At 56.5% G+C, this 57,468-nt stretch carries 55 protein-coding genes and 1 pseudogene (1 of these 56 only partly in view); 19 read left to right on the top strand and 37 right to left on the bottom strand.

What is annotated here, in order from left to right; translation table 11 throughout:
- Together BFP70_RS04180 and BFP70_RS20610 are read left to right on the top strand one after the other, a co-directional pair.
- Nucleotides 1-232 (top strand): integrase core domain-containing protein (locus tag BFP70_RS04180; RefSeq protein WP_141693094.1); only part of this gene is annotated, 232 nt, incomplete at its 5' end.
- Nucleotides 233-275: 43 nt separating this feature from the next.
- Nucleotides 276-399, top strand: a pseudogene (locus BFP70_RS20610) (IS3 family transposase); the annotation flags it as partial.
- Between the two features lie 41 nt (nucleotides 400-440).
- On the opposite strand, the gene BFP70_RS04185 reads toward BFP70_RS20610, so the two are convergent.
- The 6 genes from BFP70_RS04185 to BFP70_RS04215 all read right to left on the bottom strand — a co-directional run bounded on the left by BFP70_RS04185 (nucleotide 441) and on the right by BFP70_RS04215 (nucleotide 7,262).
- The gene (locus tag BFP70_RS04185) at nucleotides 441-1,463 is read right to left on the bottom strand and encodes a LacI family DNA-binding transcriptional regulator (protein ID WP_066010123.1); all 1,023 of its coding nucleotides are present in this window, start codon (nucleotides 1,461-1,463) and stop codon (nucleotides 441-443) included.
- A 215-nt stretch (nucleotides 1,464-1,678) separates the two neighbouring features.
- Nucleotides 1,679-2,971: a cytochrome c gene (locus tag BFP70_RS04190; RefSeq protein ID WP_066010124.1), complete on the bottom strand. Its 1,293-nt coding sequence runs from the start codon at nucleotides 2,969-2,971 to the stop codon at nucleotides 1,679-1,681.
- Between the two features lie 3 nt (nucleotides 2,972-2,974).
- A complete protein-coding gene (locus BFP70_RS04195; protein WP_066010125.1) occupies nucleotides 2,975-4,747 on the bottom strand; it encodes a GMC family oxidoreductase in 1,773 nt (590 codons plus the stop codon).
- 20 nt (nucleotides 4,748-4,767) lie between these two features.
- Nucleotides 4,768-5,499: a gluconate 2-dehydrogenase subunit 3 family protein gene (locus tag BFP70_RS04200; RefSeq protein WP_066010126.1), complete on the bottom strand. Its 732-nt coding sequence runs from the start codon at nucleotides 5,497-5,499 to the stop codon at nucleotides 4,768-4,770.
- A gap of 363 nt (nucleotides 5,500-5,862) precedes the next feature.
- Entirely contained in the window at nucleotides 5,863-6,243 is a 381-nt protein-coding gene (locus BFP70_RS04210; protein WP_066010128.1) for a VOC family protein, read from the bottom strand.
- Between the two features lie 92 nt (nucleotides 6,244-6,335).
- The gene (locus BFP70_RS04215) at nucleotides 6,336-7,262 is read right to left on the bottom strand and encodes a DMT family transporter (RefSeq protein ID WP_066010129.1); all 927 of its coding nucleotides are present in this window, start codon (nucleotides 7,260-7,262) and stop codon (nucleotides 6,336-6,338) included.
- 97 nt (nucleotides 7,263-7,359) lie between these two features.
- On the opposite strand from BFP70_RS04215, the gene BFP70_RS04220 reads away from it, so the two are divergent.
- Nucleotides 7,360-8,130 (top strand): helix-turn-helix transcriptional regulator, encoded by a 771-nt coding sequence (locus tag BFP70_RS04220; RefSeq protein WP_066010130.1) that lies wholly within the window; start codon nucleotides 7,360-7,362, stop codon nucleotides 8,128-8,130.
- Between the two features lie 339 nt (nucleotides 8,131-8,469).
- On the opposite strand, the gene BFP70_RS04225 is transcribed toward BFP70_RS04220, so the two are convergent.
- Nucleotides 8,470-9,333, bottom strand: coding sequence for a LysR substrate-binding domain-containing protein (locus BFP70_RS04225; protein ID WP_066010131.1), 864 nt, complete (start codon nucleotides 9,331-9,333; stop codon nucleotides 8,470-8,472).
- A gap of 121 nt (nucleotides 9,334-9,454) precedes the next feature.
- Between BFP70_RS04225 and BFP70_RS04230 the strand changes: the two genes are divergently transcribed.
- Nucleotides 9,455-10,519: a nitronate monooxygenase family protein gene (locus BFP70_RS04230; protein ID WP_066010132.1), complete on the top strand. Its 1,065-nt coding sequence runs from the start codon at nucleotides 9,455-9,457 to the stop codon at nucleotides 10,517-10,519.
- Nucleotides 10,520-10,645: 126 nt separating this feature from the next.
- Here BFP70_RS04230 and BFP70_RS21200 read toward each other — a convergent pair whose 3' ends face one another.
- From BFP70_RS21200 to BFP70_RS04245, 3 genes are read right to left on the bottom strand one after another with little or no spacing between them, the layout of a single operon-like run.
- Nucleotides 10,646-10,939, bottom strand: coding sequence for a PhzF family phenazine biosynthesis protein (locus BFP70_RS21200; RefSeq protein ID WP_066010133.1), 294 nt, complete (start codon nucleotides 10,937-10,939; stop codon nucleotides 10,646-10,648).
- Nucleotides 10,936-11,193, bottom strand: a complete 258-nt coding sequence (locus BFP70_RS21205; RefSeq protein WP_066010134.1) for a PhzF family phenazine biosynthesis protein — start codon at nucleotides 11,191-11,193, stop codon at nucleotides 10,936-10,938. Before BFP70_RS21205 ends, BFP70_RS21200 begins: the two co-directional genes overlap by 4 nt.
- Nucleotides 11,194-11,208: 15 nt before the next feature.
- On the bottom strand, nucleotides 11,209-11,439 hold the full coding sequence (locus tag BFP70_RS04245; RefSeq protein WP_066010135.1) for a hypothetical protein: 231 nt from the start codon (nucleotides 11,437-11,439) through the stop codon (nucleotides 11,209-11,211).
- Nucleotides 11,440-11,672: 233 nt separating this feature from the next.
- On the opposite strand from BFP70_RS04245, the gene BFP70_RS04250 reads away from it, so the two are divergent.
- Complete coding sequence (locus BFP70_RS04250) at nucleotides 11,673-12,290, top strand: nicotinate-nucleotide adenylyltransferase (protein WP_066010136.1); 618 nt, start codon at nucleotides 11,673-11,675, stop codon at nucleotides 12,288-12,290.
- A 69-nt stretch (nucleotides 12,291-12,359) separates the two neighbouring features.
- Here the strand turns inward: BFP70_RS04250 and BFP70_RS04255 are convergent, their stop codons facing one another.
- The 8 genes from BFP70_RS04255 to BFP70_RS04290 all read right to left on the bottom strand — a co-directional run bounded on the left by BFP70_RS04255 (nucleotide 12,360) and on the right by BFP70_RS04290 (nucleotide 18,709).
- A complete protein-coding gene (locus BFP70_RS04255) occupies nucleotides 12,360-12,845 on the bottom strand; it encodes a DUF6869 domain-containing protein (protein WP_066010137.1) in 486 nt (161 codons plus the stop codon).
- Nucleotides 12,842-14,437: a peptide chain release factor 3 gene (locus BFP70_RS04260; RefSeq protein WP_066010138.1), complete on the bottom strand. Its 1,596-nt coding sequence runs from the start codon at nucleotides 14,435-14,437 to the stop codon at nucleotides 12,842-12,844. Before BFP70_RS04260 ends, BFP70_RS04255 begins: the two co-directional genes overlap by 4 nt.
- 268 nt (nucleotides 14,438-14,705) lie before the next feature.
- A complete protein-coding gene (gene queE, locus BFP70_RS04265; RefSeq protein ID WP_066010139.1) occupies nucleotides 14,706-15,407 on the bottom strand; it encodes a 7-carboxy-7-deazaguanine synthase QueE in 702 nt (233 codons plus the stop codon).
- Nucleotides 15,404-15,766, bottom strand: a complete 363-nt coding sequence (locus BFP70_RS04270; RefSeq protein ID WP_066010140.1) for a 6-pyruvoyl tetrahydropterin synthase family protein — start codon at nucleotides 15,764-15,766, stop codon at nucleotides 15,404-15,406. The genes queE and BFP70_RS04270 overlap by 4 nt, the downstream gene beginning before the upstream one ends.
- Nucleotides 15,766-16,467, bottom strand: coding sequence for a 7-cyano-7-deazaguanine synthase QueC (gene queC, locus BFP70_RS04275; protein WP_066010141.1), 702 nt, complete (start codon nucleotides 16,465-16,467; stop codon nucleotides 15,766-15,768). Before queC ends, BFP70_RS04270 begins: the two co-directional genes overlap by 1 nt.
- Nucleotides 16,468-16,588: 121 nt before the next feature.
- Nucleotides 16,589-17,350: a potassium channel family protein gene (locus BFP70_RS04280; protein ID WP_066010142.1), complete on the bottom strand. Its 762-nt coding sequence runs from the start codon at nucleotides 17,348-17,350 to the stop codon at nucleotides 16,589-16,591.
- A gap of 110 nt (nucleotides 17,351-17,460) precedes the next feature.
- Entirely contained in the window at nucleotides 17,461-18,114 is a 654-nt protein-coding gene (locus tag BFP70_RS04285) for a hypothetical protein (protein ID WP_141693095.1), read from the bottom strand.
- Between the two features lie 103 nt (nucleotides 18,115-18,217).
- On the bottom strand, nucleotides 18,218-18,709 hold the full coding sequence (locus BFP70_RS04290) for a hypothetical protein (protein ID WP_066010144.1): 492 nt from the start codon (nucleotides 18,707-18,709) through the stop codon (nucleotides 18,218-18,220).
- 499 nt (nucleotides 18,710-19,208) lie between these two features.
- Here BFP70_RS04290 and ettA point away from each other — a divergent pair, with 499 nt between their 5' ends.
- Nucleotides 19,209-20,864 carry an energy-dependent translational throttle protein EttA gene (gene ettA, locus BFP70_RS04295; protein ID WP_066010145.1) on the top strand — a complete coding sequence of 552 codons (1,656 nt, stop codon included), beginning with the start codon at nucleotides 19,209-19,211 and terminating at the stop codon, nucleotides 20,862-20,864.
- Between the two features lie 97 nt (nucleotides 20,865-20,961).
- On the opposite strand, the gene tssH is transcribed toward ettA, so the two are convergent.
- The 10 genes from tssH to BFP70_RS04345 all read right to left on the bottom strand — a co-directional run bounded on the left by tssH (nucleotide 20,962) and on the right by BFP70_RS04345 (nucleotide 33,605).
- Entirely contained in the window at nucleotides 20,962-23,619 is a 2,658-nt protein-coding gene (tssH, locus tag BFP70_RS04300; RefSeq protein ID WP_066010146.1) for a type VI secretion system ATPase TssH, read from the bottom strand.
- Between the two features lie 41 nt (nucleotides 23,620-23,660).
- Nucleotides 23,661-24,737: a type VI secretion system baseplate subunit TssG gene (gene tssG / locus BFP70_RS04305; RefSeq protein WP_083217348.1), complete on the bottom strand. Its 1,077-nt coding sequence runs from the start codon at nucleotides 24,735-24,737 to the stop codon at nucleotides 23,661-23,663.
- Entirely contained in the window at nucleotides 24,734-26,659 is a 1,926-nt protein-coding gene (gene tssF / locus BFP70_RS04310) for a type VI secretion system baseplate subunit TssF (protein ID WP_066010147.1), read from the bottom strand. Before tssF ends, tssG begins: the two co-directional genes overlap by 4 nt.
- A complete protein-coding gene (gene tssE, locus BFP70_RS04315; RefSeq protein WP_141693096.1) occupies nucleotides 26,656-27,243 on the bottom strand; it encodes a type VI secretion system baseplate subunit TssE in 588 nt (195 codons plus the stop codon). The genes tssF and tssE overlap by 4 nt, the downstream gene beginning before the upstream one ends.
- A gap of 150 nt (nucleotides 27,244-27,393) precedes the next feature.
- On the bottom strand, nucleotides 27,394-27,891 hold the full coding sequence (locus tag BFP70_RS04320) for a type VI secretion system tube protein Hcp (RefSeq protein ID WP_066010148.1): 498 nt from the start codon (nucleotides 27,889-27,891) through the stop codon (nucleotides 27,394-27,396).
- Nucleotides 27,892-27,951: 60 nt separating this feature from the next.
- Entirely contained in the window at nucleotides 27,952-29,445 is a 1,494-nt protein-coding gene (gene tssC / locus BFP70_RS04325) for a type VI secretion system contractile sheath large subunit (protein ID WP_066010149.1), read from the bottom strand.
- 46 nt (nucleotides 29,446-29,491) lie between these two features.
- Complete coding sequence (gene tssB / locus BFP70_RS04330; RefSeq protein WP_066010150.1) at nucleotides 29,492-30,025, bottom strand: type VI secretion system contractile sheath small subunit; 534 nt, start codon at nucleotides 30,023-30,025, stop codon at nucleotides 29,492-29,494.
- Nucleotides 30,026-30,147: 122 nt separating this feature from the next.
- A complete protein-coding gene (locus BFP70_RS04335; protein WP_066010151.1) occupies nucleotides 30,148-31,494 on the bottom strand; it encodes an ImpA family type VI secretion system protein in 1,347 nt (448 codons plus the stop codon).
- Nucleotides 31,495-31,610: 116 nt separating this feature from the next.
- A complete protein-coding gene (gene tagH / locus BFP70_RS04340) occupies nucleotides 31,611-32,930 on the bottom strand; it encodes a type VI secretion system-associated FHA domain protein TagH (protein ID WP_066010152.1) in 1,320 nt (439 codons plus the stop codon).
- A 75-nt stretch (nucleotides 32,931-33,005) separates the two neighbouring features.
- Nucleotides 33,006-33,605, bottom strand: a complete 600-nt coding sequence (locus BFP70_RS04345) for a hypothetical protein (protein ID WP_066010153.1) — start codon at nucleotides 33,603-33,605, stop codon at nucleotides 33,006-33,008.
- Between the two features lie 280 nt (nucleotides 33,606-33,885).
- On the opposite strand from BFP70_RS04345, the gene BFP70_RS04350 reads away from it, so the two are divergent.
- The 5 genes from BFP70_RS04350 to BFP70_RS04370 all read left to right on the top strand — a co-directional run bounded on the left by BFP70_RS04350 (nucleotide 33,886) and on the right by BFP70_RS04370 (nucleotide 38,669).
- A complete protein-coding gene (locus tag BFP70_RS04350) occupies nucleotides 33,886-34,425 on the top strand; it encodes an invasion associated locus B family protein (protein WP_066010154.1) in 540 nt (179 codons plus the stop codon).
- 277 nt (nucleotides 34,426-34,702) lie between these two features.
- Nucleotides 34,703-36,028 (top strand): NAD(P)/FAD-dependent oxidoreductase, encoded by a 1,326-nt coding sequence (locus tag BFP70_RS04355; RefSeq protein ID WP_066010155.1) that lies wholly within the window; start codon nucleotides 34,703-34,705, stop codon nucleotides 36,026-36,028.
- Nucleotides 36,025-36,801, top strand: coding sequence for a DUF1365 domain-containing protein (locus BFP70_RS04360; RefSeq protein ID WP_083217350.1), 777 nt, complete (start codon nucleotides 36,025-36,027; stop codon nucleotides 36,799-36,801). The genes BFP70_RS04355 and BFP70_RS04360 overlap by 4 nt, the downstream gene beginning before the upstream one ends.
- Nucleotides 36,794-37,951 carry a cyclopropane-fatty-acyl-phospholipid synthase family protein gene (locus BFP70_RS04365; RefSeq protein WP_066010156.1) on the top strand — a complete coding sequence of 386 codons (1,158 nt, stop codon included), beginning with the start codon at nucleotides 36,794-36,796 and terminating at the stop codon, nucleotides 37,949-37,951. Before BFP70_RS04360 ends, BFP70_RS04365 begins: the two co-directional genes overlap by 8 nt.
- On the top strand, nucleotides 37,944-38,669 hold the full coding sequence (locus tag BFP70_RS04370; protein WP_066010157.1) for an SDR family oxidoreductase: 726 nt from the start codon (nucleotides 37,944-37,946) through the stop codon (nucleotides 38,667-38,669). The genes BFP70_RS04365 and BFP70_RS04370 overlap by 8 nt, the downstream gene beginning before the upstream one ends.
- Here the strand turns inward: BFP70_RS04370 and BFP70_RS04375 are convergent.
- The 4 genes from BFP70_RS04375 to BFP70_RS04390 all read right to left on the bottom strand — a co-directional run bounded on the left by BFP70_RS04375 (nucleotide 38,666) and on the right by BFP70_RS04390 (nucleotide 42,831).
- Nucleotides 38,666-39,073, bottom strand: a complete 408-nt coding sequence (locus tag BFP70_RS04375) for a DUF2177 family protein (protein ID WP_066010158.1) — start codon at nucleotides 39,071-39,073, stop codon at nucleotides 38,666-38,668. The two genes, BFP70_RS04370 and BFP70_RS04375, sit on opposite strands and share 4 nt — an antisense overlap.
- Before the next feature lie 134 nt (nucleotides 39,074-39,207).
- On the bottom strand, nucleotides 39,208-40,716 hold the full coding sequence (gene der / locus BFP70_RS04380) for a ribosome biogenesis GTPase Der (RefSeq protein ID WP_066010159.1): 1,509 nt from the start codon (nucleotides 40,714-40,716) through the stop codon (nucleotides 39,208-39,210).
- A gap of 114 nt (nucleotides 40,717-40,830) precedes the next feature.
- Complete coding sequence (locus BFP70_RS04385) at nucleotides 40,831-42,141, bottom strand: PQQ-binding-like beta-propeller repeat protein (RefSeq protein WP_369820182.1); 1,311 nt, start codon at nucleotides 42,139-42,141, stop codon at nucleotides 40,831-40,833.
- Nucleotides 42,142-42,183: 42 nt separating this feature from the next.
- Nucleotides 42,184-42,831, bottom strand: a complete 648-nt coding sequence (locus BFP70_RS04390; protein WP_066010161.1) for a tetratricopeptide repeat protein — start codon at nucleotides 42,829-42,831, stop codon at nucleotides 42,184-42,186.
- A gap of 277 nt (nucleotides 42,832-43,108) precedes the next feature.
- Between BFP70_RS04390 and BFP70_RS04395 the strand changes: the two genes are divergently transcribed.
- On the top strand, nucleotides 43,109-44,008 hold the full coding sequence (locus BFP70_RS04395) for a calcium-binding protein (protein WP_066010162.1): 900 nt from the start codon (nucleotides 43,109-43,111) through the stop codon (nucleotides 44,006-44,008).
- Nucleotides 44,009-44,067: 59 nt separating this feature from the next.
- Here the strand turns inward: BFP70_RS04395 and BFP70_RS04400 are convergent, their stop codons facing one another.
- Entirely contained in the window at nucleotides 44,068-45,924 is a 1,857-nt protein-coding gene (locus BFP70_RS04400) for an ABC transporter ATP-binding protein/permease (RefSeq protein WP_066010163.1), read from the bottom strand.
- A gap of 295 nt (nucleotides 45,925-46,219) precedes the next feature.
- A complete protein-coding gene (locus BFP70_RS04405; protein ID WP_176715491.1) occupies nucleotides 46,220-47,527 on the bottom strand; it encodes a LysM peptidoglycan-binding domain-containing protein in 1,308 nt (435 codons plus the stop codon).
- Nucleotides 47,528-47,676: 149 nt separating this feature from the next.
- Here BFP70_RS04405 and BFP70_RS04410 point away from each other — a divergent pair, with 149 nt between their 5' ends.
- Nucleotides 47,677-48,228 carry a TIGR00730 family Rossman fold protein gene (locus tag BFP70_RS04410; protein ID WP_066010165.1) on the top strand — a complete coding sequence of 184 codons (552 nt, stop codon included), beginning with the start codon at nucleotides 47,677-47,679 and terminating at the stop codon, nucleotides 48,226-48,228.
- Nucleotides 48,229-48,344: 116 nt separating this feature from the next.
- Here the strand turns inward: BFP70_RS04410 and rarD are convergent, their stop codons facing one another.
- Nucleotides 48,345-49,238, bottom strand: a complete 894-nt coding sequence (gene rarD / locus BFP70_RS04415; RefSeq protein WP_066010166.1) for an EamA family transporter RarD — start codon at nucleotides 49,236-49,238, stop codon at nucleotides 48,345-48,347.
- A gap of 158 nt (nucleotides 49,239-49,396) precedes the next feature.
- Entirely contained in the window at nucleotides 49,397-51,133 is a 1,737-nt protein-coding gene (locus BFP70_RS04420) for a divergent polysaccharide deacetylase family protein (RefSeq protein WP_066010167.1), read from the bottom strand.
- Between the two features lie 180 nt (nucleotides 51,134-51,313).
- Between BFP70_RS04420 and BFP70_RS04425 the strand changes: the two genes are divergently transcribed.
- The 6 genes from BFP70_RS04425 to lexA all read left to right on the top strand — a co-directional run bounded on the left by BFP70_RS04425 (nucleotide 51,314) and on the right by lexA (nucleotide 56,219).
- A complete protein-coding gene (locus BFP70_RS04425; RefSeq protein WP_066010168.1) occupies nucleotides 51,314-51,916 on the top strand; it encodes an aminodeoxychorismate/anthranilate synthase component II in 603 nt (200 codons plus the stop codon).
- Nucleotides 51,913-52,935 (top strand): anthranilate phosphoribosyltransferase, encoded by a 1,023-nt coding sequence (trpD, locus tag BFP70_RS04430; RefSeq protein ID WP_066010169.1) that lies wholly within the window; start codon nucleotides 51,913-51,915, stop codon nucleotides 52,933-52,935. Before BFP70_RS04425 ends, trpD begins: the two co-directional genes overlap by 4 nt.
- Nucleotides 52,932-53,726 (top strand): indole-3-glycerol phosphate synthase TrpC, encoded by a 795-nt coding sequence (gene trpC, locus BFP70_RS04435; protein ID WP_066010170.1) that lies wholly within the window; start codon nucleotides 52,932-52,934, stop codon nucleotides 53,724-53,726. The genes trpD and trpC overlap by 4 nt, the downstream gene beginning before the upstream one ends.
- The gene (gene moaC, locus BFP70_RS04440) at nucleotides 53,723-54,196 is read left to right on the top strand and encodes a cyclic pyranopterin monophosphate synthase MoaC (protein WP_066010171.1); all 474 of its coding nucleotides are present in this window, start codon (nucleotides 53,723-53,725) and stop codon (nucleotides 54,194-54,196) included. Before trpC ends, moaC begins: the two co-directional genes overlap by 4 nt.
- Nucleotides 54,197-54,203: 7 nt before the next feature.
- A complete protein-coding gene (gene glp, locus BFP70_RS04445; RefSeq protein WP_369820183.1) occupies nucleotides 54,204-55,403 on the top strand; it encodes a gephyrin-like molybdotransferase Glp in 1,200 nt (399 codons plus the stop codon).
- Between the two features lie 114 nt (nucleotides 55,404-55,517).
- A complete protein-coding gene (gene lexA / locus BFP70_RS04450) occupies nucleotides 55,518-56,219 on the top strand; it encodes a transcriptional repressor LexA (protein ID WP_066010172.1) in 702 nt (233 codons plus the stop codon).
- Nucleotides 56,220-56,227: 8 nt separating this feature from the next.
- On the opposite strand, the gene BFP70_RS04455 is transcribed toward lexA, so the two are convergent.
- Nucleotides 56,228-57,468 carry the 3' portion of a ComEC/Rec2 family competence protein gene (locus tag BFP70_RS04455; protein WP_066010173.1) on the bottom strand. Its footprint extends 847 nt past the window's final position, so only the last 1,241 of its 2,088 coding nucleotides appear in the window; its start codon lies beyond the right edge, outside the window; its stop codon occupies nucleotides 56,228-56,230.

Here is a 57,468-nt window from a genome sequence, read left to right on the forward strand (position 1 = left end):
GGGAGACTCCTATGACAACGCCCTCGCGGAGACGATAAACGGTCTCTACAAAACCGAACTGGTCCATCGCCAGGGTCCATGGCGCAACATGCAGTATCTGGAAATGGCGACGCTCGGCTGGGTCGATTGGTTTAATCACCGGCGCTTGCTCGGCCCTATCGGAAACATACCGCCAGCAGAGGCTGAACAGAACTTCTATACACAGCGCGACGTGCTCGATATGGTCGCGTGAAATGAAGCTATAGGTCTCCGGTAAACCCGCGGCGATTCAGTGTCAAACGCGCCGAGACATCGAGGGCGAAGTGTTCGAATACGTCAACGCTCTCTCACAACCCACGCCGGCGGCATTCATCGTTGAATGGGAAATCACCCGTGGCATTCGAAAAGCTCGCCGCCTAAAATGAGTAACACTCCGGAACGGAAAAGGTGCAAGTCTAGTGTTACACAGTCTCGCTGATCCGAATTTCGACGGGCACAATATGGTCTTTGCGCCCGATGCGGCGCCCTGACAGAATGAAATCTTCCATCGCAGTCACAGTTTGCTCTACGACCGCTGTCAGCGGATGGCTGATTACGGCATCCACTGTGCCAGCTGCCAGGGCGATATCGATATATGGGCTTGCCTCGGTCCCGATGATTTTGGGCGGCATTGGCACCTTTTGTGTCGCGCGGACCACGCCTTCCAATCCGCCGCCCGCCACAACTATCCCTGCGATGAGATCTTGGTCAAGCACGCTGCGCACAATGTCTTCGGCGCGCGCGTCCTCTTCTTGTGTGTAGACGACCGGACCGACATCCAGCGAACAAGATGTGGTTGCGACATAGGACTGAAACCCGGACACATAGGCTTGGTGCGCATTGTAAGACCGCGATCCCGACAGCAACAAAACGCGCCCGCCCGCAGGAAGCAATGCAGATATGATCCACCCGGTGCCCCGCCCCATTTTAATCGGGTCTGCCCCGATGAATGCAAGACATTCAGGAGCACACACATCAGTCAGCATTGCGACAACGCCACAGCCCTTTGCGGAGATATCTTTCAGGGCGTCGTGCACGGCAGGCGTATCGAATACAACCGCCGCGATCACGTCACACTGCGCGGCAAGCTGATACAGCCGGTCAATCATCATCCGCTCATCGAGACGATCAAGGTGAACCACCATCGGCGTGCCTCGCACCCGTGCGGCATTACGCACCCGCTCTGACAGGCGATCTGCAAATTCGCGATACAGCGTGCGTGGGGCAGGGTTCAACAAAAAGCCAAAGGTGCAGGCCGGTGCTTGCTCTGACAGGCGGTCACGGATGACCGGTGTGCCGTAAAAGCCGATGCGCTGTGCCGTTTCCAGCACATGCCGCAGCGTTGATGGCTTTACGGTCGTGCGGCGGTTCAAAATCCGATCAACGGTCGACAGTGACACCCCGGCCATATCCGCGACATCTTGCATCGTGGGTCGTTTGGACATCCGAACCAGCCTTTTTCGCTTTGCTTGCGCCACCGGGGCCTGCGTCACTGGGGCCTGCGCTACTTGGGCGGCCTGTCTCACCGGGGTTTACGCCACCGGGGGCCGTCATTTCAGGCGCCTTTATTACAGGGGCGCGCAAAGATTACCCGCGCCCCTGTGGTCTTGCAATCAGATCAGTCGCTTTAAGTTACTGGCCTGACATCACGCCGTCATGCTCACTCTCCAGCGGTGATCTTATTACGCGCATCCAAAGAGCTGCGCATCTGCGTCACCAAAGCCGGATCCACAGGCCGGGCCGCATTGCCCCAACTGTTCCGGATGTAATCCAGAACATCGGCAATTTGGGCATCATCCATTTTCCACGCGAAGGACGGCATGCCACCGCCCGTAGGAGCGGCCTGAGTATGGGCTGCGCGCGCGCCCAATAACATCACACGCGCCAAATTGGTCGCATCATCGGACAACACGGCATGATTGTCTGCAAAGGCCGGAACCAGCAGCCCCATACCCTCGCCTGAAACACCGTGACAGGCGGCGCAATTGACCTCATAGGCCAGGGCACCACGCGTGGCCGTCAGATCCATCGGGGCAGGGGTTGTGACACCGGAACCAGGCACTGACTTCATGTATTGAGCCATGGCCGTCAGATCATCAGGGCGCAAATATTGCAAGGAATGCTCTACCGCGTCGGCCATCGGGCCTGATGCCATCGCATGCCCGTCCGTGCCTGTGCCAAGATAGGCGGCAATGTCATCAACACTGACCTGTCCCAGACCCTGATGCGGATTAGAGGTGATTTCTGGCGCATACCACCCGTCCACACGCGCCCCTTGAAGATAGTTGTCCGAGATTTCGGCCCCCAGCGCATTGCGCGGCGTATGACAGGAGGAACAATGCCCGCCCGCATCCACCAGATACCGCCCGCGATCGGCCCCGCCGGCATCGCCCTTAAAACCGCTGTTATCGAAGAACAGCATGTTCCATCCCAGCATGGCAATGCGTTGGTTATAGGGGAACCCCATGCCTGCGTTCTCGTCGATCGCATTAGACACCGGGTCCAGCGTCGACATATAGGCCCACAGATCATGCATGTCCTGATCGGTCAGTTTGGCATAGGCCGTGTAGGGCATTGCCGGGTATAGCATCCCTTTGGAGCCTTGACCCTGACGCACCGCATCAAAGAAATCGCGCTCTGTCATCGCACCAATGCCCGTGTCCCGGTCAGGCGTGATGTTCGAAGACACCAGCGTCCCGAATGGCGTGCCAATTTCATAGCCGCCTGCAAAATCGCCCTGTCCTTGGGTGTGGCAGGCCGCGCAATCTGCACTGCGCATGACATATTCGCCCCGGGCAATCGCATCTGTATCGTCAGAGACAAAATCCGCCAAGGCGATCTGATCATCAGCGCCCGCATTGCGCGACGTATCCACGGTCGTCCAGACCCAGCCGCCGACAGCAACAGCTGCCACGACCACCACACCGCCAGCAATCCATTTCCAATTTGCCATACGTTATGCCTCCACCAGCGGGCCGGGGTTCGGCACATATTTTTCAACGATTGCCTGCGCGGCACGAATGGCCAGCGCCCCCACCGTCCCCGTGGGGTTGTAGCCCGAATTCATCGGAAACACGGAGGCAGAGCAGACGAAAAGATTATGGCAATCCCAGCTTTGCAGCCAAGGGTTCACCACGGATGTGCGCGAGTCGGCCCCCATTGGCGTGCCGCCAATCACATGGTCAGAGGCGATAACGGCCGTGGTAAAGGGCTTATCGGCAAAATTGAACGGCGTGATATGCTGCGCACCCATTTCCTGCGCAATCTCAACCGCGCGATCCATGGTGAATTTCGCCATGTTCCGATCCGATTGCGAATAATCATAGGTCACACGCAAAAGCGGCTGCCCAAATTTATCCGTATAAGTCGGGTCCAGATCCAGATACCCCTGTTTGATGGGCATCGACGATCCCTGGTTAAAGATCGTGGTATAGGTCTGGTAGTGATCCTTATAGGCCTGCTTAAACCCTGCACCCCAGCGCGGTGTGCCCTCCGGCAATTTCCCTGCCTTGGAAATTGGCAAACCGTCACGCGCCAGTGTCAGCATCCCAGCGCCGTGCAAGAAATCCAGGTCCGAGTGATCAAAATTATCGGCGTTATAATCGTCGATCTGGCTGCCCAGACCGCCCGCACCAATAAACGGGTTCATCTGTTCGCCTTCAATCCACATATCCACGCCAGACACCGTCTGGAAGGTGAAGTTGCGGCCAACACTGCCTTCTTGCGTGCGCGGGTCATAGGGCTGACCGATCTCGGACAAAAGCAGCAACCGCGTGCTGTCCACCTGAAACGCCGTGACGCAGACAATATCTGCCTCTTGCACATGTTCTTGGCCTTGCGCATCGACATAGGTCACACCGGTGACGGTTTCCCCATCTTCGGCCTTATTGACGCGGATGACACAGCTTTCTGTCAGCAGACGGAAGTTCTTGCGCCGCATAAGCACCGGGAAAATACAGGCTTGCGGTGAGGATTTGGAATAATTCCCACAGCCAAAGCCCAGGCAGAACCCGCAATACGAACAGGCACCCATGCTGACGCCCAGCGGGTTGACATAGGGCTGGCTTAGGTTCGCCACCGGGATGGTGAACGGGTGATAGCCCATGCGGGTCGTAGCGTCGTTAAACACTTCCATTGACCGTAGTGTCTTGAGGGCAGGGGTGGGATACTCGCGGCTGCGCGGCCCTTCAAACGGGTTGCCGCCTGCGTTGATCTTGCCCTGAATATTTCCCGCCTTACCAGAGATACCCGCAATCCGTTCAAATCGATCATAAAACGGTTCCAGCTCGTCATAGGTAATGCCCCAGTCTTGCAGCTGCAGCTCTCCGTCATCGGCACGCTCGATGCCATAGCGCTCAATCGTGCGCGAGCGGATTTCAAAATCATAAGGATCAAAACGCCAGGCCATCCCGGCCCAATGGAAACCGGCGCCGCCGACGCCTCCACCCAGCTCAAAGATACCGAAATCACGCTGTGGCACGGCCACCTGATCGGTGGTGTTACGGAATGTCAGCGTATTGTCCTTGGGTGGAGAGAACAACTCTTTGCGGATCGCCCACCGCAATTCGTCAGGGTCCACAGCTGGGGGTGTATGGGTCGAGGTGTCCATCCACGGGCCGCGATCAATCGCGACGACGTTTAAACCTGCGCGGGTGAGTTCTTCGGCCATGAGCGATCCTGCCCAGCCGAGGCCGACGATGACCACGTCTGCTTTTTGATTGGTTGCCATTTGAGCTGCCTGTCTTGAATTCAGTCGCGGGGGATAAGGCTGACTGGTTCAAGGTCTAATGCCTCGCCCAGCCGGTCGGTATAAAGCCGGAAGTCATATCGTGCGCCGGGAAAGCCGATCAGCTTCCATCCCGCCATGTCACGATTGCCGCCGTAGATTGGATCCGAAAAATAACCTTCGCGGACGTTTTGCAACATCAGCTCAAAAAAGGCTTTGGTATTGACCGCATCGTCCAATTGAACAGAGCCATCTTCCATACCGCGCAAAATCTCGTCCTGTCGATTGGGTTGCAGGTCTGCAAAGCTAGCGCCGTCACGAGCCTGCGCATAAGCCTCCAGCGCGCGCAACCCAGTCGCATAGCGTTCACGCGGCGTTGCGATAAACTGCGGGGTTTGCATCAGATCATCTTCATTGGCGCGTTTGGGGCCTTCGCGGTATAGCGACGCGCCTGCGCCAAACCGATCGGCAAGCTGCGCATCAAGGAAATCCACGCATCCTGCTTCGGTCGCTGATGGACCAAGCTCATCCCCCGGGATCAGCCGATCGAACACTGCCGAAATGGTGCGTTCGGCGGTGTCATCGGTCAGCACCTGCCGGGCGCCGCCTGCAATAGCCGGGCGCGGCAGCATATCTTTAGCCACAGTCATATCCGTGGGATAGCCGGTCATTTCGGTGGCGCTTGCCCTGGTGGTGGCTGCGGCACCGACCGCAGCCAGTGCACTGAGGGATTTCAGAGCCTCTCGTCTGTTCATTCGGTTTCCCTTACGCTGGCTTCAGCGGGCGAATGAAAAACATGCGTCGTCCAGATGCCGCGCAGATCGTTTGCGGGCATAAACAGACACCTGAAATCACGGGCCGGCCGAAGTCTGATTTGTCACGGTGGCAACACGTCAATATCAATGTGTCAGCCATGTTTCTGTGGCTTATGCCCCTGATCTGGTGTGGACAATACATCACCAGCGGTTTTGACAAGCGATGCGTCAAAACCCTTCAAAATGACATATTCCCGCAATTCATATGCCTATGACACAACCGGTCACACAACCCGTGGCCATTTGCCGCGCGCTGCCCGATCTGCTGATGCAAACCATCCCCGGTCGCGCGGCACGCTTGCGTCAGGAAACCCGTTCAGACAGCTCCACAAGGTTCAGATCCGGGTCACGCAGATAAATTGATCGCAAGCGCCCGGTCGCGCCGCTGCGCAAGACCGGACCGTCAACGATCTGCGCCCCGTTTTTGCGCAATGTTGCCAGCGCATCCTCCAGCGGCACCTCTAACAAGAAACACAGGTCCAGCGCGCCTGGAACCGGCAAATGTGCCTTAGGTTCATACTCTTGACCTTTCACATGGATGTTGATCTTTTGATCTCCAAAGCGCAGTGCCTTGCGCCCCTCTCCAAATCGTTCCAGACGCATGCCAAGAAGATCAACATAGAATGCGATACAGGCGGCCTCATCGACCGTGGTCAAAACAAGATGATCAAGACTGCGGATCATTGGAGCGTCCTTTTCAAGCAGCTCATAATACATACCAGCGCCGGGCCTGCATCAAACCACACCTAGATTTGGCTGGGCACGGGGCGCGCCGCCTATGCCGGGCGTCGCGCAAGGGCGCGGCGGGCGAACAGATCTTGGGCCTGCACGACCAACATTCCAAGCAAAACCAGTGCCCCGCCCAGCAAAAACCCTGACGTTAGGCGTTCGCCCAGCAGCAGCGCCCCCGCCAAGACGCCAAACACCGGCGTCATGAAACTAAGTACACCAAGGCGCGAGGATGGGTAGATCTGTAGCAACCGGAACCAAACTAAAAAACTGAGCGTGCATACCAGCAGCGTCTGCGCGCTAAGGTTGGCAATATCGACCGGCCCAGGTGTCATCGCAACGCGCCCGGTCACAATACTAAAGCCCAGTGCCAAAAGCCCGGCCACGAACAGCTGACAGGTCAGAGTTTGCGCAGGCGGCGCATTGGCCAGACGCGTGGTGCGGATCACCACGGTCGTCAGCCCCCAACCCAGCCCAGCGCCAAGGCCAAGCAGATCCCCCACCACCATGGACGGTGCCATTGGATCTGCTCCGCGCAGCTCTGGCACCAGAAAGATCACCGCCACGCCCGAAAATGTGATGGCCACACCCAGCCATTGTAGCAGCGACAGCCGCTCCTCGGGCTGAATGATATGCAACCCTATGGCGGCAAATATCGGCGCAGTATAAAGGAACACCGCCATATGCGAGGCCGTGGTCCATCGCAGCCCTTCGGCAACTAGAACATATTCCGCGCCAAACAGCGTGCCTGCCAGCAGTCCCGGCCCGATGAACACGCCACGCAGCCAGCGTTCGTGAAAAATCAGACGGCTCAGCGTGACGACCAATGCTGCCGCAATGATTGAGCGCAGGCCGATTTGCATCATCGGATCAATCGCCGGGGCAGCCAATTTTATCGCGCTTTGTTGCAGCCCCCAGGTGGTGCACAGCACAATCATCAGCCCGAAGGCGGTCAGGTCAATCGGTCGTTTCATATCACAGCCATATGTCAGGGTCTGACTGTCACTTAGCTGTGGCGTGATATATGCATATAGCGACGATCTGCCAAATCATTCCAGAATCACGCCAATCATGACACCGCTCTATCTGCGTCAACCCCCACACCATGTGACCCTGCCTGCGCCTGTCTGGTTCCGGGTAGAAGACATGCCTGATAATGCCACCTATCCCGCGCTGCGCCACCCTTGGGGGGAGTTTGTCTATTGCTATCGTGGCGTGACCGAATTGCGCAGCGGGGGGCAGGTTTTTCTTGCCCCGCCACATATGGCGTTTTGGATCCCGGCGGACGTTGATCAGATTGGCTATAACCGCCGCGCGACCACGCATATATCGATTTACATCGACCCATCATTATGCGGTGGCATGCCGCAAGGCGCGACCTCGCTCAGCGTAACGCCTTTGCTGCGTGCGATGCTTGACCGGTTGGCAGGCGCACAGTTCGATGCAACGCCCCGGCAAGCCCGGCTGCTGCGGGTCATGGTGGATGAAATGGCGGGCTGCACACTTGCCCAAAGCTTTTTGCCCGACAGTGATCATCCCGCGCTGCGACGCCTTCTTTCATCACTGCATGACACGCCGTGGAATCGGCAAGGCGCAGGTATTTTGGCGCGCCGTTTCGGCCTAAGCGAGCGAACGCTGGCGCGGCTGTGTCAGCGCGATCTGGGCATGTCTTTGACCGAGTGGCGCAATCGGCTGCGCGTGGTGCGTGCCATTGCCATGTTACAAGACGGGCAGAGGGTAGAGACCATCGCCCTTGACCTGGGCTATGCCACCGCTTCGGCCTTTATCGCAATGTTCAAAGGCATCACAGGTGACAGCCCCGCACGCTATGCTGGTCGCTAAAACGGGTAGGTCGACCGTCGAGCGGATGGGCCAACACTACAAGAAATGTCGGCATCATGGTGACCAGCGCCAGGCACAACCAAATATCATGGATCACCCGTCACAGCAGCAGCGGCGTCTTTGCCGGTCTTTTGACTACAGACGTCCCTCTGCTCTGGTGTTCAGAATTTCGTTTGGGATCAGGGTAATGATGTCTTTATCCCGTGCTGTCTTATCTGTGATAAAGATATGGTTGGAGCAAACCGCCTATCCCACAGTCCAACCAACACAGTCAGGAACATGGACGACATGATACAACGGCGCAGGTGCTGATATTGCATCGTAATCCCAGGTTTTACCTTACAGATTTTTGGTCTGGGCGAGGTAGGTCCGAAAGGCATCAAATGCCGCCGTATCGAAGCCTTTGCGGCAGGCCAGATAGGTCACGACCGGAGCCAAAGGCACCTGTCGAACCGTGCCATGCTGCGCCATCAACGCGGCCACACTGCGCGGCATAACACTGATACAGGCCCCGGCCACTGTGCAACCATACATCGCATGATAAGAGGGGACCTCTTGCACCCGTATTGTCGCCCCGGCGTCCGCCAACATCCATTCCTCGGCCAAGGCGCGGTAACTGCAACCGGGCGCAAAGGCTGCAAGCCGATGCAGCCGCAGATCGGCAGGTCCACGCACGTCAGGGTGATCCGCGGGCAGCAATAGCATTAGATCCTCGTGGAACATCTCGATCAGTTCAAAGTCCTGTGCCATGTCGTCATTGGGCAATATCGCCACAAGGGCGCAATCAATCTGTTGTGCGTGCAAAGACCGTAGCAAATCGCCGGTTGGCCCCGATGTCAGATGCAGATCTACATCCGGCCAATCGCGGGCAAATTCCGACAGCGGCGTGGTCAGTCGCGCGGCAATTGTGCTGTCCATTGATCCCACGCGTAACGTGCCGCTGGGATGGGCCGGGTTCAACCGTTGCCGCGCCTCATCCGCAAGGTTCAAAATCCGCTCCGCATAGCCCATGAACAGCCGCCCATCATCAGATAAGATCATGCGTTTGCGTTCTCGATGGAACAGCGCCACCCCCAAGTGCTCTTCCAATTGTTGGATACGGGTGGTGACATTGGACGGCGCACGTCCAAGCAATTGCGCGGCCCGGGTCACACCCTGTTGCGCGGCAACTGTACGAAAGATGACAAGCGTCGCAAGATCCATGCAGCGATCCTTTTCGTAATTGAACACGCAGACATGTTACTTGATAAAGAACAGTATGGTAATATGGTTCTTAAAAATAGAACAACGAAAACGTGGCCTCCGCCCCCTGAAAGGCGTTTATATGTTGGAAAAACTTGGTATTTCGCTTCCGATCTTGCAGGCGCCGATGGCCGGTGTGTCAACACCAAGGCTGGCCGCCGCCGTGTCAAACGCGGGCGGATTGGGTGCAATCGGTATTGGTGCAACAGATGTGGCAGGCGCAGCCGACATGATCGCACAGACGCGCGCTGCCACGGACCGCCCGTTCAATGTGAACGTCTTTACCCATGCAACCCCGCGTCAGGACACGGTCGTTGAGCAGGAGTGGCTGAATAAAATGCGCCCGCTTTTTGCACAGTTCGGAGCCAAGCCGCCGCCACAATTACGTGCAATCTATCCCAGCTTCAACGACACGCCTGCGCTGTTGGCGCTGCTGCTTCAGATGCGCCCGGCGGTGGTCAGCTTTCACTTCGGGCTTCCCGATCCCAAAGCCATTTCGGCGCTGCATGATGCGGGTATTACATTATTGGCTACGGCCACGACGCTTGAGGAAGCGCGCCGCATTCAGGCAGCCGGGCTTGACGGTATCGTCGCCCAAGGGATCGGGGCAGGCGGCCATCGCGGCACATTCGACGATACCACCTTTGATCCGCAGCTAAGCACATTTGCGCTTTTACAGGTCTTGGCCAAACATATTGACCTGCCGATTATCGCCGCAGGTGGGATCATGAACGGGGCCGGGATCGCAGCGGCGCTGACCCTTGGGGCGGTGGCAGCCCAGCTTGGCACAGCCTTTATCGATTGTCCGGAATCCAATGCCGACGCCGCCTACCGGCAGGCGCTGCGCGGCCCAGGGGCCTATGCCACGCGCCTTACATCGGTTATTTCCGGGCGACCGGCGCGAACCCTGAAAAGCCGGTTTTCACAAGCCGCCTACAATTGTCTGACCGGCACCCCACCTGCTTATCCGTTGGCCTATGACGCGGGAAAAGCGCTGCATAGTGCCGCCAAATCCAAAGGCGAGCATGGATTTGGTACACATTGGGCAGGGCAGGGGGCGCCACTTGCCCGACAGCTTTGTGCAGCCGAACTGATGGCCAGCCTGTCATCAGAGCTGACCCAAGCCCGACTGACCTGCACGCCGTGACACGCGGCCTTACGCCCGCATACGCCCGACCGCCGCAAGTGTGGTTTCCTCAGTGATCTTGTGCTGGCCTGTGGAAATGGCATATCCGCGCGGCTCGGCGCGCCAAACGCTGCCGAGCGCGCATGCTTAGCCTGCCTGAATATGCCCGTGGACCGTTGTGACGGCCTGCCCGCCGATATAGACGCGCGCAGCGTCGATCTTGACAAAGATCTGCCCTGAGCGCCCAACACATTGGCCCTGAGCCGCCGTATATGTCGCGCCCTCGGCAATCTGATCGCGCAGTAGCCGATACACCGCAATCGCGCCGTTTCCACTGCCACAGACCGGATCTTCAGTTGCCCCACTAGACGGCGCGAAAGACCGAACCTCAATCTTCGCGTCGCCATCGTCATGGCGCCCAAATACAGACACCCCGGTCACGCCAAGCGCGCGCTTCCCAATGTGGGGTGGCCGGCGAAAGGGGGCTCACTTCGCGGAGTGAAAATACGCAAGCGGTAATCGGCCTGTGGGTTGGTCGGACGCAAGTGAAACGTGGTTTCGGACAGGTTCGTCCATGCTGCAATGCGCTGCATCTGATCATCGCTCACCCCGTCGGCATTCATCACAACCGCCACGGGGTTTCCCTGAAACGGTGTGGCACAGAACACATCAACAATTTTGAAATCATGGGTCATCTATGGGTGCCTTCTTTACAACGGTCCATGGGGCGTAAGGAAACCTGTGGCGGACATCAGTGGTAATGTCCCAGATCGACGGGCGGGAACACCTGCCGCAATCATGCCGGAGGGCAAACAGCGGGCAACCACCGCACCCGCGCCAACAATCGTATTCTCACCAATTGTGACGCCGCCGGTGATATCCACCCCGGCGCAGACCCAATCCCGGAGGCCGATCTGAACAGGCCGCGCAAGTGCACGCATGGGTAAGCTGATCCTCCAATGACATTGGGTTCTCTGGTATTTGGTGGCCGTGTTCCTGACTGCGACCCTATCAACGCGCAGCAAAGATGCCCAGCCATGCAGGGCTGAAAACGCTGCCAACATCAAGCAGTCACCGACGCAAGCCGACAGATGTGGCAGATCCGTCAGATTGCGCCGCAAGCTGCAGGTTGCATCTTTCCAATGCCTAGCAAAACAAGATAGGGCTTTGCCCCATGAAAACAGGCTTTCCCATTGCGCGGTCAGGCATGACCATTGGTTTGCTGGGCGGATCTTTTGATCCCGCGCATGAAGGGCACGCACATATCACGCGTGAGGCCCTGCGCCGGTTCAATCTGGATCGGGTGTGGTGGCTGCTGACGCCGGGCAACCCGTTAAAGACACATGGGCCTGCGCCGATGGATCAACGGCTGCAAATGGCGCAAGATATCATGCCCGACCCAAGGGTTTCGATCACGGATCTAGAGCGGCATCTTGGCACACGCTATACAGCGCAAACTCTGGCTCGCCTGCGCGCGCTATATCCCGCTGTGCGGTTTGTCTGGCTGATGGGAGCCGATAATCTGGTGCAAATTCATCGCTGGGATGATTGGAAACAGATTTTTGGTCAGGTGCCGATTGGGATTTTGGCACGTCCGGGGTCGCGGATGCGGGCACGCCGCTCGGTGGCCGCACAGATATTTGGCCGCGCACGCATGCCCGCAGCTGAAGCCAGACTTTTGGCCCAAAGCAACGCCCCGGCGTGGTGCTTTGTCGACATGCCGATGTCGGACCTGTCCTCTTCTGCGATACGGGCAGGGGGAGCGTGGCGCGTGGGCAAGCCGCCCGCATAAACGCCACCCCGCCATACCACCCGAATTACACCCGCGTGCCGGCAGCGGCGGCCAACAGGCGCGGCTGCGTTAATCGACGGACACTACGCCGTCAGCCGCGGGCAAGGGGCCGCCTACCGGAATCCCGGATTTCATCGCGGGGCCGCGCAGCTTTGCCAAACGTTCAAACATGTCGATTTCCGCCGCATCATCCGTGTCGTAGAATTCAACACCCGACAAGACATACCGAAACCGCGCCGATGTTTGCGCCAATGCCTCTATCTGGTCGATCATGAACAGGCCATGTGCCTGTATCAAATCTTCCAAAGGGCCGGCCGCAAGGATGACCGCATGGATCGGTGTGGCCAATCGGGGCAACGCGCAGGTAACAAACTCCCACGCCCATCCCGGCACTTCGCCAATCACAAACACACATGACTGTGCCCAATTGGGCTGATCGCCCAGCGGCGCTGCCAGCCAATGCGCCGCAAGATCGTCAATGGTCACAGTCCCTGCAGGGCAATCCGGCTCGTCTTTGAACTTCGTCAAAAGCTCTGGCGGAAGCGGCGTGCTCACTGCAGCATTTCCTTCGTCGCAGACAATGTGACATTGGGGTAATCGCGCACGACACGGTCAATATCCCACTGCAAACGGGTCAGGAATACCGCGTCATCATCATTATCAGTGGCCATATGTTGTTTGTTGGCATTGATCATCTTGTCGCAGGCATCCGCATCGCCCAAAACCCAGCGTGCCGAGGTGAATTGCGACGGTTCAAACCGCACCGGAATACCGTATTCCAATTCGATCCGGCTTGCCAGAACCTCAAATTGCAACGCGCCGACAACCCCAACAATAAAGCCCGAACCGATCATCGGCTTGAACACTTTTGCCGCACCTTCTTCAGCAAATTGCATCAATGCCTTTTCCAGGTGTTTGCCCTTCATCGGATCGGTCGCACGCACGGATTGCAGCAGCTCTGGTGCGAAAGACGGAATACCGGTGATATGCAACGCTTCGCCTTCTGTCAGTGCATCGCCAATTCGCAGCTGGCCATGGTTGGGAATGCCGATGATATCGCCACCCCATGCCTCTTCCGCCAATTCCCGATCAGCGGCAAGAAACAGCACAGGATTGGAAATCGCCATCTGCTTTTTCGACCGCACATGGGTCAATTTCATTCCCCTGTTAAAATGCCCTGACACCAGCCGCACAAAAGCCACACGGTCCCGGTGTTTGGGGTCCATATTGGCCTGAACCTTAAAGACAAAACCCGAGACTTTCTTCTCTTCAGGCAAAATATCGCGTTCGGCTGCTTTTTGAACCTGAGGCTCTGGGCCGTAATTTCCAATCCCATCCATCAGCTCTTTGACACCGAAACTGTTGATGGCTGAGCCAAACCAGATCGGTGTCATGTGACCTTCCAGGAAGGACTGGCGGTCAAAGCTTGGCAACAGCTCGCGCGCCATTTCGATATCTTCGCGCAGCTTAGACAGCAGATCGGCGGGCACATGGTTGGCCAATTCAGGATCATCCAGCCCGCTGATTTTTACCGATTGCGCAACCTTATTGCGGTCCGCGCGATCCATCAGTTCCAACCGGTCATGCAACATATCATAGGCGCCAAGGAAATCACGCCCCACCCCGATGGGCCAGGACGCCGGGCAAACGTCAATTGCAAGGTTTTCTTGAATTTCGTCAATGATTTCAAAAACGTCGCGCGATTCTCGGTCCATCTTGTTACAAAATGTCAGGATCGGCAAATCGCGCAAACGGCAGACTTCAAATAATTTTTGGGTCTGGGATTCAACGCCTTTGGCACCGTCAATCACCATGATGGCCGCGTCAACCGCGGTCAATGTACGATAGGTATCTTCCGAAAAATCCGAGTGGCCGGGCGTATCAACAAGATTATAGCGGAATTTGCCATATTCAAAGGACATCGCCGAGGCAGAGACCGAAATCCCACGGTCCTTTTCCATCTGCATGAAATCAGAGCGGGTGCGCCGCGCCTCACCCTTGGCACGCACCTGACCCGCCATCTGAATGGCGCCACCGAAAAGCAGGAATTTTTCGGTCAGTGTCGTCTTGCCCGCGTCAGGGTGCGAAATGATCGCAAAGGTCCGGCGGCGGGCGATTTCGGGCGGGAGGTCGGGGCGGTTGCTCATGCCCGCGCTCATACCCGAAGGCAGTGATTTGGGCAATGGGGATTGCACCGCTGGGAACCAATCCCAGACCGGATCGCGAAAGGGAACGGTAGGGGATGGGCGGGGGGGAGCGATGCCTGCGCGGGGTGTTGACCCCCTTGGCGACGCGCCCATGCCCTGACGGGCACGGACCGCCGCGTGCCAGCGTTGGACCCAAAGACCGCCGGTGCCCGCAGGGCGCTGGCAGCGCCAGTCAGGGGCTCGATGCCGCTGGCTGGCGCATTTGGGCCTAAACGCCGCGTTTATTTCCCCAGATCATGACATGAAGTTGGGGCAAGATACGCGGCGCAAACCAGCGATCGGCCATCGCCTTGTCGACCAGCCATTCCAGCCGCGCCGATTGCGCCGACAGATCAACGGCAATATTGGGATCCACCTCCAGGTTGCCCGGCTGCAAGAACAGTGGCAACTGAGGGAAGCGTGCATGAGCTTGGCGGGCCCAATGGTAATCTTTCTCATCGAAAATGACGATTTTCATCACCGTTTTCGCTGGCTTGGTGGCCACGCAGGCGGCGAATGCCTCCCAATCCACATGTTCTTGCGATGAGGGCGGTTTGGGCGACAAAACCAACATATCCAGATCTGAAAACCAGTCCTTGGCGATGGATCCTTGGGTTTCACAGGCAAAGCGGTAGCCTTGCGCATGGCCCATCGCGATCATTGGGCCAAAATCTTGGATCGCAGGGTTACCACCCGACAGCGACACGGTCAGCGGCTGCCCACCTGACAGGGCGCGCACTTTCTCCCAGACTTCATCGGTCTCCATTTTTGCCCATGTTGCACGATAGGCGCTGTCGACTGCATGCGGGCTGTCACACCACACACAACGATAATCACATCCCCCCGTGCGCACAAACACCGTAGGCTCACCGATCAACGCCCCTTCGCCCTGGATCGTTGGGCCGAAAATCTCTGCGATCCGCAGGCTCATGGCCGCACCGGGCTATACTGCGCCCACGTCTTGGGCGTTTCCGACACTTTCACCGATGATGTCTCATGCCAACGCGCCTTGCACCAATCAAAGAAATGCTTTGCAAGCGCCTCTGCTGTGGACGGCCCTTCCATCACGTCGTTCAAATGGCGATGGTCAAAATGCGTGTCGATATAGGTTTTTAGCGGTGCAAGCTCATGATAATCTCGGACAAAACCGTCGCGGTTCAAAGCCTCTGCTGTAAGCTCGACAACCACAATGTAATTATGCCCATGCAGACGTGCGCATTGGTGATCCGCCGGCAAGTGACCCAGCTGATGCGAGGCCGAGAAATGGAATTCCTTCGAGATTTTGAACATCACGCCCCCTTCCGATCTGCAATCGCCTGCCGCCAGAAATCAGGATCGTCATAGCGAGTGGGATCAGCCACAGCCGCCAGATCGAAGGCCTCTCGACGTTCCACACATGTGCCGCAACGGCCGCAATGATGCGCGCCGCCCTTGTAACATGACCATGTGTCGGCAAAGGGCATGTTTACCTGCGCCCCAGCAATGACGATATCCGCTTTGGAGCGATGCACAAAAGGCGTCGAAAGCTGCACATCGGCATAGCCGTCCAGCGCCGCTTGCTGCATGGTGTTGAACGCCTGTGTGAATGCGGGACGGCAATCGGGATAAATGAAGTGATCGCCCCCATGCACCGCCGTGGCGACGACGCTGTCGCCCTGCGCCGCAGCAATCCCAAAGGCCACCGTCAGCATGATCGCGTTGCGATTTGGCACCACGGTGATGCGCATGGTATCTTCGGCGTAATGCCCATCTGGCACATCCAGATCATCGGTCAGCGCAGAGCCTGTCAGCGCCGATCCAATGCCGCGCATGTCAATGATGTGATGCGGGACGTTCAAACGCGCCGCACAAGACGCCGCGAAGCTAAGTTCTTTACGGTGGCGTTGGCCGTAATCAAAGCTGACCAACCGGCTTAGATCGCCGGCATCTGCGACGCAATGCGCCAAAGACACCGAGTCCAACCCGCCAGAGCAGATGACAAGTGTTTTCATGTTCAGTCCTTGTTTTAATAACCGGGTAGGCTGCGACCGGCGGGGGCGATGTAGCGATCTAACGCCTGTGTGGCAAGGGCATGATCCCACAACAGCAGATCACGACCCGATGAGACGGTGGCTAAACCACGCCTTCGGTTGCGATATCGATGGTCTCGCCACAATGTTTGCAATGCACTGCATCAGGATCATGCAGTGTCAAACCACAGGTCGTGCATTTTTGCCGTACCTTGGTTGGTCGAAACAACACCTGTGCCAGCCGCAAGAACAACGTCACGCCAAAGATCATGATTGCGACCGACAGCATACGCCCCCAAGTGCCCGCCGGGGTAATATCACCGAACCCGGTTGTCGTCAGTGTTGTCGCGGTAAAATACAGCGCATCGGCATAATTGTTGATTTGATCATTCACATTGACCTGCGTGGCATAAATCAGCCCCGTCATGACGAACAAGAACACCATCAAGTTGACCGAGGCCAAGATCACCTCTTGATGCTTACGAAACACCGGGAAATCTTTGCGCAGCCGATAGGTCAGCTGATAGGTATGCAACAGCCGCAACGTTCGCAAAATCCGCAAAAAACCTAGCCCCTCGCCTGTGATGGGTGCCAGAAATGACGCAATGGCGACCAGATCCGCCAAAGTTCCTGCTTGGGTCCAAAACCGAATTTTTTGCCCCGATATCGCAAACCGCGCCAAGAAATCCGCCACAATTACAATGCCAATGAAAATATCGACCGTTTCAATCCATGCCTGGCGCGAAAAAAACGACGTCACGATCACAAACGCAATTGTCACCAGATCGAACACCAAAAGGGCATAGCGAAAGACATGGGCCCGACGCGTGTTGGATTCGTAAAGCTCGTTCAACACAGTGGACATTTTGCGTTCTTCTTTTTGGGGGCGCCGGGGTCAGACTACAAAGCGCCAAGCAAATATGCAAAAGGGGCGGCCAAAGCCACCCCTTTACTAACCTTATGCGTCAGGTGGGATTAACCACCGTTCACAGTGTTGTCGTTGTCTGTTTTCAACTTATACATCGCGGCCAGCTCGGCGGTTGTGTACATCGTCGGGTCGACATTTAGAATTTTCGCGATCTGCAAATCACCTTCAGTGATCATGCTTGGGTCACGCTTGATCGATTCCTTCGCGATGGCAACATCATTACCATTCGGGTCACGACCTTCTTTGATCAAGAATTCCAACTCTGCAGTGGTGTATTTACCTGGCTCAACGCCCGCCTGTGCGGCCAATTGCGCATCACCTGGCGATACGGTGCCCATGGTCGTTGATTTGACAGCCAATTCGCCTGCGTCATCATCATCGGTGTTGCTTGCGATAATGGTTTGCAATTCGGCAATCGTGTATTGGCCCGGCTCAACACCGGCCTGCGCCGACATCTGGATTTGAGCGGGTGAAAATTCCTGCGCCGAAACCGAAGTTGCAGCAATCAGACCGGTCAATGTAAGAGCAAATGTCTTGGTAAGCATGGTATATATCCTTCGTTCGTTTTCCTGCGATATCAATCGCTTGTATGAATAGACAACACCGCGCCTCACGGATTGGTTCCGCTTTTTCTCAATGATTTTCTGATGGAAGAATTTATGTAGCCATAACGGCGGCTTAGCATGGAAATTAATTTCCATCGATTTATTGAATTTGGCAGTTCGTCATGAAAACAACAGACTGAAAACGTAAAAAGCGACCCACTGGGGGCCGCTTTTGATACCATTTACTGAATAACACTGATCAATCGTCATGTGCGCGTGTATACAGCGCGCTGATTTGAGCCGAGGACAAACCAGCTGGGTCAATGCCCAACCACTGTGCCATCTGCAAATCACCGGCGGTCAAATCCGCAGAGCTGCGTGCCAAACCGTCTTCAACTTCAGCAACTGCGATGGCATTCCCATCGGGATCGCGGTTTTCTTTGACCAGGAACGACAGCTGACCTGCGTTAAATGTGCCAGGCTCGACACCCGCTTGCGCTGCCAACTGGGATTCGCCCGCCGAAAGGGTAGGGGCCGCACCATTTAAAGGTGCCGCGCCTACTTCACCCATGGTGTTGCCGTCTTTGTTACCTTCAATGATAGTGTACAGCTCATTCACGGTGAATTGGCCCGGCGCAACACCAGCCTGAGCGGACAGTTGAACCTGTGCAGCGGAAAAACCTTGGGCAGATGCAGCACCTGCGGTTGCAACAAGACCGGTCAAAACCAGAGCAAGAGTTTTCGAATACATCACATTATCTCCTTCGTTCGTACGGCCAAAGCCGCTTGCAATGTGTTCAGCGCCGCCGACAGGGGGGAGCGAATGGCGCCGATGAATTACATTTGATCCTGTGCGATCAATTTGGGAATTGCCAAAAACTGCCCGTAGACTGTGCATTTTTGCAGTATTGCGCTTAAGTATCGCTTCATAATTTGCAGTTTTTTTAGTCATTTCATAAAGTTACACGTTTAAGGAGAACGCCGATTTTGGCCGAAATTCTGGATTTTTCGTAATGTATCTGAACTGGACAGTTCACAGTGTCGCGACCGAAAATAACGCCACGGTGAACGAAACAGTTTAGCAGCCGGATTCGCGCACAGTTTTGACGCCCTTAGAATGCCATCGCGTAGGGTAAAAATAGAATCATCTGCTTTTCGCCGGGTGTTATGCGCGCAAGACTTTCCCTGCGCGTGCATTTCCGATAAGGCACGTCCAAACGTAAAAATTCATCCCGTGCGCGAGGTTTCCAATGGCGTCCTATCAGTATGTCTACCACATGGATGGTGTCTCGAAGACCTATCCCGGCGGTAAAAAATGTTTTGAGAACATCAAACTCTCATTCCTACCCGGTGTGAAAATCGGTGTTGTCGGCGTGAACGGTGCAGGTAAATCGACCCTGCTAAAGATTATGGCCGGCATGGATAAAGATTTCCAAGGCGAGGCCTGGGCCGCAAAAGGTGCCAAGGTCGGGTATCTGGCGCAGGAGCCGGAGCTGGACGAGACCAAAACCGTGCGTGAAAACGTGATGGAAGGTGTCGCGGAAAAAACGGCCAAGCTGGCGCGCTATAACGAGTTGGCAATGAACTACTCGGACGAGACCGCCGATGAGATGGCCGCGTTGCAAGACCAGATCGACGCGGAAAACCTATGGGATCTGGACAGCCAAGTTGATGTGGCGCTGGAAGCGCTGCGTTGCCCAGATGACAATGCAGATGTCGCAACTTTGTCGGGCGGTGAACGTCGCCGTGTCGCGCTGTGCAAATTGCTGCTTGAAGCGCCTGATATGCTGCTGCTGGACGAACCGACCAACCACTTGGATGCGGAAACCATCGCCTGGCTGCAAAAGCACCTGATCGAATATAAAGGCACGATCTTGTGCGTCACGCACGACCGCTACTTCTTGGATGACATTACATCCTGGATCCTAGAGCTGGAACGTGGCCGCGGTATTCCGTGGGAAGGCAATTATTCCAAATGGCTGGAACAGAAAGCCAAGCGAATGGAGCAAGAGGCCCGCGAAGACAAAGCGAAATCCAAGGTTCTGCAAAAAGAACTGGAATGGATCCGCGCCGGTGCCAAGGCACGTCAGGCGAAATCCAAAGCGCGTATCGCAGCCTATGACAAGCTGGCAGATGAGGGCGTTAAGGACCGCGTCGGCAAGGCGCAGATCGTCATTCCAAACGGCCCCCGTCTGGGTGGTAAAGTGTTTGAAGTCGAAGGCCTGAAAAAGGCAATGGGCGACAAGCTGCTGATTGAAAACCTGTCCTTCTCTTTGCCGCCGGGCGGTATCTTGGGGATCATCGGTCCGAACGGTGCCGGTAAATCCACCCTGATCAAGATGATCGTTGGCAATGAAGCGCCTGATGAGGGTACGATTGTTGTCGGTGACACGGTCAAGCTGGCCTATGTGGACCAGTCGCGCGATGCGCTTGACCCTGCCAAGAACGTCTGGGAAGAGATTTCCGACGGTGCCGAGATGATCGATCTGGGCGATGCACAGGTTGCAAGCCGCGCCTATTGCGGTGCGTTCAACTTTAAAGGTGCGGACCAGCAGAAGAAAGTCGGCCTTCTGTCAGGGGGTGAGCGCAACCGCGTTCACATGGCTAAGCTGTTGAAATCCGGCGGTAACGTTCTTCTGCTCGATGAACCTACCAACGATTTGGACGTGGAAACCCTGCAGGCATTGGAAGCCGCGATCGAAGATTTTGCCGGATCGGCTGTGATCATCTCGCACGACCGTTTCTTCCTTGACCGTCTTTGCACGCATATCCTTGCTTTTGAAGGCGATGCGCATGTTGAATTCTTTGAAGGTAACTTTGAAGATTATGAGGCCGACAAGATCCGTCGCCTTGGCGCCGATGCTGCAGCCCCGAAACGGGTAAAATACAAAAAGTTCACTCGCTAAACGAAATATGTTGCGGCCAGCGTGCCGCCACATCACCCAATGCAAAACTGCCGGCCCATCGGGACCGGCAGTTTTCATTTTCAGCACGATTTTCGGCCTAAATAATCTGGTAGGTAAAGCCGCCACCTTCCATTGCGCCATCGTCCATTGCGACTGTGACCCGTGAAATTTTCTCGCCCGACACCATACGCGACAAAATCTGACGTGACAGGTCGGGTAAAATCGAATTGGTAATGATATTGTCGATCATCCGTCCGCCAGAATCCGGATCACGGCATTGCGCCACGATATGTTCCAACACGCCATCGGCCAGGACCAATTCAGCGCCGTGTTCTGATTTCAGGCGTTTTTCAACCGCGCCCAGCTTTAATTTGGCGATGCCCGCCAAAACCGGTTTGGACAGTGGCACATAGGGGATCGACACAATGCGCCCCAACAGCGCAGGTGGGAACACCTGCAATTGTGCAGGCTTCATCGCCGCCTCAAATTCCTCAATCTGGGGCAGGGGTTTGCCCTCTTCAAACATCTGCATAATGACATCGGTGGCAACATTGGATGTCAGCAAGATAAGCGTGTTTTTAAAATCGATCTGGCGCCCATTGCCATCTTCCATAACGCCTTTATCGAACACCTGAAAGAACAGCTCATGCACATCACTATGGGCCTTTTCGACCTCATCCAGCAGGACAACCGAATAGGGTTTGCGCCGAACCGCTTCGGTCAAACGCCCACCTTCGCCATATCCAACATAGCCCGGAGGCGCGCCCTTAAGCAAAGACACGCTATGCGCTTCTTGGAATTCGCTCATGTTGATGGTGATGATATTTTGCTCACCGCCATACAGCGCCTCAGCCAAGGCCAAGGCGGTTTCGGTTTTGCCCACACCGGAAGGGCCGCACAGCATAAAGACCCCAATAGGTTTATTAGGGTTGGAAAGACCCGCGCGGTTTGTCTCGATCCGTTTGGCAATCGCCTTCAGCCCGTGATCTTGGCCAATGACGCGTTCGCGCAGATGATCGGCCAGATGCAGCACGGCTTGCAGCTCATCTTGCACCATTTTGCCTGTCGGAATACCTGTCCAATCAGAAATCACGGCCGCCACCGATTGCGCATCCACATGCGAATAGATCATGCGATCTTCTATCGCCGTCGCCTCTAGCTGCGCCATCTTCAACAACATGTCTTCGCGCTCAGCCGTGGCCTGATCCGGCGCACTTTGCCCAAGGGACAGCCTTTCACGCAGGCCAAGCACCTGATCAACCAGCGCCTTTTGCGTGTCATAGCTGTCTTCCAAAACAGCCAGTCGTTCGCGCAGTTCCATCTGTTCTGCCTGCGCTTCGGCGCGGCGCGTTTCATTGCCTTCGCCCAGGTCTATCTGGGCCACCTTACCTGCAATTTCCGCCTCTAATGCCGCTAATTTTGCGCGTATATCTTCAATTCGTGCCGGGGTTGAAGACTGGCTGACCGCCACACGAGCACAGGCGGTATCTAGTAATGACACTGCCTTATCAGGCAATTGGCGTGCCGGAATATAGCGATGTGACAGCGATACCGCGGCAACAATCGCCTCATCCGAGATCCGAACCCTATGATGTGATTGCATCGGCCCCAAGATGCCTCGCAGCATATGGCAACAGGTTTCAACCGTAGGCTCTTCGACCGTTACCGGCTGAAACCGCCGGGTCAGGGCCGGATCTTTTTCAAAATACTGCCTGTATTCCGACCATGTGGTCGCAGCAATCGTGCGCAATGTGCCGCGTGCCAATGCCGGCTTCAGCAGGTTTGCAGCATCACCCGTTCCCGCAGCGCCACCTGCACCGATCAGCGTGTGGGCCTCATCAATGAACAAAATGATTGGGGTGGCTGCGTTTTGCACCTCGTCGATCACGGATTTTAACCGCTGCTCAAACTCTCCCTTCATCGCAGCACCGGCCTGCATTGCCTGAATATCCAGCATATACAGACGGGTGCCACGCAGCAGGGGCGGCACATCATCGGCCGCCAGACGCTGCGCAAACCCCTCCACAACGGCGGTTTTTCCTACGCCCGCCTCACCGGTCAGGATCGGGTTATTCTGACGCCTGCGCAGCAGCACATCAATGATCTGGCGAATTTCTTCATCGCGACCCACAATCGGATCCATGCCGCCATTTTCAGCCTGCGCGGTCATATCCACCGCGAACCGGCCCAAAGCCGTCGTGCCCGACACGCCCGATGCCGCGCCCGGCGCCGCATTGCCCGTGCCAAGCCCTGCACCATCCATCGGTGGCAAGGACTCTTCATCGCTGTCTGCCCAAAGCGTGCGGCTGTCCTGGCCCAGCTGATCTACGGAAATCAATGCAAATACCGCGCTGTAGCGGGTAAGTTGGCGCCGCAGCGCGGGATCATTTAACAACGCAACCAAAAGATGACCGGTGCGGATTTGTGCTTCGCCAAAAAACAAGGTTGCATAGGTCCATGCATGATTCAGCGCATCGGATAAAAATTCAGATATTCCAGGCGTTTCCGTGACATTCTTATCAAGCGATGAAACCGCCGCATCCAAATCCTTCAGCACCTGTGCCCGGTCCAGCTGCAGCGCGTCAAGTGTGACAGACAGGTCGGTATTTTTATTTGACACGGCATGAAACAGCCAATGACATAGATCGACGGTCCGATTGCGTTCTGACCGTGCGTGGCGCATCGCCTGCAAAAAGGCATCATAGCCGGTGCGGTTCATCTTTCCCGCGTAGGTTTCAATCGTAATCTCGGTCACGTTTGCAATGTCCTTTATCGTCAATTTGCCTCACGTCGCGCTTAGGCGGCAGCGATGACTGTCGTGTTCAATGGGTCCGAAGGGGCAATCAGCGCAAAGCGTGTCGCCTGTGTAATCTTGTTGTGCGTGTCACTGTTGGGGGCCAGGCAAGCCATCCAGCCCAACGTGCCGCATTGGCCCAATATCGCTGGCTTCACCTGTGGTTGCGGCAACCAAAGCAACACATCAATTTCAAACATTTGTCCAATATACCAATAAGTTATATCCTGAAGTTCTATAAAATCCTGACCGCCGGGCAAAAAGCGTTGATAGGCATCATAGGTATCAACACACAGATGAATACGAATTTTTTGCCCCACGGCGCGCAGCTTTTGCCCTAAATGACAATCGCGGCCCAAACTTGCGTTCTGAATGCCTAGCTTGGCATGAGCGTCGGGTTCAAATGACAGCCAGCTTGGCACCATTTCCTCAATCGTGACCTGTGCCGCACCGTTAAAATGCAGCTGCAACATCTGACGTAACCGTACCGGGCTTTTAACCCGCCCCATTGCCAAAGGCGCCAGGCGCAAGCGGACAGTATCCACGACACTGCCGCGATTGCGAAACGCATTTGTCCCACTGCCCAGCAGCGACAACAGCCATGTTTGAAACTGGTCATCGGCATGGTCGAACTGTGTGATCGGGCGAGCATCAGACCATGCGCGGAAAAAGAACTCCTGAAAGCGGGCTGCGAAAATATCAGTAAAGGCAACAAAGCTGGCGTCGCCCGCGTCGAACCAGCGCTTCACCTCTTCTGTCCAACTCAGCGGCAGCGCACCAAAGGCACCGAAAAAACCCAGAAACTGCGCCCGCACCATCGGAGCGCGGCGCGCCCGGTCCACACGCGCTAAATCTGTATCTGGGAAAGCAAGGAACGGATCTTGTCCCAAACGCACCACCGCATCGCGCAGTCGCGTGTTGCGACCAATCCGGGGGCGATCCATGCTGTTGCGCTCTAGTTCACGCAACAAGGCAAATAATCCGACACCTTGCGCCTGTGCTTGCTGCGTTTCGCGCGCCAGCAGCACATCAGTGCGTGTTTGGGGTAGGGGTGTCGGGGGGATTGTGCGACCGCTCATAACAATGGACCAGACCCTGTGCGCGGCGGGAAGGTCACAATATGCTGGCGCTGATGCGACTGAATAACGATCTGAGTAAAGCTGTTCACCGCTGCATATTCGGCCAAAAAACGATCCAGAACTGCACCAAGAACCATGACGCCTGCGCCTTCGTATTCCTCTTCATCGAAGGTCAAAGTGATCTCTAATCCGCGTGCCGTGTGATAGCCATCTGGATGCGCCATCGTGCGGGTGACAGGGCGGGTTTTCAGATCACGCAAACCTGCAACATGCGCCTGTGCGACATTATCAGACAGATCGGCAAAAAGAGCCAGAAGCTCTCGCATCGGCGCGGCCGAGCTGTCGCGGTCCCGGCTTTCAAGCCCAAAATGATTCAACGACAAATAGCTCAGAAGCCGCCAATAGACATCGCCCGATTGCGCGCGGATCCCAGACGATGTTTCCAAATCCGCAAGGCTTGCACGGGGCGCCGATGGCCCTGCCGCGCAGGCCAGCACAACAGATTGATCATCCACCAGATAAAAATCATCCCCGCCCTGAGCGATCGGCAGATGTTCTGTCAGATGGCGGTTGGAACACAGACCGCGCACCTGTAGGCGCTGCACCTTATCTTCGCCGGGCGGTTCATATAATGACAGAAATGTCTCGGTGCCCTTATAACGGTGTTTCGACGATCCAAAACGTTTTTCCTGCACCGTCAGGCGGCGTGGCTTGCGCCGGGATGTGAAATACAACACCTGTCGCGGGTCTTTGTCATCGGGAGGCAATGCATAAAGCGGATGAACGCGCATCTTTTGTTGATGACCGGGGTAATAGGCCCAAACATCTGTAATCGCGTGATATTCATAATTTGTCGCAGGCGCGCTATTGGGCATGACCAACAATTCATGATGTTTTTGATCCACCCGAACCTGAGACGAGATCTCTTCAAACAGGTTCACCGCCGGGACACAATGCAGCGAAAGATGGCCGGGTTCCAGTAGATGTTCCAATGACAGGCTGGCCTGATCAAATTCGATGATCACCTGCACCTGTGTACCGGTGATCATCCGCAGCCGATCTTTCAATCCGGTGACTATGAAGCCCATGAATTTACGCGGAAATGCGAAATATTCACGCAGCAATGCAAAGCCATCAAACAGCCGGGAATTATGCGGGAACAATCGCTCATCACTGGCAAAGCCAATGCTTTCGATTGATCCGACGGGCAGGCGCGAAAACACAGGATCACCATTGGCGTTCAACCACCGCAGTGACACGCGCGCAACATTCGCAAATAGCTGTTCATATAGCTGAGCAGCCTGTGTCATCGGACCCGTCAGATGCACCTGCAACCGATCCAGCGCGACCTCTGACAATGGTGCGCCGTCCACGGTGCCCGATGGCCCAAGCCGCGCGATATCAAACACCAGCCCCGCCTTTGTGCCCGGCGCGATTTCCTGCCCCAATGCGCCGATCGGGCCGGTTCCTGCATGGTAGCGTGCACCGGTCAATGCAAGCGGGTACAACGTCAACGGCGCGGCTAAGGCAAAGCGGCACGAAACACGTTTATCTGCATCCACAAACCGCGCATCCAAATACTGGCCGGGCGCAAAATGCAGCCCCTGCACGATATCGGAATTTTCCACCGGAATGCTCGCCCGAACCATCATCGCCGACGGTGTTGGGGCCAAAGCATCGGGAAAAACCTGATCCAGCATTTCATGCGTGAAGCTGCGAAATTCCTCGTGCATCTTCAATTGCACACGCGCCGCTAAAAAAGCCGATCCTTCCAGTAATCCCGCGACCGTCGGATCAAGGTTTTCTTCAAGAAGACCGCCTAAACGATCCGCAAGGCCAGGATATTCCAGGGCAAATTCGCTGGCACGTTCGCGCAGGATTGCAAGCTCTTGATTATAGCTATCCCGAAAGGCGCGTTTCATAATTGCACCCGCAGTTTGGACATCTTCATCTTGCCCGCACCCAGATCAACTTCTGCATCGAAATCCAGAGGGATATCCACCGGATCACCCATTAGCTCGGCCGAGATGGTCAGCGACAGACGCTGATCCGTGGTTTTCGACGTATCCGCTACGGTAATCGATATCGAATGTTTCACCAAACGCGGTTCATGATCGATCAGCGACTGACGAATGGATTGAATGATATCAGGCTTTTGCAAGCTGGACGCTGGCACGCCGGATAAATCCCGAAACCCGTAATTCAAGATAGAGCGCGCGACATGGGGCGCATCCTTGAGTGAGGAGGCCGCATCCAGACGTATAGTATTTAACAGCGCGTTCAGGTCATATTCCAAATGGGCGCGCAGTGTGTCTTCTGACACGCCGTCGCGGCGCATTTTCGAGCGCGAAGAAGTTTCACGCCCGTCATTGGTCGCATCTGCGGGGGCACGCCGGGCATCATGATCAGCGAACGAGGCACGAAACACCTGCAGTATCGACACTTTAGCACGATCATCGCGCCGCCAGTGCCGTCTTGCGGCCGGATCAAGCTCGGAACTGGTCATTGTGCCTCTATAAATTTGGGCGAAACGCATCGGAATACGCTGGATACAAGCCCTGCACCATTATTCCGGGCAACACCTGTAAGGAAGGCCGAGCCGAAGACCCGGCCTTCCAAAGCGAATGTCAGCTTAGGCTAACCGCCGCAGGGGCGATTAGGCGCTCCATTCAACGTTTTCTGCGATTTCCCAACCAGCTTGGCTTTGTGGGCCCGCGGTGCCGTCTTGTTCTTGAACGGTGTAGGTCACTTCAAAACGGCGGAAATTCAACGTCAGGGTTTCTTGAACACGGTCCAGACCGTCTTTCATACCGCCCGTCGAATAGGACGAAATCATGATATCTTCAAAATCGATTGTCAGGTAATCGATCGGCGCAGCACCACCGGATTTACGCACCACCAACTGACCGGCAGAGATATGCTCACCCGAGCAGCAGCGCTTGATCAGGTCATGGGTCGCGGCATCGACATATTTCGACACGGTGATGTCTTGGACATCGACCTTACCGCCACCACCACCGTGGCCCATATGGGTCGTGCCGGATTGGGTCATGCCCCAGTTCCACGACAACACGTCAATCCAATCAATATGGCCCGCGTCTTGCGATTCACCTTTGATGTTGTTTTCAAGCTTTAAAAAGCAATCGATCGCCATGATAAAATCTCCTATTGGCGTTCAAAGTTACGACGGCCCAAAAAAAACGGGCCGAAGCAATTACTTACCGGCGGGCAATTTCGATACCAGGCTCATGCCGATATCCATGCCCTCCATTTGAAAATGAGGTTTAAGGAAGAACTTGCCCTGATAATAACCGGGGTTGAGCTCGTCCTCCACGACCTCGACCTTCGCCCCAGCGAGTGGCTTTTTGGCTTTTTCCATTTCACTGGCGCTTTCGGGATTGGCCGTCACATATTTATTGATCCAGCCCTGCAATTCCTGCTGAAGCTGTGCCCGATCCGGGCTTTGGCCAATCTTGTCCCGCACCATGGCTTTTAGATAATGGCTAAAGCGCGACACTGCGAAAATATACGGGATACGCGAGGACATATTGTCCGATGCTGTCGCCATATCATCCGCGTATTTTCTTGGACGATACAGGGATTGCGCCCCGATGAATGCAGCCTTGTCCGAGTTTTGACGGTGAATCAAACCGATCAAGCCTGCTTTTGAAAGCTCCCCTTCGCGACGATCTGTGATCGACACTTCGGTAGGGCATTTCAAATCCTTTGAGCCATCGCCTGTGTCAAACACATGGCTGGGTAGATTTTGCACCTCTCCGCCGGAGGTCACACCGCGAATGCGCACCGTCCAACCGTGATCTTTGAACGCACGGGAGATATTCACTGCCATCGCGTGGGCGGCATTCATCCACGCATATTTTTCCCCGTTATGACCATCAGTTTCTTCAACAAAGTTGAATTCTTCAACGATGGAGTTGGAGTCCGGACCATAGGGTTCGCGGGCCAAAACACGGGGCAGGGTCAGCGCGACAAAACGGGCGTTCTCACTGTCACGCAGGGAATTCCATTTTGCATATTCGGGCGTTTCAAAAATTTCTGAAACGTCCGGCGGCGTGGCAATTTCATTCCAGCTGTCCATGCCCAAAAGCTCTGGCGCGGCCGAGGAAATGAACGGCGCAAGTGAGCTTTCGGCCACTTTCGACAACGATGTCAAAAGCGTGACATCAGGCGACGAATGACTGAATTGATAATCCCCGATGAGGGCACCGAAGGGTTTGCCACCCAAAGTCCCAAGATTTTGTTCATAAACGATGTTGAATAAGGGGGATTTGTCCCATTTCGCGCCCGGATACCGTCGCATCATTGACGACAATTCCGGCTTGGACACGTTCAAAACCTTGACCCGCATCGTGGCATCGGTTTCAGCGTTGTTAAGCGTGTAAGACAGGCCACGCCAGCTGGATTCAAATTGCTGGAACTCGGCGTTATGCATCACCTCATTCATCTGCGCGCTCAGCTTCTTGTCCAGCTTCGCGATCATCTGATCAAGCGTGTCGATAACATCTTCGGACACAAGGTTTTCGTCATTCACCGCTTCGCGCACGAGCGCAATTACAGCATTGTCGACGGCCTTGTTTCCATCATCTGTGCGCGGCTTAATGCTTTGCTTCAAGATCGACGAAAACTCTGCAAGCTCATCAAGACCTTGCGCGGCCTGCGTTCCTTCGGACTGGGCTTCGGTTGCCATAATCAGCTATCCCCTAAGTTGAATGGACGGTCAGATAACACGGGCCTCAGGCCGGTGCGCTATCTTCGCTCGCCTCGTCTTCATCCTTGATTTTCGATGCCAGCAGGGCCAAAAGCGTCGGGTCATCCAGCAGCCGCTTCACCTCATCTTGTGCCTTCGGTTTTGCCGCCATGTAACGCTGCAAATTCGCCAGATGTTCACGCGCCTCAAGCAGCTTGCGCAGTTGCGGTATCTGGCGCGCAATCGCTGCGGGTTCCAGATCATCCATCGAGCCAAATGATAGGTTCACACCCAAGCGATCTGTCGACCCTTCGTCCAGCTTATTCGCAACCATGAAGGTCATACCAGGCTTCACCGAACCCATGAAATCATCCAGCGTATCTTTGGTCACATCAGTAAAGCTGCGATCTTCCATTGCCGGCTTTTCTGCGCCGGGATTATTGCCCGACAGGTCAGACATCACACCCATCACGAAAGGCAGTTCGACCATTTTTTCGCTGTCATAGGGGTCTTGATATTGGATCTGCACGCGCGGCGGACGATTGCGTTTGATAAATCCTGAACCAGTATCCGAAGCCATAATAATTTCTCCCTAAGACCCACGAAAATTGCAATTCATATCAAATCAAACTCCTTTGACAAAATGATGTCAACGACAGTTCATCGGCTATTTCGCGGACGCTTCTATATCCTATAAATGGGTTACTTTGCCGCATCTTGCGGGATGAGTTCGTCGATAAGCGATTGAAAATCTTTGTCAAGATAGGTTCGTGCACGTTGTAGCAGAACCGGAACAGGGCTGGATCGCTCTGATGTACGAAAGTAATCTTCGACCGCGCGCACAGTGTCGGCGGCCTGTTGCGGAGTGCTTAAAATCGGCACCAACCCTGTGGGCGGATCGGGGGCGCGTTCGGGCGCTAGCCCGCCGGGGATATCACCGCTCAGGGCCTTCAGCCGATCAAGATTCAGCGCAAACCCTGTCTTCGGTCCAAAATCCACAATTGCCTTTTTCGACTCTACCGGAAGCAGCACCTCCAAGGCCTCGATCAGCGGTTTGCCGATCAAAAGCCGTGCCTGAGTCACCAGCAAAAGCGCCGCCGACGATGGTTCAAACCGGCGATAATATGTCTCGCAGGCCTCTAACATCTGGCGAGCATGTGTGTGATGGACGATCTGGGGTTTGGGGCCGGTGGCGGCCACCGGTGGCGCTTGTAAAACGGGTGTGGCCGGCTCGGATGGGGCAGGATCAGCGACCGCGTCACCGGTCATTTGCAGATCCGACCCGCGCAGGTCGGGACGCGCATCTTCGACAACTGAAATCATCTCATCCAGCGTCGTCTTTACCTGCCCAAACTGTGGTGAAAACGGGCCGTTTGCATTGATTTGGCACGCCTGTTCAATCCGCGTCAACGCGTCACGAAACATCAAAAGCGCCGCGTGATTTTCGTCAACCTTGGCGCGAAATCCGCTATCAGACAGAGTGGCCTTCAGCGCGCCAAGTTGCAGGTCCTGTTCAGAACCAAGTGGCGTGCCCTTACCGCCGGCCACCATAATTTTCCGTAAAGTGACTTCGGTCGTGCCCACCAATCCGGCAAATTGCAACGGCTGAACAATTGTCGTTGGGTTGTTTAAATCGCCAATCGTTTCACGCCGATCACCGATCCCATCCTCAAGCGTGGGATGCAGATGATCAGGAAAGCGCTCCAACAGGTTGGCAATCGCGCCCACGGTCGCGGCAGCGCCTGGCAAGCGCCCGGCGAGGACCTCCCATTGCGCGCGCAAAACCATCAGCCGCAGATCGCGGCTTCGGGCCAAAAGCGCATCAATGGCCAAGGTTTCAGCCGTGATATCCACATCACTGGAATCAAATATCATATCAGGGGTACGCGTTCCATCCGGGCGCGCGACACCAGATTGAACATAGACTGCAGGTAAACGCCCGGTGGCATCAAAATAATATTCATCAAACGCTGGATCTTCAGCCGCGTTCAAATCTGGACCGCAAGGCGCATCTGGTGCAATGGGCTGCGAGAGGGAAGCCAAATCCATCCCGAAAAATCCTTTAAATCAATATATCATAAATGCTTAGCGACGATATAAGGCGTATTTGAGGCAAGGTGATATTTTTTTCACCCAGGGTCAACCCGGGCCACAGCAATCACCTTTTACTGTGGGCGGGAATTCGCCGCGATATATGCGCGGGCAAACGCCTGTAAGAAAGCATCAAGCATCCCGTGCTCTCCGGCGCTGCATTTTTCTGCCCATAGATCCACATAAATATCCCAGTTCTTGCCACGCTTATTGCCCGGCAGCATGCGCGATCCACCCTGAGCGACAGCTTCAACATCTTCCGGCGCCAACCCATGCAAAAGCTCTGCCAAGGCGGGTTGCAGTGCGGAAAATACCGCCATTTGGTGTTGGCGCAAATCGCCAAGCGCATTTTCCAGCCCCTCAGGCCCGGCCATGAACCCGTCGCGCGGGCGGGCATACATTGCTTCCAAGGCCTGCTGTGGATCGGGCATGAATTTCAGCGGGTTGTTTCCCGTCGCCGAACGCATAGTCCGATCCCCACCACGGGTGAATTGCTTCACATTGGCACGATCTTGCAGCATCCGCATCACTTCATCCGTGGTGATACGCAACGAGTGGCCAAGATCTTTGGCCAAGGCAATTGGATCTTGTTGCGCCATCAAGGCGGGGTCAATTCCAGCCCCTTCGCAAAAGGCCGTGATCATGTCCTGCACGCCGATGTGCGTGTCTGGAGGTGTCTCTGCGCGTGCAACGGGGCCTCCGGAAAACGGCTGACCACCGGGCACAGAATGCGCCGCACTTTGGGGCATCGCATGGGGTGGCGGCGGCAATGGTGCGGCATACGCGTCTTGTTGGAGCGCGGGCCGTTGTAGTGGTGGCAATGAAGATGGGGCAGGGGGTGGTGGCATTGCCCCCACACCCGGCGGGGGCACCGGCGGGACGGGGGGGATTTGTGGGGCTTGCAAGCCTACAAAATCTTGCCCGGTCAAAGCGAACGGATCGACACTTTGGTGGGGCGCAGGATGTGGGTTCACCGGCTCCATCGGTGCACCAAAATCCCAAGGATCGGCGTCATCATCCGCGCTGGTCCAAACCTGCGCAGGTCCGGAGCCGTCAGACGCCGGCTGTGACCCGGATATTTGCGCCAGTTCAACAGCGATAATATAATGCCCCACGATCAGCCGCTCTCCATGCTGCAACTGATGTGGTCCTTGGATGCGGTAACGATGGCCTTGCAAAAATGTCCCGTTGGTTGACACATCGGTCAACCAATAGCTGCTGTCGCGGAACTCAATGTCGAAATGATGGCCAGAGATATGGCGCTGCGGGTCAGGCAATACCCAATCCATTGCGACCCTGCGCCCGATGCTGGCCCCACGACGCTCCAATGCGAACCACGCCGGGCCGCCATCCTCAAGCATGTCGTAATTTTCAATTCTCAACACAAGGCTCATCGCCCATCACCTTTCACGAAACCCGCACGACTGCCACCGCTGCGCGACCCCTCGCGTCCTTCCGAAATCCTTTGATCAATATACGCGAAACAATGAAGCCGCGGTATCAATGAAACGTGCCAACCGAACGGAGCGCCCTTGCAGATCGGTATTCGCCAAACAGGACAAAACCGCCGAGTTAATCGCGCGCGGCGCGCGGTGGCTGGGGACGGGCTGCGGATCATTAGGGGCGATCCCACCGCCTGACCACCCCACCGCCAAGGCCAGATGCGTCGCGGGCGACGATACCGGCGCATATAGGGCTGCCTGCATAGCCCGGTAACGGTTTTCCGTATCGGAATAGGTGGTCCATGTCGCCACCAGTTCCATCAAATGTCGATCTGCCGCCGTCATATCATCGCCGGCTAGGCGCAGACATTCATATCCCCACCAAATCGCCATCTTAGGTAACGCTGCATAAGCGGTAAATGTCACAGCCTCTTCCGGTGTGGTCGATGCACGAAGCCGCATCAAATAGGCTAGGCAATCCTCAGTTTCACGCGGTCGATGCTGCGTCACACGGGCGACATGCGGCATCGCCTTATACAGTTCAAACGGCGTCTCATAGCGCAGTGCTGACACCGGAGGCTGCGTCTTATCAGGTTCCGACTGGGCTGCGGTGCTGTCTTCGGCCATATGCGACCAATTCCTTCGGATAAAATTTAGCGTGAAAAAAGATTACGCCAACCATGTTACATAATGCCAATTATTCGCCAATCCTGTCATGCATGTATTAGTGCCTAAAATCGACACCCCACACAGATCTTCGTCAAAGCTTGCCATAGCCCCAAATGCGGTGCAACCACCTGTGAAGACCATTGGATCCGCACCACGGGTTGACAGTTCCAAATGGTTGCGGCCTTTTGCCGCCAGCGGCGTCGATTATGCGCCAGTTTGCAGTTTGAGGTATTCTCCCATGAAGACATTTCTTTCCGTTTTGACCGCTGTTGTGACATCCCTTGGGACGCAGGCTTTCGCCCAAAGCAGCAATACGCCAACGCGTGTGGTCAATGGTCAGAAATTCGGTGCATGGTCTGTCAGCTGTGAAGCCTTAGCTGTGAATGAAACCACCTGCGTCCTAGATCAAAAGCTGTTGCGCAGCGAAGATCGGGCGTTTCTATCGCAGGTGATCGGCTTTTGGTCAGCGGATGGAACACAGCGATATTTGGCTGCACGGGTTCCGGTTGGTGCCTATCTGCCCGCCGGATATGCGTTGCGGGCCGAGGACAGCGATGAGGTATTGAATTTCACATGGCAGACCTGTGGACGTGACATGTGCGAAGCGCTGCTGGAACTGGATCAGGACACGATGCAAAGCTTGGCCACATCCGAAGGTCAAATCATCGGAAGCTATCGGCCCAACGTGCAGGCACAGCCTGTGGTCTTTACCTTTTCCGCCACCGGACTTGCAGACGGTTTCACCGCATTGCAGCCAGAACCCAAAGATGATCAATAAATCACATATAAAACAAAATATTACCACCAATATCTAATTCATTGTGCAAACTTCGTGGTGTAAATTTAAATTAACATTAAAATTAATTAATATTATCTATATCAATAGGATAAGCAGGAAACTTCACGCATGTTATTAAGCAATTCTTATGCTCAGCATCATGGGGGTACCTTATTGCACCCATTTAATTCCTTTCGATAAACCATAGATTTCTCTCAAAAGCGTGAAACTCTTACGGTCGTTTGCACGTTCTTCTTCACAGGCAGGAGGAGAGCAAATGTATAAACCGCCGCAGACGGCTGCATTGGGGGAAAGCCGAAAACGTATTGCCGTAATTGGCAGTGGAATTTCTGGCCTTGGTGCGGCCTGGCTTTTGGCTCCGCATCATGATGTAACCATTTATGAGGCACAGGACCGCCCCGGCGGCCATTCGCGCACCCGCATGGCCAAGGGCGTTGCGGTTGACACAGGATTTATTGTCTGTAACCCGCGCACATACCTGCTGTTTCTTCCTCTGATGGAACATCTAGGCATTGAGCTGGTGCCAACCGATATGTCTTTTTCTGCCAGCTTTGGCGGTGGCGCTTATGAATTTGGCACACGTACCCTGCCCGCTTTATTTGCCCAGCCCAGTAAGCTGTTCGACCTATCGCATCTGCGTATGTTGCGCGACACGTTACGGTTTTTCCGCGGTGCGATGACTTATGCTGACCGCGATCTGAGCCTGGGAGAGCTGATCGACAAGATGGGGATGGGCGTCGAATTTCGTGACCGGTTCCTGTTGCCGATTTCTGGGGCGATTTGGTCAACCCCAACATGGGATATGCTGGATTTTCCAGCCGCCCCGTTCTTGAGGTTCTTCGACCAACATGGACTGCTAAGCGTTGCCGATCATCCGCAATGGTTCACCGTTAAAGGCGGGTCGCAAACCTATGTGGAGGCATTATTGGCGGCAACACAATGCGATCTGCGCCTTGCGGATCCGGTGAAGGCGGTCGTGCGCGATCCAGTCGGCGTCACAATCCATTCAACCTTGGACACGGCACGCTTTGATGAGGTGGTACTGGCGTGCCATGCACCGCAAGCCTTGAAATTGGTCGACACCCCCACGGCAGAGGAGCACGCTATCCTAAGCCAGTTCCACACCCAGCCAAACCGGGTTGTCCTGCATTCCGATCGCCGCTTTCTGCCAAAGCGCAAAGCCGCGTGGTCGTCATGGAATTATGTCACGCAAAATGCCGCCCTGCCCACCGATAGACCGGTCAGCCTAAGCTATTGGATGAATCTGTTGCAGGATCTGAAAACCGATGCGCCATTGATCGTAACGCTGAATCCCGAACATGAGCCAAATGAGATCTACGACGAAACATGGCTACACCATCCTGAATTTAACGCGGCTTCGGTCGCAGCTCAGGCGCATTTACCGCTTATTCAGGGCGCAAATCGGTTGTGGTTCGCCGGCGCATGGACGCGCTACGGCTTTCATGAAGATGGGTTGTTGTCAGCGCTGCGCGTGGCGCAAGGCATGGGCATAGGCTGGCCGCTTGGGCCCGACCCTTGGGCCGGCGAAGCGGCTGGCACATCTGCGCGGAGCATCGCATGACCCCGTGGAACGCCGCGCTGATCTCGGCGCAAATCTGGCATGGCCGACATGGTGCGCGCCTGTCCTCATCAGGGCATAATTTCACCTACCGCGCGCAATTCGTATCGTTATCCGTGGAAGAAATTGACGCGGGCGCCAGCCCGATTCCGGTTGATCGCCTCGGCCTTTGGCGGTTGCGCAAACGTGACTATGGCCCGCAAGACGGCACATCGCTGCGCGTTTGGGCGGATGAGATGTTGCAAGGGCAGTATGATCTGTCACTGGTCACCCTACCCCGCTCGGCCATATACGGGTTCAACCCGGTGTCGTTTTGGCTGGCCCAGGATGGACCGGGAAAACTGCGTGCCGTGATCGCCGAAGTCTCCTCGACCTTTGGTGAACGCCATTGCTACATCATTCGCCATGCCAACGGCCAAGATATTGCACCTACCGACCGGCTGATGGGCGAAAAAATGTTCCATGTCTCACCATTTTTGCCACGCAACGGTCGCTATAGCTTTCGCTTCGACATCCAAAATAACCGCTTCGGCGCGTTTATTGACTGGAGCAACGGCGCGACCAGCCTTGGCACATCGCTGACCGGGAAAGCCACCGCCCTTACCCAAAAAACGCTGCGCAAAACCGCGCTGCGCCATCCGTTTCAGCCTGAAAAAGCAATGGCTTTAATCCATTGGCAGGCGGCAAAACTGGCCGCACGCCGTATGCCCTTCCACCGGCAACCAGCGCAGCTAACCCCACATACCACCCCTGCAGAAAGACACGGCCATGATTGAAGCTAAGGTGACATCCACATTTTTAACCGCGCTGGACGGGTTGGAATATGGGCAGCTGTCGCTCACGTTGCCCGACGGCCAGACCCGGTTATTCGCAGGGCCTGCCGATGGGCCCAAGGCAGATTTAACAGTGCACGACCATCGCGCCTTGATCGCGATTGCTGCGCGTGGTGATGTGGGCTTTACCGAAAGCTACCGTGATGGGTTGGTCGACACCAACGATATGGAAGCACTGATGACCTTTGCGCTGCGCAATGAACAGGCCTTGTCGCGCTACATCAACGGTCATCCGATCACCTCAAAGATCATGGGCGTACTGTATTTCTTAAACCGCAATACGTTGAAAGGATCACGGCGCAATATCTCGGCGCATTATGATCTGGGGAATGATTTTTACAGCCTGTGGCTCGATGACAGCATGACATATTCCTCGGCACTCTACGACGGTGCAGTGGATCTGAAGGGTGCACAGTTGCGCAAATATGACCGGATCCTAGAACAGCTTGGCGCAAGTTCTGGCCGGTTGCTTGAGGTCGGCTGCGGCTGGGGCGGGTTTGCAGAACGCGCGATGCAAACGGGCGATTATGCGCTGAAGGGTCTTACCCTATCGACCGAACAGGCGGAATTTGCCCGCACCCGCCTTGGCCCTAATGCCCAGATCGCGCTGCAAGATTACCGCCATGAAACCGGGAAATTCGACCACATCGTGTCGATTGAAATGTTTGAAGCCGTCGGAGAAAAATACTGGCCAACCTATTTCGCGAAGCTGGGCAATGTTCTGGCCGATAAAGGTCGGGCGATGATCCAAACCATTACGATTGATGATGCCCGTTTTGCCAGCTACCGAAATGGTGCGGATATGATCCGAAGCTTTGTCTTTCCCGGGGGGATGCTGCCCTCTGATCAACGGTTTCGCACGCAGGCACTGACTGCGGGGCTGCGGGTTGAAGATGGCTTTGCCTTTGGTCAGGATTACGCCCGCACCTGCCGCGAATGGTTGGCCAATTTTGAAACCAAATTGCCAGAAATCCGCGCGATGGGTTTTGATGAAGGGTTCATCCGAATTTGGCGGACCTATTTGGCAGCCTGTATTGCGGGGTTTGCATCGGGTCGAACGAATGTAATGCAATATCGGTTGGCCCATGCATAAGCCACGCGAAACCATCTGGATCATCGGTGCCAGCTCGGGCATCGGCGCCGCCTTGGCGCGACATTACGCCCAAACCGGGGCCGAGCTGATCATCTCGGCCCGGTCGGAAGACAAGCTGAGTAAGATTGCAAAAGAAATCGGCGCATTGCCCCTGCCGGTTGATGTCGCTGATCGCGACAGTCTGCGCACCGCGATTGATCAAATTTCAAAGCCGCTGGACAGGATTATCCATCTAGCCGCGCTGTATGATCCGGGCCGTATTGCCTATCTGGATCCTGACCGTGCGGCACAATTGGTGCAGGTCAATCTGATGGGCGCGTTCCATGTGGCGCAGCTATGCCCGCCTGCCCTGCGCGAGGGCGGACAGCTGGCTATATGCGGTTCTGTCGCAGGCTATGTTGGTCTTCCAAAGGGACAGATGTATTCCGCCACAAAAGCAGGTGTTATGAGCCTTGTGGAATCCCTGCGCAGTGAAACAGATGACCGCGATATTCGGCTTATTTCTCCGGGCTTTGTCGATACGCCGCTGACAGCTAAGAACGATTTTGACATGCCTTTTGTGATCCCCCCTGAACAGGCGGCAAAAGCAATTGTCAAAGGCCTGAATGGCCGCGCCTATGAGGTGCATTTCCCAATACGCTTTACGCTGATGCTAAAGCTGTTGCAGGCACTGCCCTATTGGTTGCGCCTGCCAATTTTACGCAAAATGGTGGCTTAGGCGGCGGGCCAAATGGTCCGCACCACCACCACTCCAACCCAAGCGGAAAAGCCCGTCAACACCCCGCCCCAGATCGTATCCGTGATCACCTGCTCCCATGACCATGGGCGCAGGGTGGCAAAATTTGTGAACTCATATGTGCCATAGGCCACCAGCCCCAGCACGGCCCCTGAAATTGCCGCCTGCATCGGCTGGCCATCACGTAGCGCAGGCACCGAAACCAGATACAGCAGCCCTGCCACATAGCCCAAATAGAACAGACCCGCAGGGCCGACGCGCAGGCTGTCGGGATATAGATCCGCGATATGGCGATCAAACAATGGCTTCATCACCAGCTTTAGCATCACGGCATCAATGCCGAGAAATACGATGGTGGTCACAAGGTAAAGCGTGATGATCTGCATGAAAATCCGTCCTGTTGATTGCCCATACAACCAACGGATCACGCCATCAAAAGGTTTCACCCCTTGTTGAAAACACTTGTGCCGCTGCTGAAAAAAGCGCGACGCAGAGCGATAACTGCACCGCGCGCCTTAGCTTAATCGTCGATCTTGCGACGTGCAGCAGCTTTGGCCTTATGCGCCGCCTGCTTTTTGGCATCAACGTGTTTCTTCAAACGCGAAGGGATCGCCTTTTTGCGGTCTTTATACGGGTTCACCTTGCCCTGATCGCGGAAATAAATCCGGATCGGCGTTCCGGGCATATCAAAGCTCTCGCGCAGACCATTCACCAGATACCGGCCATAGCTTTCGGGGATCTTGTCGGTATGAGTCGATTTCACCACAAAACCCGGCGGACGGGTCTTGGCCTGTGTCATGTAGCGCAGCTTGATCCGGCGACCACCGGGGGCTGGTGGCGGATGAGCCTCGGTCATAGCGGTCAGCCAATTGTTCAAACGCGCAGTGGGAACCCGACGGTTCCAGACCTCATGCGCCTTTAAAATTGCTGCGTTCAAACGGTCCAAACCCTTGCCGGTTTTGGCCGATACTGTGACCATGGGCGCGCCTTTCAGCTGCGGCAGCAGGCGTTCAAACGCCTCGCGCAGCTCTGCCAGCTTGGCGGGCTTGTCGTCTTCCAGATCCCATTTATTTGCGGCGACAACCACCGCACGGCCTTCGGTTTCCGCGAAATCGGCAATACGAAGATCTTGTGTTTCAAATGGGATATTCACATCCAGCAAAACAACAACAACTTCGGCAAAGCGCACCGCACGCAGACCATCAGATACGGACAATTTTTCCAATTTGTCGTTGATCTTTGCGCGCTTGCGCATCCCGGCTGTGTCCCAGATCCGCATGGGCGTACCCATAAACTCTGTCTTAACCGAGATCGCATCGCGGGTAATCCCTGCCTCTGGCCCCGTCAGCAACCGGTCTTCGTTCAGGATTTTATTGATCAACGTTGATTTACCCGCATTCGGGCGCCCAATCACGGCCAATTGTAACGGTTTCGCAGCCGATGGCGGCTGATAGGCGGGGATATCGTCTTCATCGATATCCTCATCGATCGCGACATCCGTTTCAGGCAATGCCGCGACGTTTTTCGCCGCAAATTCGTCGGCCAAGGGACGCAGCGTGCTGTAAAGATCATCCAGACCTTCGCCATGCTCTGCCGAAATTTTCAGCGGCTCGCCCAGACCCAGCGACCATCCTTCCACCGCGCCTGCATCGCCGTGATGGCCTTCGGCCTTGTTGGCAGCCAAGATCACATGTGCATTTTTTCGGCGCAAGATATCTGCAAAGATTTCATCGGCGGGCGTCACGCCGGCCCGGGCATCCATCACGAACAAGCAAATATCGGCTTCTTCTACGGCGCGCTCTGTCAATCGGCGCATCCGCCCTTGAAGGCTGTCATCCTCCGCCAGCTCTAACCCTGCCGAATCAATCACGATGAAACGCAGATCACCAAGGCGCGCATCGCCCTCGCGCAGGTCGCGGGTCACGCCCGGCGTATTGTCGACAAGCGCCAGCCGCCGACCAACCAAGCGGTTGAACAGGGTGGATTTTCCGACATTGGGGCGGCCGACGATGGCCAGAGTGAAGCTCATGATGCCCTCCTTGGGCTGCGGAGATTCCGCACGGATCAGAGCGGCGTCCATACACCGCATTCCCCATAAAGGTCAAAGCGAAACACGCAGCTGTGTTAAAACGCGCGTTCGGGCTTAGCGGTAAGCCAGCAACTGCCCGTCCTTTGACACAACATATAATGTCGATCCTGCGACCACCGGGGCCGATGCCGCACCGCCGGGAAGATCGGCTTGCGCGATCACCGCACCGCTGACGGGATCAAAGCTGCGCAACACACCGTCAGAGGAGGCCACGAACAGCTTCCCACCTGCCAGGATCGGACCATAATGGGCATAGATTTCTTTTTGTTTCTTGATCTTTTCCTTGACATAGTAAGGCAGATCATGCGCCCAGATCATCGCACCTGTGGCCGCGTCCAAACGTACCAGTTGCGCCTGATCAGACACCAGGAAGACAGAGCCACCAGCGACCGTCACCGGCGACGTGGCGCCGTAATTCGCACTCCATTTACGGTCACCACTGGCCAAATCGAACGCTTCCGTGCGTCCAGCAGATGTGGCGGCATAAACGGTGTCGCCCGCAATCACCGGATCTCCCGTGACGTCACGCACCGATGTATAGGCGCGACCCAAACGCGTGCCCGACACCCGCTTTTGCCACAAGGTCAGGCCACCTTTGGGCATGGTTGTGATCAGATCACCCGATGGCATCGGGAACACCACCGCCGAAGACGTCGCCGCAGGCGCCGAAACCCCGGTCATAGCCGATGGGGAGGGCATCCCCTCCATCAGCCATTGGACTTTGCCGTCACCGGGACGCACGGCCCAAACCGAGCCATCACGCGACACAGCATAGACCAGGCCATTCGCGATTGTCGGGGCGCCGCCGACGGGGGCCGCAAATTTCTGCCGCCAAATTACACCACCCGTAGCCGCATCCAGCGCGACCATTTCACCAAAGCCAGTGGTCACGAACAGTTTTCCATCCGCATAGGCCACACCGCCGCCAGAGGCGCTATTGGGGTCTTCACCTGCCGGGGTCAAATCCACGTTCCACAGCGTTGCCCCCGCTGTGGAGGTCGCAGCAACTGCGGCACGGCTGTCCAGCGTATAGATACGCCCCGCCGCCACAACCGGATCAGAAGTGATACGGTGACGCAGCCCGGATCCTTCGCCGATGGGTGCACGGAACAGCAATGTGGTGCCCTGCCCCAGGGCCGGATTTGTCAGCGAATGCTCTGCATTGCCTGCACGTTGCGGCCATGCGGCATTTGCGGTCGCCCCCGGCAAACGCAGCGCGGTGCTTTGCGCCACCACCGCTGGAACTTCCGTCTCGGCCAGCACATCACGCGGATCAATCCGCTCGCCAGGCAAGATGAGTTCTTTTTCGCAAGCGCCTAGCAACGCCGCAGCACTTAGCATCGCTACTGTCTGGATCAGCTTCACCGCTTACTCCCCCTGCCTTTATCTCTTTTACCTTACGGTCGTTTAGCCGCGTTCCGCCGGATCACCACCCAGCGCCACAATCAACTCCGAAAGCCGCTGTTGCAACCCCGCAGTGACGCCAGACTGACCCAAAATATCTTGTGCCAGCGCAATTGCGCCGTTGGTATCACCTGATTGCATTAACGCAAGGGCCTGCTGTTCCTGGGCAAGCTGCGCATAGGGCGCACCAGGCGCGGATAATGTCACCAATGCCGCATCACGATCTTGTGCCGACAGATCCTCGCCTGCTGCGATCACCCATTTCAACTGCGCCAAGTCGCTGATCGAACGCGGCACATCGGCCTGATCGCTCACCGAACGCAGTAGCGTCAACCCGGTTTCACGTTCGCCCGATTGCAAAGCCTGCGACCCCGCCATCAGATCACGCAACGCCGCACGCGCGCCAGTGGCCTCGATATCCGCCAACTGCTCGGCTGGGGCGTCGCCCTCAACTGCGGCCATCAACGCATCGCCAAATGCCTGCGATTGCGCGTCACTTTGCGTCCGGCTCCATTCGGTATAGGCCGCACCGCCGACGATCGCGACAACCACAACCGCCCCGATCCACCCATATTTTTTATAGGCAGCGTAAAGACGGTCGCGACGCACCTCTTCGGTGACCTCATCAATGAAACTGTCGGTCTCGCTCACGGGGGGCTCTCCATTGTTATCTTGCGGCCTTTCTATACGCATGGCGGGCATGCCGACAAGAGCAGCCCGCAACCATCCGCCTCCGGGGCCGGTCTTGCAACCCCATTACAACCTATAGCTTAGACACAATCCGACAGATCACGCCAACGCCGTCAGATGCCGCGAAAAGACCACAATTGACGGTGAGTTTGCCCCCGATCACAGCGGCTTAGCCATAATCTCGCCTTTGACCTTACCTAAATATAAACGGAAACCTGCGTCAATTAGGCATCCAAATATGGATTGGGCAACGCTCGGAAACTATCTTATCTTGTTGATCGGCCTTGCACTTCAAGCGGGGTGGTTTGACATGTCAGATGAGGATGACGCGCCCCTGGACGACCCCTATGCGATGTTTGACGGCGACGGGTTCGGGCAGATGGTCACGGGAACCGAAACGGCCGACAGCTACAGTTTTGAAGAAGGCTCCATCGCGTGGTTTGCATTAGGCGGGGAAGACACCGCCTCTGGTTCGGGGGCCGAGGATTTTACCGACCTGGGGGCCGGGGATGATCTGGCAGGTATGGGCGGCGGCGATGACACTGCGCAGGGCGGCGACGGCAATGATCTGATCTATGGCGGAGCGGGCAATGACAGCCTGATGGGCGATGCCGGGGCAGACACGCTGGACGGTCAGGTCGGGGATGACACGATATATGGCGGTGCAGGCGATGATCTGCTGTTAGGGGATGACGGCGCCGATCTGCTGTGGGGCGGGGAAGGCAATGACACCTTATCAGGTTTTGACGCCACGGCCTCGGGCGAGGCCGACCAAGCCGGTATCGACGGTGCCGATACGCTGCAAGGCGGGGCGGGCAAAGATACGCTGATCCTAGGCCGCGGTGATATGGCCAGTGGTGGAAGCGGCGCGGACCTGTTTCAGATTGATGATCGGTGGGCCCATGATGGCGAAATCTCCGTGATCACGGATTACGACGCGCAAGATCAAATTGAGCTGCTTTACGCACCGCAACTGGATGAAAACGGCACGCCGATCACGCCCGATCTGACCACCAGCCCAGATGTCACCGGTGAAAACAGCGTAATTTCTATGGATGGCTCGGCCGTAGCCGTGGTTGTGGGAACACCGGATCTGCAGGCCGATCAGATTACACTGACCGCCCAAACAGATTTGTAATCCCGCGATTAGGGGAATGCCTTAGCCAGATCTTAAAACCGCATTCACGGCGCGCAAAATCACGGCGCAGGACTGTCCGCACCATTCTTTTCCTCCTCACCCTCGGCAGATTGACGTGCCCACATCTGACAATAGCGGCCATTGCGCGCCAGTAAGGCCTCATGCCGGCCTTGTTCGACAATCTTGCCTTTGTCCATCACCACAATGATATCTGCATCCGAAATCGTTGACAGCCGGTGCGCGATAGAGATCACCGTCCGCCCCTGCCCCATGTCACGCAGGCTGGTCTGAATATCGCGCTCTGTTTGAGTGTCCAAAGCCGACGTGGCCTCATCAAGCAACAAAATCGGCGGGTTCTTCAAAATCGTTCGGGCAATGCCAACGCGCTGTTTTTCTCCCCCCGAAAGTTTCAGCCCACGCTCCCCCACGGCAGTGTCATACCCCTCTGGCAGCGATTGGATGAAATCGTGAATGCGCGCGGCGATCGCAGCTTCGATCACCTCTGCCTCGGTCGCGCCCGGGCGACCATAGGCGATATTGTAACGGATCGTATCATTGAACAGCACAGTGTCCTGCGGCACCACGCCAATGGCACGATGCAAGCTGTTTTGCGTGATATCGCGCAGATCCTGACCGTCAATCCGAATGGCCCCTGATGTGACATCGTAAAACCGGAACAACAACCGTCCAATGGTCGATTTGCCAGACCCCGACGCACCAACCAAAGCCACGGTGCTGCCCGCCGGGATGGTCAGAGAAAAATCTGTCAAGATAGGGCGCGCCGAATCATAGTGGAACGAGACATTATCAAGCACGATCTCTCCTTGGGGCACCTGAAGCTTGGGCGCGTCCTTGGCATCAGTGACTTCAGCGGGTTGATGCAGAAGATCAAACATATCGGCCATATCCGTCAACGCCTGTCGGATTTCCCGGTAGACCGAGCCGAGAAAATTCAGCGGCATGGTAATCTGAATCATATAGGCCTGCACCATAACAAAATCACCGACGCTCAGCGTGCCGGCCTGCACCTCTATCGCTGCCATGATCATCACCGCCATCAGGCCGACCCCGATAATCAATGCTTGCCCAAAGTTTAGAAACGCCAGCGACTTACCGGTTTTAACCGCCATCTCCTCATAACCGCGCATAGATTGGTCATAGCGGTCAGCTTCCCATTTTTCGGCGCCGAAATATTTCACGGTTTCAAAATTCAGCAAGCTGTCGATGGCCTTTTGGTTGGCCTCGGTGTCGGCTGTGTTCATATCGCGGCGAATTTTCACCCGCCATTCGGTGACAGCAAAGGTGAATTTTACATAGGCCGCGATTGTCACAACCACCACCAACGCATAGCGCCAATCAAAGGCAAACAGAAAGATCAGCGCAACGAAGCTGAGTTCAAGGATCAAAGGCCCGATCGAGAACAGCAAGAACCTCAACAGAAATTCAACACCTTTGACGCCGCGCTCAATCACCCGCGACAGCCCCCCGGTGCGCCGGGTGATGTGATAGCGCATCGACAGACGGTGAATATGGTTGAAGGTTTCACCCGCCAACTGCCGCAAAGCGCGTTGTCCCACGCGGGCAAAAATGGCATCGCGCAGTTGGTTGAACCCGATAGAGCCGATCCGCGCAAACCCGTAGATCAGCGTCAAAACCACAGCCCCGGCTGGAAGCCACATTACCGAAGGCGTGCTGTCCCCGGCCAGAGTATCCACCGCCTGCTTATAAAAAAATGGTGTGGCGACTGCGATTACTTTCCCCAGCAGCAAGGCCGCCATGGCAATCACAACACGGCGCTTTACCCAGCCTGCGCCATCGGGCCACAGATAGGGGGCGACTTGTTTGATCGTGCGGATGCCGCGAGCGCGCTCTTGTGCAGAGACCTCACCTGCGGTGGTGATATGGGACGGGGGCATATAGGCTCTTTCAGGCTTGCGGTGCAGATCATGGCACCGTGGCGGATCGAATGGAGATCGGGCGCAACGCTACTGACTGCGCGGTGATTGTCCAGTGCAGCCACGCATGGGGTGATGTGCATCAGTGGCAAACCACATGATAGAAATGCGGGTTATGGCGGTCTGGGGAACAGCGCTGTGCTTGGGCATTGAACCCAAGCACAGCGCTGTCAGGGCCGCGGCGCGACCCTTCCGGCCCAGCCACCATAAGGACACCGTGTCGACCAAGGCGTATAATCAGATCAGCGCGCCAGCATCACTGCGGCAGGGTGAATACTTGTCCAGGGAAGATCAGATCCGGGTCCGAGATCTGATCTGCATTGGCCTCAAACACACGGACAAAAAGAAATCCGTCACCGTATGTTTCACGCGCAATGGCCCAAAGCGTATTTCCCGGCTGCACCGTCAGCACCTGCGACTGTCCGTCGGCACCGCCCTGTTGGGCCAATGCCTGCGCCAATTGCACAGGTGACTCCCGACGAAACGGAGTGGTAAGCGATGACAGCGTCTTTCCACGGCTATCAATGACGCGAATGGCCAGATCGTAGGTCCCCGGATTCACATCCGGCAGCACCATACGCCATGGGCCTCCTGCACCTGTCTCGACCGCCGCAATCTGAGCGCCGTCCAATGCGACATTGATCTGCGCGTTGGCTGGCGCGCCCGAGCCCGAAATCACCGCCTGCGACTGAGCATCATAGGACAGCGTACCTAGGCTGAAGGCACCATCGGACCCGTCAAGCAAGCGTGCGCCCTGCCTGTCAGTGATCAGGGCGGGCATGTCCCGACCAGGCGGCATGGATGTTTCAGCAAATAAGGCCGGCGCGGTAACCGCCATATCGCCTTGTAGGTCGTCTTGCACAGGCGGAACGGGCAGTTGCACCGGATCAGTCGCACCCTGCGCAGTGTCGGACCCTTTAGGTGCGGGCCGCGCATCTGGCACGGCGTTGGGCACGGTCGCAGCTGCAGGCGCGGCCAAAATGGGGGCCTCATCCCGCACAACCGCACTTGGCGGGATGGTCAGCGTTTCCGCCCCCGGTACAAAGCCCCCCTGCGCGTCACGCAGTTGCATCGTCAAATCTCGTGGTTGCTCTGCCAGAGCCAAATCGAACATGACCGCGAAACTGCCCGACGCATTGGACATGGCAGACGCGACAGGCGCGCCATCAATCAACAGCTCTACCTGCGTGTCAGGCGGGGCTTGGCCGGCCAATGTCACCTCCCCCTGTGGTGAAAAGCGGAAAAGATCAAAACGGCCTGGACCACTGGCTGCGAATTGCGCTTGTACCGGCGGCAAGGCGGCGGCGCCAAGCGCCTGCTGCGACGCCAGTTCGGGTTCGGGTTCAGGTTCGGAAAGTTGCACAGCATCGGCCGGCGCATCCGCAAGTGTCCCTTGCGGCTTGACCTGCGCATCTTGCAGATCAGGGTCCGATGCACCATTGCGCAGGCCCAGCCATGCTGCAAGCACCACAATCAGCACAACACAGCCAGCGCCAACCCCTTGCATTACTTCGGACTTACCGCGCTGAACCATATGTCCTCGATCCTCTCTATCGCTGCTCACATCTGTGTCACAAATGTTTGTAAAGTAAGTTAGACCGTCAATCCCCGCAGAAACAAGCGCCGCCTGCGCCCAAACGCCAAAATCACCCGACTTGAGCGCAAGCGCGCAGGCCGCTAACACAGGCGCGGTAGCAGCCAGAAGAGATCGCCATGACCACAGCCCCATCCGTTTGCGTTTATTGTGGATCGCGAAATGGCAGTGACCCGGCCTATGTCGCCGCCGCTGAAGCACTTGGCACAATGTTGGCCCGGCGCGGTTGGCGGCTGGTATATGGTGCGGGTGATGTTGGGTTGATGGGCACAGTGGCCCGCGCCACCCAAGCGGCAGGCGGCAATACATTCGGCGTCATTCCCGAAGGCCTGTTTGCCCGCGAAGTGGGCAAGCGCGACCTCTCCACCTTTATTGTGACCGAAACCATGCATGAGCGCAAAAAGGTCATGTATATGAACGCCGATGCCATCGTTGTTTTACCTGGCGGGGCAGGCACATTGGATGAATTTTTCGAAGTTCTGACCTGGCGCCAGATCGGCCTCCATGAAAAACCAATATTTGTTATAAATACAAATGGTTACTGGAATAAACTAAACGAATTATTAAACACGATCACCCAGCAGGGCTTCGCCGATAATACGCTGCATGATTTTGTCTCATTTGTAAATGATATCAAATACTTGGAGGAAGACTTGGAGAAATTACTTTAATATTCTATTAACCACCAATGCAGCACCACAGGTCCGCGGCACTGCGCTGCGGACCTGCTTGTAACTAAATCATGCAAATGCAAACCACCGTATGTAGTTGCCCGATGCCCATAGCATTAGGCCACTGATATCCGCTGCGCCCGTGCTGGCCAGGAATACAGCGCCAGCGCCGCCCAGATGATCGGCAACGCCACCATATGGCCCGGCGTCATCGGCTCAGCAAAGACGAATAGCGCGACACATAGCTGCAAGCTTGGGTTCAAATATTGCACCAAGCCCACCGTGCCCAATCGCAAGCGCTGCGCCGCAAAAGAAAACAGCATCAACGGCACGGCGGTCATCCCAGCAGACGCCAGCAGCAAGATCGACACCTTAGCTCCCGTGCCAAACAGCCCCGATCCTGCGGGCAAACCGAACCAGCCGAATTCCAGGCCCAAAATATAGGCCAACGAAAATGGCACGAGCAAAATCACTTCGGCGGTAACCGTTACAATCGCCTCTGCATTCAGGCGCTTTTTGATCAGCCCATATAAGCCAAAGCTACAGGCAAGGATCAGTGGAATCCAAGGTGGGCGGCCAAGGCTATACCCCAGATAGACCACGGCCAAAGCGGCCAGACACACGGCGATCGCCTGACGCCGCCGCATCTTTTCGCCCAAGAACACCATACCCAACATCACCGACACAAGCGGGAAGATATAATAGCCGAAAGAGGCCTCCAACGCGTGATGATTGTGGATCGACCAAATATAGGTGAACCAATTCAATGTGATACAAGTTGTCGCCGCAGCAATGGTCAGCATTTGGCGAGACAATAGCAGCGTGGTCAACACGCGCAACTTCCCCTGCAACGCAAGAATAACGCAAAAGAATGCCGCCGACCAAAGGGTGCGATGGGCCAGGACCTCTAACACCGGAACGCCATCAAGCTGCGCGAAGAACAGCCCCGACAGGCCCCATATCGTGCAGGCGGTAAAAATGGCAATTAAGCCTTTGCTTTGATTGGTCATGCCAGCCCCATTCCACCATCCGCGACTCATATCGAGGCAGATTGACCGTATGGTCAGCAATTGAAAAGGCGATAGTTCCCCTTAACGCAGCCATCAAACCCATATGGAGGGTTCAAAGCGTATTCATAACCACACCAGAGCAAGCAGGCACGGCGCGCTTACCGCATGGCACGTTTCAAAATGGCCGAGGCTGGGGCAATTTTGACCTCGTCATCCGCCTTGCTGGACCACTCCATGAGCCCTGCGACCGAATCCGGCCACGCGCTAAGCATCACGACAACAGAGCCATTGCGCTTGGCCTCAAAAGCTGAGCGGTTTAACTCTCTTGCAATTCGCGGCGCACCCTCACGGCCATCGTCCAACACGCGCCAAGTTTTCGTTTCTGGCAAGTCAATATTCTCAGCCAGTTGCGAGGCGGCATTCAATCCGCGTTCTTGCGTGATCAGGCCCAGACCCTCTTGCTCCAATAACTCCACCAAAGCGCGCGCCAAGCTGCGATCATTTTGGATGCGCGCTGGGGAGGGTTCAACCACGGCAATCGCATCAGGGATAACGGAACGCCAGGCTTCCAATGCAACGGCCAGATCCTCGGGCTTAGCCCCCGCTGGCAGGTCAGAGGCCAAAATCGCAACCTCAAACCCGCTATCGCGGTAGCTTTGCGCCACTTCCTTGGCATCGGCACGCGCGGGGTCAATTGCCACGGTAACAGGCACGGTAAGCGAGCGGATCGTAGTGCCGTCCAATCCGCCAGCGACAACCCCGGGATCAATCAGGACAACGGAAAACAGCGCCGCGTCCTGAGGGGCGACGAAAGGCATTGAATATTGCTGTAACGGTGTAGAATCGCCCTTGGGTGCCTGGGTCACCTGTGGTGCAACCTCCTGGGCCTGGTCTGTGACGGGATCGCCAATCCGTGGCAAGCGATCCGTTGGTATATCGGGTGCGCTGCGCAGCCCGGTCGTACTGCCATCCAACACAAGAACACGAGGCAGCGCATCGTCAGATATCGTCGTATCGGCGGGCGGCACATCTTGTTGCTGCATCGCGGGCGTGTCACCGCTGTCCTGCACCCCAAGTTCGAAAGACGGATCTGGCGCCACGACATCAGGTGCTTGCGGTGTGACAATGGTCCCATCGGGCAAAAGCACCACCTCGGGCAGACTTTCGGGTGGCACGGTTTGTGGCATCTGAGCGGGCCGCTCACCCGTGTCTGCGGGCAACAATTCTGGCGCGACCGCTTCGCCGGGCGGCGGCACGGGTACCGGCGCCAGCCGCTGCGGCATATCGGGTAAAGTTTCCGGCAAATCAAGCCCGGCGATCTGCATCGGGCTGTCGGATGGCGTTGGGCGCGGGGCAGATTCGGTGATCTCTTGCGGCAATTGCGGCTGATCCATTACCGGCTGCGCGCTTTGATCTGCGCCCGGCGTATCCTCAGATGCCGGTAAGGTGACACTATCTTCGGCACTGACCTGCGGCACTTCATCCACCCGCGCAGTTGAAAACCCCGAGCCTGCGGGAACCAGTGGCGGGGTCGAGGCGCTACCCCGCTGCGCAGCCGGCGCTGCATCTGGGGCTGCTGTGCTTACAATAGGATCTGCGGATGCTGGAGTGGTCTTCGCAACAATTGATACGGGGGCTTCACTCTTATCATATGACTTTAAGTTTTTGTCGTAATTATCTGACTTATCTTCAAAATCAGAAAATGTGACCATGCGATCCCCAAGTCGGGGCAACCCCGCTGGAAGGCGTATTGGCGCGGGATGATCAGTTGCGCGCGCCACCAGATTTGGGCTGCGTGCATCACTAGGCAGCGGCGCCACCAATGAGGTCACACCAAGCCCCGTCACCGCCGTCACAGCCCCAACTGCCAGCCCGGAAAATAACCCACGCACCATTATCTGCCCTCATATCCTGTGCATCGTCTTGTTTTGCGGCCCCCGGTATCCCGAATTCCCTTCGCCCGGGCCTTGACCCCGGCGCGACGCTCAAGGCATCTATAGCGCGACCCATTGCCCGGATCACGTCGAAAGTTACTCAGGCGTTAAAACCGGGCCTGAACGGAAATAGGTGGTGCCATGCTCCTGCTCATCGATAACTATGACAGCTTTACCTACAACCTTGTGCATTATTTTGGTGAACTTGGCGCAGATGTGAACGTCGTGCGCAATGATGCGTGGGATGTGCAACAGGCGATGGGTGCGGGCGCGCAGGCAATCGTGCTGTCACCCGGGCCGGGCACGCCGCAGCAATCGGGTATCTGTCTTGCACTGACATTGGCCGCCGCAGAAGCGCAATTGCCGGTGTTTGGCGTCTGCCTTGGGCAACAAACCATCGGTGAGGCGTTTGGCGGCACCGTGGTGCGCCATTCTGAAATCGTGCATGGCAAGATGGGCGTCATCCATCACAACGGCACAGGCGTATTCCGCGGCCTGCCCTCACCTTTGCAGGCAACACGATATCATTCGCTGGTGGTGGATCGTGACAGCCTGCCCGATTGCCTGGAAATCACCGCATGGCTGGAAGATGGCACGATCATGGGGCTGCGCCACAAAGAGCGACTGATTGAAGGCGTGCAGTTCCATCCTGAATCCATTGCCTCGGAGCATGGGCATCAGATGATTGCGAATTTCCTGGAAGATGCCGGCGTGACCCTGTCCCCGGTGGAGGCCGCATCATGAGCGACCAGATGAAGCCACTTATTTTCGCAGCCTCAGAGGGGCCGCTCAGTCGTGCGCAGGCAGAGCAGGCCTTCACGCTGCTGTTTGAAGGTGCGGCGACGCCCGCACAGGTTGCGGGCCTGTTAATGGCGATGCGCGCACGCGGTGAATCGGTCAGCGAATATGCCGCCGCCGCCGCCGCCATGCGGGCCAAATGCGTGCCGGTGACCGCACCTGACGGGGCGATGGACATCGTGGGCACCGGCGGTGACGGCAAACATACGTTGAATATCTCAACTGCGACGTCCTTTGTTGTGGCTGGTGCCGGCGTGCCCGTGGCCAAACATGGCAACCGCGCTGCCAGCTCTAAATCCGGCACTGCGGATGTGCAGAGCGAACTTGGCATCAATGTCATGGCCGGACCACACGCGACCGAGCGGGGCCTAACCGAAGCCGGCATCGGCTTTATGATGGCGCAAATTCACCATCCAGCAATGAAACATGTAGGCCCCGTGCGCGCAGAGCTGGGCTGTAAAACCATTTTCAACATCCTTGGCCCGCTGACCAATCCCGCAGGTGTCAAACGTCAATTGACCGGGGCCTTTGCGCCCGATTTGATCTTCCCGATGGCAGAGACGTTGCAATTGCTTGGCTCTGAAAAAGCGTGGCTGGTTCATGGATCGGATGGCACCGATGAAATCACGATCTGCGGCCCGACCGCCGTTGCCGTGCTGGAAGACGGTAAAATCACCGGGCGCGAAATTCACCCCGAAGATGCAGGTCTGCCCGTGCATCGGTTTAACGACCTGATCGGCGGTAGCCCGGCGGAAAATGCCACAGCGTTGCGCGCGGTGTTACAAGGACAGGCATCTGCCTATCGTGATGCCGTTTTGCTGAACGCCGCTGCCGCATTGGTGGTAGCCGATAAAGTGGTCGATCTGAAGCAGGGGGTCGAAATGGCCGCCGCCAGCATCGACAGCGGTGCCGCCGCCCGCGCCTTGGAAACACTTGCCAAAATCACGCAGGAGGTCGCACAATGACCACGATCCTAGATAAGATCAAAGCCTATAAGCTGGATGAAATCGCGGCCGCCAAACAGGCCGTGCCATTGGCTGATCTGGAGGCTGCAGCCAAGGCCCAAACGCCCACGCGCGGCTTTGCCGATGCGCTTAGCGCAAAGGCACAGGCGGGATATGGGTTAATCGCAGAGATCAAAAAGGCATCGCCATCCAAAGGCTTGATCCGTCAGGATTTTCAGCCTGATGTTTTGGCCCAGGCCTATGAGGCGGGCGGCGCGGCATGTTTATCTGTGTTGACCGATGGCCCATCCTTTCAGGGTGCGCCAGAATTTTTGACCGCTGCACGTGAGGCGTGCACACTGCCCGCATTGCGCAAAGACTTTATGTATGACACCTATCAGGTAGCGCAGGCACGCGCCTGGGGGGCGGATTGCATCTTGATCATCCTTGCCTCCGTAGAGGATGCCCAAGCCGCCGAGCTGGAAGAGGCCGCTATGGCCTATGGGATGGATGTACTGCTGGAGGTTCATGACGCGCCAGAGCTGGAACGCGCCTTGCGGCTGAAATCGCCTTTGATGGGCGTGAACAACCGCAATCTGAAAACCTTTGATGTGACCTTGGATGTCACCCGCCAACTGGCGCCGACAATTCATGCCGAAGGGCGTGATCTGGTCTGTGAAAGCGGCATTTTCACCCCTGCCGATATGGCAGATATGGCCGCTGTCGGCGCGAGACGTTTCCTGATCGGTGAAAGCCTAATGCGCCAGACGGATGTCGCCGCCGCCACCAAATCATTGCTGACACCCGCATGAGCCTGACGCATTTCAACGCCGACGGTCAGGCGCATATGGTTGATGTCTCGGACAAAGCCGTGACGGCGCGTATTGCTACAGCGCAGGGCCATGTGATCATGCGCTTCGAAACGCTGGCTCATGTGCTGGAAGGCACCGCCAAAAAGGGCGATGTATTGGGTATCGCACGAATTGCGGGCATTCAGGCGGCGAAAAAGACCGCCGATCTGATCCCCCTGTGTCACCCTTTGCCGATCACCAAAGTCAGCCTGGATCTACAGCCCGATCCCGCGCTACCGGGTGTGCGCGTGCGCGCCACAGTAAAGACCACCGGGCAGACCGGCGTAGAGATGGAGGCCTTGACCGCCGTCTCGGGTGCGTGCCTGACCATCTATGACATGCTCAAGGCGGTGGAAAAGTCGATGCAGATCGGCGGCATTCAGGTCACGCTAAAAGATGGCGGAAAATCAGGCCGTTACACCACGGAGTAAATCCATTATGTCACCTCGCCCTTCGTTGATTTCTGTCGCCGATGCGCGTGCGCATGTTCTGGATCTGGTCCGGGCCTTGCCGCTGGAAACGGTGCCATTGCGTGCTGCGCTTGGGCGCGTGATGGCGCAGCCGGTGCAAGCCGGATTGACGCAACCGCCCTTTGATGGCTCTGCGATGGATGGCTATTGGCTGAAGGCCTCCGATCACAAACCGGGCGCACGGTTGCAAATTCTGGGCGAGGCCGCCGCGGGCCATGCCTATGATGGTCCAGTGCACTCCGGTCACGCTGTGCGGATTTTCACCGGCGCACCGGTGCCTGCCCCCGACGGGGTTGTCGTGCTGCAAGAAAATGTCACGCGCGACGGTGATATATTGATCTTGCCACAAGAGCTGTCGGACAATCACAATATACGCCCTGCAGGCGGAGATTTTCACGCAGGTCATCCCTTCCATCCCAAACGTGCCTTGACTGCGCGGGATTTGGGGCTTTTGGCAGCAATGAACATCGCCCAGGTTACTGTGCATCAGCGCCCCGAAGTTGCGCTGATTGCAACCGGGGATGAATTGGTCATGCCCGGCGAAACACCCGGCCCTGATCAGATCATCTCATCGAACAATTTCATTGTGGCGGCAATTGCCGAAGCCATGGGCGCGGTGGTGCGGGTCTTGCCAATCGCACGCGATACCCATGACAGTTTGCGCACGGTATTTGCACTGGCGAAAGGTGCAGATCTGATCGTCACCTCTGGCGGGGCCTCTGTTGGGGATCATGATCTGGTCGGGGAGGTCGCAGCGGAGCTGGGATTGCAGCGCAGCTTTTGGAAAATCGCAATGCGGCCGGGCAAGCCGCTGATGGCCGGGCGAATGGGTGATGCAGTTTTGCTGGGCTTACCAGGAAATCCGGTGTCGGCCACCGTCTGTGCCGAACTGTTCTTGCGCCCAATGCTGGCCGTGATGCAGGGGTTGACGCCATGCGAGCCGCAGCACGACGCTGTGATAACCCATGGCCTGGGACCAACCGGGCCACGCACCCATTATATGCGTGCCAAACTGATACCGGGCACCCCACCCGAAATCACCGCTTTCGATAACCAAGACAGCGCCGTCCTAAGCGTGCTTGCCGAAGCGGACGCGCTATTGATCCGCGAACAAGGCGACGGCCCGATCAAGGCAGGATCCACGGTCCGTTACATCCCCCTGCGGTAACACCAATTGGCAACCTTGTTGGCGTGGCACAATTGACACGGAACGGGAACAAGGTTAGAACATATTAAGAACGGGCGCTGGACCCGGGGCGAGATTTTTTCCGGAGGGGTCTGGATGCTAACGCGTAAGCAATTGGAACTATTAGAATTCATTAATAAGCGATTGGCGCGCGACGGGGTTCCGCCCTCGTTTGATGAGATGAAGGATGCTTTAGATTTACGGTCTAAGTCTGGCATTCACCGTCTGATCACCGCGCTGGAAGAGCGTGGATTTATTCGCCGCCTTGCCCATCGGGCCCGCGCAATTGAGATCGTGAAACTGCCGGAGTCTATGGGGAATGCCACAGCGCAAAGCGCAGGCTTCACACCGCAGGTGATTGAAGGTGACAAGACCGACACACCGCGCAGGTCCTACCCGGTGACATCTTCACATTCTATGGATTTGCCCGTGATGGGCCGCATTGCTGCGGGTGTGCCGATCGAAGCAATTTCTGAAGTGTCGCATCATATTGCGGTGCCAGGCACGATGGTCTCTGGCCAAGGGGAGCATTATGCCCTGGAGGTGCGCGGGGATTCCATGATCAATGCCGGGATCAATGATGGCGATATCGTGGTGATCCGCAACCAGCAGACTGCCGATAATGGAGAGATCATCGTGGCCTTGGTTGAAGGTCATGAGGCGACATTGAAACGCTATCAGCGGCGCGGTGGCATGATCGCGCTGGAAGCGGCAAACCCCGAATATGAAACCCGCTTGCTGCGCGAAGATCAGGTGCGTGTACAAGGTCGCCTTGTCGGGTTGATCCGCAGCTATTGATACAGGGGTCACTGCGACCACCGCCGGGTGCCCTGTATCTGGCGGGTTGTGACAACCTTACCGGACTGGGTTATGGCCACCGCTCCGGTTCGGCGCAGGCGCGGCTGATCCCAGATATCACATTGTGTCTTTGCGTCGGCCGGGGCCGTTCCAGCCAGAACAATCAGCGCGCCATCACGGCAATAGGGTTCAAGGTTTTGCTCGGCATATCTACCACTAAGATGCACCAGATCGCGCCCCCCAAACCGCGCCACCCGTACACCGGTCGGGCCGGAAAACCCGACCCGCTGTGCCGCTTGGGTCACGGTTGCGCGATCGCCATCCGCCTCTAACCAAACACCGGCGACAAACCCTGCCCCATTTTTGGATAAGGCGCGTCCGCTTGGGGTCAGCAGCCCAACCTGCTCTGCCTGCGGTGCGATCAGCACTGCGGGCGGGCTGTGCCGGGTCCAAAGGATGGTGCCCCACAGCATCAGTGCAATCCCGATTACCCTTCCCCGCACCGGCGCAAGCACCAGCACCACCGCACCGAATAAGATCAGTGGTAATGTCAGTTGCGGCGGCTGGACGATCGCACGGGTCGCCCCCTCCCATCCTGCGACCCAATTGGCCACCCATAGCATCCAACCCGTCCCCACTCCCGCCACCCAAAGCGCAGGAAACGCCAGACCAAGTGGCGCAAGCACCGCCGCCAATACAGCAGCGGGCATCACAACCGTCCCCATCACCGGCACGGCCAGAAGATTGGCGATCAACCCGTAATCCGATATGCGGTGGAATTGCGCCGCAGTGATCGGCGCGGTGGCCAATCCCGCAACCAAGGGGCTTAGCACCATACCACCGATGACAGCGACACTGCGCGACAGACGACGTGCGATCCGCGCCCATTGTGCGAATGTCACCACCAAAGCCGCACTGGCAGCAAAGGACATTTGAAACCCCACCCCAATCAGCGCCTCTGGAGTGATGATCAGTAAAAGCGTAGCGGCAATGGCCAGATTATTCAGGCTGATTGCACGGCGTTTTACCAAAATCGCGCAAAGCATCACCAGCGCCATCACATAGGCGCGCTGCGTCGATATCTGCGCCCCCGACAGCCACAAATACCCCGTGGCCGCCACGATCGCAGTGACCGCTGCAATTGATTTAACCGGATAGCGCAGTGCAATATAGGGGATCAGCACCAAAACAAACCGCATCGCGCCATAAACGATGCCGACCAACAGCCCCATATGCAGGCCAGAGATCG

The sequence above is a fragment of the Thioclava sp. SK-1 genome (genome assembly GCF_001705665.1).
Lineage (GTDB): Bacteria > Pseudomonadota > Alphaproteobacteria > Rhodobacterales > Rhodobacteraceae > Thioclava.

Bases quoted from the DNA above. Each gene is read 5' to 3' on its own strand.
- BFP70_RS04425 (WP_066010168.1), top strand. From the start codon at position 51,314: ATGCTCCTGCTCATCGATAACTATGACAGCTTTACCTACAACCTTGTG.
- BFP70_RS04355 (WP_066010155.1), top strand. From the start codon at position 34,703: ATGTATAAACCGCCGCAGACGGCTGCATTGGGGGAAAGCCGAAAACGT.
- tssC (WP_066010149.1), bottom strand. From the start codon at position 29,445: ATGGCAACCGAAGCCCAGTCCGAAGGAACGCAGGCCGCGCAAGGTCTT.
- tssG (WP_083217348.1), bottom strand. From the start codon at position 24,737: ATGAGCGGTCGCACAATCCCCCCGACACCCCTACCCCAAACACGCACT.
- BFP70_RS04230 (WP_066010132.1), top strand. From the start codon at position 9,455: ATGTTGGAAAAACTTGGTATTTCGCTTCCGATCTTGCAGGCGCCGATG.
- BFP70_RS04400 (WP_066010163.1), bottom strand. From the start codon at position 45,924: ATGCCCCCGTCCCATATCACCACCGCAGGTGAGGTCTCTGCACAAGAG.
- BFP70_RS04190 (WP_066010124.1), bottom strand. From the start codon at position 2,971: ATGGCAAATTGGAAATGGATTGCTGGCGGTGTGGTGGTCGTGGCAGCT.
- BFP70_RS04210 (WP_066010128.1), bottom strand. From the start codon at position 6,243: ATGATCCGCAGTCTTGATCATCTTGTTTTGACCACGGTCGATGAGGCC.
- trpC (WP_066010170.1), top strand. From the start codon at position 52,932: ATGACCACGATCCTAGATAAGATCAAAGCCTATAAGCTGGATGAAATC.
- BFP70_RS04420 (WP_066010167.1), bottom strand. From the start codon at position 51,133: ATGGTGCGTGGGTTATTTTCCGGGCTGGCAGTTGGGGCTGTGACGGCG.
- queC (WP_066010141.1), bottom strand. From the start codon at position 16,467: ATGAAAACACTTGTCATCTGCTCTGGCGGGTTGGACTCGGTGTCTTTG.
- BFP70_RS04375 (WP_066010158.1), bottom strand. From the start codon at position 39,073: ATGCAGATCATCACGCTTTACCTTGTGACCACCATCGTATTTCTCGGC.
- BFP70_RS04225 (WP_066010131.1), bottom strand. From the start codon at position 9,333: ATGGATCTTGCGACGCTTGTCATCTTTCGTACAGTTGCCGCGCAACAG.
- BFP70_RS04250 (WP_066010136.1), top strand. From the start codon at position 11,673: ATGAAAACAGGCTTTCCCATTGCGCGGTCAGGCATGACCATTGGTTTG.
- glp (WP_369820183.1), top strand. From the start codon at position 54,204: ATGTCACCTCGCCCTTCGTTGATTTCTGTCGCCGATGCGCGTGCGCAT.
- BFP70_RS04365 (WP_066010156.1), top strand. From the start codon at position 36,794: ATGATTGAAGCTAAGGTGACATCCACATTTTTAACCGCGCTGGACGGG.
- BFP70_RS04335 (WP_066010151.1), bottom strand. From the start codon at position 31,494: ATGGATTTGGCTTCCCTCTCGCAGCCCATTGCACCAGATGCGCCTTGC.
- queE (WP_066010139.1), bottom strand. From the start codon at position 15,407: ATGAGCCTGCGGATCGCAGAGATTTTCGGCCCAACGATCCAGGGCGAA.
- BFP70_RS04350 (WP_066010154.1), top strand. From the start codon at position 33,886: ATGAAGACATTTCTTTCCGTTTTGACCGCTGTTGTGACATCCCTTGGG.
- tagH (WP_066010152.1), bottom strand. From the start codon at position 32,930: ATGAGCCTTGTGTTGAGAATTGAAAATTACGACATGCTTGAGGATGGC.
- BFP70_RS04245 (WP_066010135.1), bottom strand. From the start codon at position 11,439: ATGCGTGCACTTGCGCGGCCTGTTCAGATCGGCCTCCGGGATTGGGTC.
- BFP70_RS04260 (WP_066010138.1), bottom strand. From the start codon at position 14,437: ATGAGCAACCGCCCCGACCTCCCGCCCGAAATCGCCCGCCGCCGGACC.
- trpD (WP_066010169.1), top strand. From the start codon at position 51,913: ATGAGCGACCAGATGAAGCCACTTATTTTCGCAGCCTCAGAGGGGCCG.
- rarD (WP_066010166.1), bottom strand. From the start codon at position 49,238: ATGACCAATCAAAGCAAAGGCTTAATTGCCATTTTTACCGCCTGCACG.
- BFP70_RS04395 (WP_066010162.1), top strand. From the start codon at position 43,109: ATGGATTGGGCAACGCTCGGAAACTATCTTATCTTGTTGATCGGCCTT.
- tssB (WP_066010150.1), bottom strand. From the start codon at position 30,025: ATGGCTTCGGATACTGGTTCAGGATTTATCAAACGCAATCGTCCGCCG.
- BFP70_RS04220 (WP_066010130.1), top strand. From the start codon at position 7,360: ATGACACCGCTCTATCTGCGTCAACCCCCACACCATGTGACCCTGCCT.
- moaC (WP_066010171.1), top strand. From the start codon at position 53,723: ATGAGCCTGACGCATTTCAACGCCGACGGTCAGGCGCATATGGTTGAT.
- BFP70_RS04360 (WP_083217350.1), top strand. From the start codon at position 36,025: ATGACCCCGTGGAACGCCGCGCTGATCTCGGCGCAAATCTGGCATGGC.
- BFP70_RS21205 (WP_066010134.1), bottom strand. From the start codon at position 11,193: ATGACCCATGATTTCAAAATTGTTGATGTGTTCTGTGCCACACCGTTT.
- tssE (WP_141693096.1), bottom strand. From the start codon at position 27,243: ATGACCAGTTCCGAGCTTGATCCGGCCGCAAGACGGCACTGGCGGCGC.
- BFP70_RS04320 (WP_066010148.1), bottom strand. From the start codon at position 27,891: ATGGCGATCGATTGCTTTTTAAAGCTTGAAAACAACATCAAAGGTGAA.
- BFP70_RS04280 (WP_066010142.1), bottom strand. From the start codon at position 17,350: ATGTCCACTGTGTTGAACGAGCTTTACGAATCCAACACGCGTCGGGCC.
- BFP70_RS04290 (WP_066010144.1), bottom strand. From the start codon at position 18,709: ATGTATTCGAAAACTCTTGCTCTGGTTTTGACCGGTCTTGTTGCAACC.
- BFP70_RS04285 (WP_141693095.1), bottom strand. From the start codon at position 18,114: ATGGAAATTAATTTCCATGCTAAGCCGCCGTTATGGCTACATAAATTC.
- ettA (WP_066010145.1), top strand. From the start codon at position 19,209: ATGGCGTCCTATCAGTATGTCTACCACATGGATGGTGTCTCGAAGACC.
- BFP70_RS04185 (WP_066010123.1), bottom strand. From the start codon at position 1,463: ATGTCCAAACGACCCACGATGCAAGATGTCGCGGATATGGCCGGGGTG.
- der (WP_066010159.1), bottom strand. From the start codon at position 40,716: ATGAGCTTCACTCTGGCCATCGTCGGCCGCCCCAATGTCGGAAAATCC.
- BFP70_RS04345 (WP_066010153.1), bottom strand. From the start codon at position 33,605: ATGGCCGAAGACAGCACCGCAGCCCAGTCGGAACCTGATAAGACGCAG.
- BFP70_RS04200 (WP_066010126.1), bottom strand. From the start codon at position 5,499: ATGAACAGACGAGAGGCTCTGAAATCCCTCAGTGCACTGGCTGCGGTC.
- tssF (WP_066010147.1), bottom strand. From the start codon at position 26,659: ATGAAACGCGCCTTTCGGGATAGCTATAATCAAGAGCTTGCAATCCTG.
- BFP70_RS04215 (WP_066010129.1), bottom strand. From the start codon at position 7,262: ATGAAACGACCGATTGACCTGACCGCCTTCGGGCTGATGATTGTGCTG.
- lexA (WP_066010172.1), top strand. From the start codon at position 55,518: ATGCTAACGCGTAAGCAATTGGAACTATTAGAATTCATTAATAAGCGA.
- BFP70_RS04410 (WP_066010165.1), top strand. From the start codon at position 47,677: ATGACCACAGCCCCATCCGTTTGCGTTTATTGTGGATCGCGAAATGGC.
- BFP70_RS04270 (WP_066010140.1), bottom strand. From the start codon at position 15,766: ATGTTCAAAATCTCGAAGGAATTCCATTTCTCGGCCTCGCATCAGCTG.
- BFP70_RS04195 (WP_066010125.1), bottom strand. From the start codon at position 4,747: ATGGCAACCAATCAAAAAGCAGACGTGGTCATCGTCGGCCTCGGCTGG.
- BFP70_RS04370 (WP_066010157.1), top strand. From the start codon at position 37,944: ATGCATAAGCCACGCGAAACCATCTGGATCATCGGTGCCAGCTCGGGC.